Below are 45,661 nucleotides of genomic sequence, written 5' to 3'. Positions count from 1 at the left end.
CCCGCCGCCGCTGTGATGTCCTGTTCGCCATGCTCAAGAACCGGGAGCCCTACCGGGCACCCGCCCCGGCACCGGAACCCCCACTCATGCCCCTCGCCGCTTGACGAGGAACATAGGGACACCCCCCAACGCAACTATTGCGTCAGGGGGTCATCCTGCATCTGTTCTCAGCAAGGATGACCTCAATCGTCCAGGCCGCGCAGCCAGCCGCGCAGCTGGTGGGTGGCCCGCACGTCGTCCTCGTTGTACTCCAGTACCCGGGTGGTGGCCTCGGTGCGGGTCAGCTCATCGGGCCCGGTGACGGCATCGCGGAACCACTTCTGGGAGTTCAGGCCCCCCGGGTCGTCGTCGCGCCACTCAAAACCGGGCCCGGAGCGGGCCACCACCTTCAGCCCCAGACCGTTGGTGCCGAAGAACTGCCCCTTCATCAGGGTGAACATGTCCACCAGATGGGTGCGCACGCGGTTGGCGGCGGCCAGCACCGCCGGATCGCCCAACCGTTTGGCCAGCCGCATCAGGTGCACCACCTCATAGTCCGAGTAGTGGTAGACCAGCGCGTCCGGCCGCTCGGTGGTGACCCGGTCCAGCCAGCCGATCGCCTCGGCGGCCAGCTCCTCCTCCGTGGCATTGTCCAGCTCCTCGAACCGGGAGATGGCCTTGTAGAAGGGGGGATTGCCGCTGGTCCGGTCATCCACCAGGAAGCCCCACAGGTAGACCCGGTCCCCGGCGGAGGTCTCGATGTCGAAGTCGATCTCCAGGCTCACCTCGGGCAGCTCGATCGGGTCCGAGTTCAGCCTTTCCAGCTCCACCCCGGCCAGCATCAGCGACGCCCGGCGGGCCGCCAGCCGCAGCCGGGACTCGGCTCCGGGCCGGTGGGCCACCTCCGGCAGGTAGCTCTCCATCAGCGCCTCGACGTCGGTGCCGGCCAGGTCCGCCAGGGTGTTGATCCCGCGGCTGCGCAGGACGCTGATCTCGCGCACATCCAGGGGGGACTTGCTGATCCGCAGGCTCAGGTCGTCGTCACGCAGCTGCGGCTTGCACGCCTCCCACCAGGTGCAGTGGTCACATTCCCGGACCACGATCGGGGAGACCATCGGCCGCGGGTCGTCGTCCTGCCCGGTGCGACGGCTGGCCACCTCGGCCACCTTCACCCGGAAGCCGAACTCGTGGTCATAGCGTTCCAGGGCGCTGCGCAACCGCCACCCGCTGGCAGCGGTGCGGGAGAAGGTGCGCAGGAACTTGCGGGACAGGTCCACCCAGCTGATCACCGGCTGGTGTGGGGAGAAGGGCTGGTCGGTGCCCACCACGCCCGCCGTCGGGGCGCCCCCGGCGGCAAATCCGGCGGCCTCCACCAGCCGCCAGTAGTGCACCATCTGCAGCAGGTCGCCCTCGCGGGAGGCGCGGAAGGTGAAGCCCACCCGCTCGAAGTCCTCGGCGGGGGAGCTGAGCCGGCTGAATCGGCAGGGCCATTCGGCATGGGTGATCTCCAGCACCCGGTGGCGCTTGACCTCCACCGGGCGGTAGCCGGGGCGGCCATCGGCCTGGTCGGCGCCGCGCACCAGGGCGTCGGGCTGGCCCTTGCGGTGGCCGACGACGTCGATCGGGAGACGCGGGCCGATCACCACCGGACGGCCCTCCGCCAGCGCTTCCAGCGTGAGCCGCTGCGACTCCTGCCGGTCGTCGATCTCCCGCAGGTCCAGCGCTCCGGCGCTGCGGGAGAAGGTGTGCAGCACCTCGTCCTCGTAGGCCTTGCCACCGGCGAACAGTTCCTGCAGCGCCTCATCGGGGGGGCTCTGCGGGGTCTCCATCAGCGGATCGAACCGGTTCTGCGTCTTGACCGGGCAGGACCGCGCCGCGTAGGGGTCCAGGATGATCGCCATCAGGCGTGCCTCAAGCCTTCCAACCGCGGTGCAGCGCGACGATTCCCTGGCTGAGGTTGCGCCAGCCGACGGCCTGCCAACCGGCCTGGCTCATCAGCTCGGCCAGCTGCTCCTGCGGGGGCCAGGCCAGGATGGACTCGAACAGGTACTCATAGGCCGACGGATTGCTGGCGGCCTTGGTGAGCAGGGGGATCATCCGCGGCAGCCACTGCTCGTAGACAAAGGCGAAGGCCCGGTTGGTGGGGCGGCTGAACTCGCAGATCACCACCTGCCCCCCCGGCTTGGTGACCCGCAGCATCTCGGTCAGGGCACCGCGGGTGTCCTCCACATTGCGCAGGCCATAGCTGATGGTCACCGTGTCGAAGGTGTTGTCCGCAAAGGGGAGTTGCAGGGCGTCCCCGGCGACGAACTGCAGGCCCGGCTGGCGCTGCCGGCCCACCCGCAGCATCCCCAGGCTGAGGTCGGTGGGGAAGACCTCCGCGCCGCGCTCGGCGAAGGTGGCGGCCGACGTGCCGGTGCCGCCGGCCAGGTCCAGGATCCGGTGGCCCGGCTTCGGGTCGACGGCCTCGACGGTGTCACGGCGCCACTGGCGCTGCAGCCCGAAGGTCATCACGTCGTTCATCAGGTCGTAGCGCTGGGCCACGCCGTCGAACATCTGGGCAACGTCGGCGCGTCGCTTGGCAAGGGTGGCACGGGTCTCGAACACCCGGCCATTTTTCCACACCCCGCGCCGATGGCGCAGAATGGAGCCCATGGCCAAACGCAAGACCGTCCTGAAGGTCTCCAACCTCACCAAGTCCTACGGCGAGCACGTGATCGTCGACAACTTCAACCTGGAGGTGGGGGAGGGCGAGGCCATCGCCCTGACCGGGCGCAATGGTGCCGGCAAGTCCACCGTGCTGCGCTGCATCATCGGTGCCGACCGGCCCACCGAGGGCACGGTCGAGGTCTGCGGGATGCCGATGCGGGAGACCAATCCGGACATCCGGCGCAATGTGGCCACCGTGATCGATGACCTGGACTTCTTCCCGGACCTGTCCGTCGTGGAACACCTGGACCTGCTGGCCCGTGCCCATGGCGAGGCCGATCCCGACGCCTTGGTGGACGAGGTGCTGGAGGAGGTGCAGCTGGTGCCCCAGTCCGGCCAGCTGCCCGGCACCCTGAGCTCCGGCCAGCGGCGACGGCTGGCCCTGGCCACCGCCTTCGTCCGCCCCCGCAAGCTCCTGGTGCTGGACGAGCCGGAGCAGCGCCTCGACGTCGAGGGGATCGCGTGGCTGGGCCAACGCCTGCGGGCCGACCTGGACCAAGGTCTGGCGATCGTGATGGCCTCCCACGAACCCAGCCTGGTGGCCGCCCTGCGGGCCCGCGAGGTGGAGCTGGGCGGGCCGCGCGGATGACCGCCACCATCGACGCTGTCGAGGGCGAGTTCGCCGAACCCCTGCGCCCGCAGTTCGAGGCCGACGAGAAGCAGCTGCTGCTGCTGATGAAGGACTGGCGCCAGGGCCGCGCCACCCGCAACCTGCGTCAGGCCTTGTCGGACGCCTACATCGCGGTCTTCACCGTGGTGATGATCGCCGCCATGGTGATCAACGTGATCATCAGTGCCCAGCGGGTGGCCAGCACCTGCGGTACCGGCGCGTGCCTGTCCGCCCGCGGCCTGCTGCCCTGGGCGGCCCTGTTCGGCTCGCTGGCCCTCACCCTGGCCGCCTGCCGGCTGTTCGGGCCGGTGCTGGCCTCGGCCGCGGAAGGTTTCTGGTTGATGGACGCGCCGGTCCGCCGGGCCCGGCTGCTGGCCAACCGCCTGGTCCTGGCCATCGGTCTGGCCCTGGCCCTGGGGGCCGCGATGGGCGCCCTGGTGGCGGCCCTGACCGGTTCCCCCGGCCTGAATGTGCTGACCTGGGCCGGCGCGACAGGTCTGGGCGCCGCCGGCCTGGTGGCCCTGGCCGCCGCGGAGCAGGGGGCCGAGCGCTCCTGGACCGTGCGGACGCTGCACCTGGCCGCGTCGCTGGCCGGTGTCGCCACGCTGCTGGCCGTGGTGGCCACCGCCACCGGCCAGGCGTCGATCCACATCGGCAATGACCGCACGCTGCAGTTGACCCTGCTGACCGCGGGGATCGGGCTGGTGCTGGCCATCGCGGCCGGCCTGGTGGCCCGCACCCGGCTGGGCCGAATCCGGCGTGCCCGGCTGCTTTCCGGTGGCTCGCTGGCCAGCGGCATGCAGGGTGCCATGTTCGCTCTGGACTTCGGCCTGATGCGCGACATCCTGGTGGAGCGGGAGGCGCTGCAGCGCGGCTCGGTCAAGCCCGCCCGGGGCCGCGGCACCGGGATCCAGGCGCTGGTCTGGCGCGACGCCCAGCGGCTGGTGCGTTTCCCCAAGCCGCTGGCCCTGTTGGCGGTCAGCGTCGTGGTGCCCTATGCCGTCCAGGCGCTGGGTCTGGGTTCGCTGAACGTGGCCATCTCGGCCCTGGTGCTGATGGCCGCCCTGATTCCGTGCTTCGGCAGCCTGCGGGTGCTCAGCCGCACCAAGGGGCTGGCCCGCAGCCTGCCGTGGAGCACCGCGGAGATCCACACGGCCACCACCATTGTCCCGGCCGTGCTGACCGCGCTGTGGGGGCTGGCCGTGGTGCCGGCCTTCCTCGGTCTGGGCACCGAGGCCCAGCACGATCCCACCCGCAGCCTGCTGGTCAGCGTTGTCTGCGCGGTGGCGGGTCTGGTGGCCGCCGTGCGCTGGGTCTCCGCCAAACCCGCCGACTACTCCGCCCCGATGCTGTCCACCAGCGCCGGTGCGATGCCCCCCGGCCTGGCCCTGAACCTGGTGCGTGGCTTCGACATGGTGGCCCTGATCACCCTGCCCGTGGTGCTGGGCTTCAGCCCCTGGATCTCGCTGGTGCTGGCCGCGGTGGCGTTCAGCATCCTGCGGATGGGCGGGATTGACCAGCAGGCTCTGCTGGAGCAGCAGGAGGAGCAGAAGCGCCAGCTGGCTGAGGCCAAGGCCGAGCGCACCGGTCAGAAGCAGCCGGACAAGCCGGCCGCCAAGAAGGTCGTCGCCCCCAAGCAGCCCGGCAAGCCATCCGGTGCCACTGCCGTCAAGCAGGCCGGGACCAAGCAGGGGGCGGCCAAGCAGGGGCCGGGGCAGCGCCAGCAGCCCAGGAAGGTGGTGCGGCGCAAGCGTTGACCGGGTTCACTCCCCGGTGAGGGCCTGGCGCATCGGGGTGAATTTGGCCATGGTCTCGGCCACCTCCTCTTCGGGCACGGACTCGCGCACGATCCCGCAGCCCGCGTAGAGGTGCATCTCCCGTTCGTCGACGCCGGACAGCTGGCCGCCGCGCAGGGCGATGGCCCACTCGCCGTCGCCGGAGCTGTCAATCCAGCCCACCGGCCCGGCATAGTGGCCGCGGTCCAGGTGCTCCAGCTCGGCGATCAGTTCGCGCGCCTTCTGGGTAGGCGTGCCGCAGACCGCCGCCGACGGGTGCAGCGCGGCCGCCAGGGCCAGTGAGGAGGTGCCCTCCCGGACGACGCCGGTGATGTCGGTGGCCAGATGCAGCACATTGGGCAGTTCCAGCACATAAGGAGCGTCGGGCACGTTCATGCCGGTGCACCAGCCCTCCAGGCCTGCGGCCACGCTCTCCACGGCGTACTCGTGCTCCCGCAGGTCCTTCATGGAGCCGGTGAGCACCGTGGCCAGCTCCGACGGATCGGCGGCATAGGGGCGACGGATGGTGCCGGCCAGCACCCGGGAGGTGGCCAGGCCCCCCTCGGTGCGCACCAGCATCTCGGGGGAGGAGCCAACGGTGCGGTCCACCAGATAGGTCCAGCAGTCCCGGTAACGGTTGACCAGCTGGTTCACCAGCCAGCGCGGGTCGATGGGGTGCTCCGCCCGGGCGACGATGTCGCGGGCCAGCACCACCTTGCTCACCTCGCCCCGCTTGATCATGGCGACGGCCTCGGCCACGCCCTGCTGCCAGGTCTCGGAGTCCAGGCTGCCGTCGCGCAGCTCGACGGTGCCGGGGCCCACCGGGTCCGGCTGCACCGCGGGCATCAGGTCGGTCACGGTGCCGTGGCCAATCCGGGTCATCCAGGCCTGGCCCCGGCGCCGGCCGATGACGACCTCGGGGACGATCAGCACCGATGGCTCATCGGAATGGTCCTGGTCAAAGCTGAAGGAACCGAAGGCCACCGGGCCAGTGCCGGAGACGCCCGGGAGTTCGGTCTCGTTCTCCAGGGAGGCGACGAACTCGCCCCACCAGACGTCGGCGGCGGCCAGCGAGTCGGTGGTGAACCGCGCCACCTCACCGATCCCGACCACCCCGTCGCCACGCCGCAGGAAGACCTGTGCCTTGCCGTCCGGAAGGAAGCGCTCCAGGTTCCCCGGGTCCGGAATGGAGACAGTGCGTGCACGCAAGCGTTCGGATCCCGGGTTCACAATCACCGCAGCATGGTACCCAATTGCGGCGTGGAGCTGGTCAACGGCGCAACCACCACCAATTGCGCAACTTGAATGTTGCCTAAATGGCTCTCGTTTGACCTTGTCAGTGCGGAATTGTCGCGGGCGGGGTGGCAGCTTGGGTTCGTCCTCGGCTAGGCCCTAGACTCTGCCCGGTAAGGCCCCCGAGGACCTGTCGTAGTGCGGATCGGTGTCACTCGGCCCGGGGGTCAACTGTCAGGAGTCACAATGTCGCAGCCGGCTTCGTTCGGGCCTGCCCGTGACCCCGAAAGCCGCCCCGCCAGCACCGAGCGCCATGCCGATGTGATCGTCGTGGGGGCCGGCCCCGGTGGCTCCGGCACGGCCGCCCACTTGGCCCGACGCGGTCTGGACGTGGTGCTGCTGGAGAAGGCCACCTTCCCGCGGGACAAGATCTGTGGCGACGGACTCACCCCGCGCGCGGTGCGTGCCCTGGTCAAGCTGGGCATGGACATCAGCGAAGCCAACGGTTTCCACCGCAACAAGGGGCTCAAGATCTACGGCGGGGACCTGACCGCGGCCAATGGCAAGGACCTGTTCATGCCCTGGCCGGACCTGAGCGACTTCCCCAACTTCGGCCTGACCTGCGCCCGGATGGACCTGGACGAGAAGCTGGCCCGGCATGCCGCCAGCCTGGGCGCCGAGCTGGTGGAGGGCGCCACCGTCAACGCCCCGATCCTGGACGAGCGCAATGACCGGATCATCGGCGTCACCACCAAGGACGGCCGGCGCTGGCTGGCCCCCGTCGTGGTGGCGGCCGACGGCGTGAGCTCGCGCCTGGGCGTGGCGATGGGCGTGCACAAGCTGGACCGGCGCCCGATGGGCGTCGCCGTCCGGGCCTATTACAAGAGCCCCCGCGGGGCCGATGACTTCATGGAGTCCTGGCTGGAACTGTGGGACGGCGAGCCCGGCAAGTCCAATGTGCTGCCCGGCTACGGCTGGATCTTCCCGATGGGCACCGACGCCCAGGGCAACACCATCGTCAACGTCGGTCTGGGCATGCTGGACAGCTCCGATGCCTTCGGCAAGACCGACTACAAGGACCTGATGCGCACCTGGCTGGCGGCCACCCCGCCGGAGTGGGAACTGACCGAACAGAACCGGTTGGGCCCGATCCGCGGTGCCGCGCTGCCGATGGGTTTCAACCGCAAGCCCGCCTATGCCCGGGGCCTGCTGCTGGTGGGCGACGCCGGCGGCATGGTCAACCCGTTCAATGGCGAGGGGATCGACTACGCGCTGGAGGCGTCCGAGCTGGCCGCTGATGCCATCGCCGCTGCTCACGCCCAAGGAATGGGGACCGCCGCCGCCGAGCGCGCACTGGCCGGATACAGTTCGCGTTTGGAAGGAAGTTTCGGTGGATATTTCCGGCTCGGCCACGTCTTCGCCTGGCTGATCGGCAAGCCCGCTGTGATGCACGTCTGCATCAAGTACGGCCTTCCCCGCAAGCGTCTGATGCGGCTGGTGCACAAGCTGCTGGCCAATCTCACCGATGCGCGCGGCGGCGACCTGGACGACCACATCATCAACACGCTGACCCGGCTGGCCCCCAAGGCATGACGAACGGGCAAGATCGGGAAAGAATGAAGCAAGTACACCTCAGGAAGGGCGCAAGGGCATGAATCCCTACATTGCGATCACCGGTCTGGCAGCCTTGGGCGCCGTCTTCGTGCTGGTGATGGTGGCACTGAACCTGCTGTTCAGCCCCACGCAGCCGAACCGCACCAAGCTGGAGACCTATGAGTGCGGCATCGACCCGACGCCGCAGGCCAAGGGCGGCGGCCGCTTCCCGGTGAAGTACTACGTGATCGCGATGCTCTACATCATCTTCGACATCGAGATCGTCTTCCTCTACCCGTGGGCGGTCTCCTTCAACAAGCTGGGCACCTTCGCCGTCGTCGAGATGCTGCTGTTCATGCTGACCGTCTTCATCGCCTACTTCTACGTCTACCGCCGCGGCGGCCTGGACTGGGACTGACCCCAGCCGAACGAAGGGATACCAACATGAGCAACGAAGAAGACGGCAGCGTCCTGCTCGCCTCCTCCGAGGCCGTGGTCGGCTGGCTGCGCAAGACCTCCTTCTGGCCGCTGACCATGGGCCTGGCCTGCTGCGCCATCGAGATGATCAGCTACGGCGGCCCGCGGCATGACGCCGCCCGCTGGGGTCACGAGGTCTTCCGCGCCTCGCCCCGCCAGGCCGACCTGATGATCGTCTCCGGCCGGCTGAGCCAGAAGATGGCCCCCGTGGTGCGCCAGCTCTACGACCAGATGCCCAACCCCAAGTGGGTGATCTCGATGGGTGCCTGCGCCAGCTCCGGCGGCATCTTCAACAACTACGCCATTGTGCAGGGTGTGGACCACATCGTGCCGGTGGACTACTACCTGCCCGGCTGCCCGCCCAACCCGGACCAGCTGATCGACGCCATCTTCAAGCTGCGTGCCGACATCCAGCACTACCCGCTGCTGGGCGACATGAAGCGCAAGCAGGAGCGCGACGAGCAGGCCGCCCTGGTGGCCACCCCCACCCATGAGATGAAGGGCCTCATGCGATGAGCGAGGACAAGACCATCAACGAACCCGTCACCGATCCCGAGGCGGCGCCGAAGGCGGGCGTCGAGCGGGAGGACGCGCAGCCCTCGGGCCAGCTGGACGTCGCCGGTCAGCAGACCCATCAGGGTGCCTATGTGCTCAAGCAGAGCCAGGGGATGTGGGGCAAGGGGTCCCCGGACACCTCCGGCTATGCCGGGATGAACCGCACCGTCGAGTGGCCCGGCGTGGCCCAGCGCCCCTTCGGCGGCTGGTTCGACGAGGTGGCCGACACCCTGGAGGCCCGGGTCCCGGGCTACTCCACCGGCCGGGTGATCGTGGACCGGGACGAGCTGACCCTGTTCGTCCGGCCCGAGGCGATTGCCGCGGTCTGCCGCCAGCTGCGTGACGACCCGGCCCTGCGCTTCGAGGTGTGCACCGTGATCAGCGGCGTGCACTACCCGCAGCAGACGGGCGAGGAACTGCACGTCGTCTACCAGCTGCTGTCCATCACCCACAACCGTCGGCTGCGGCTGGAGGTTGCCCTGCCGGACGGCCACCCGCACGTCGACTCCGTCGTGTCCACCTACCCGATGGCCGACTTCCACGAGCGCGAGGCCTGGGACATGTTCGGGATCATCTTCGACGGCCATCCCGGGCTGACCCGCGTGCTGATGCCGGACGACTGGGCCGGGCACCCGCAGCGCAAGGACTACCCGCTGGGTGGCATCCCGGTGGAGTACAAGGGTGCGACGGTTCCGCCGCCGGACCAGCGCAGGAGCTACTGATGAGCCACAACAGCAATGAGGACACCGTGACTGACCTGTATGCGGCGCCCGGTGAGGCACCCGTCGACCATGTGTACCTGACCCAGGGTGCCGACTGGGACGAGATCGTCAGCGAGCACGCCGAGCGCGGCGACGAGACGATCGTGATCAACTTCGGCCCGCACCACCCGTCGACGCACGGCGTGCTGCGCCTGATCCTGGAGCTGGACGGCGAGACCGTGGTCTCCCTGCGCCCCGGCATCGGCTTCCTGCACACCGGCATCGAGAAGAACATGGAATACCGCACCTGGACCCAGGGCGTGACCTACATCACCCGGGCCAACTACGTGGCCAGCATCTTCAACGAGGTGGTCTACTGCCTGGGTGTGGAGAAGCTGCTGGGGATCAAGGCCCCGGAGCGCGCCGACATCCTGCGCGTGATGGCAATGGAGGTCAACCGGATCGGCTCCCACTTGATCGCGGTGGGCACCGGCGGCCTGGAGCTGGGCGCATCCTCGGTGGCCGAGGTGGCGCTGCGCGAGCGCGAGATCACCCTGGAGTTCCTGCAGGCCGTCACCGGTCTGCGGATGAACAATGCCTACGTCCGCCCCGGCGGCGTCTCGGTGGACCTGCCCGACGACGGGCTGGACCGGCTGCGGGCTCTGGTGGCCCGGATGGAGAAGTACCTGCCGGAGCTGGGCCAGTTCTGCAACACCAACCCGGTCTTCCGGGCCCGCACAGTCGACGTCGGCACCATGGACCTGAGCGCCTGCATGGCGCTGGGCGTCTCCGGCCCCGCGCTGCGCGCCGCCGGCTACCCGTGGGACCTGCGCAAGACCCAGCCCTACTGCGGCTACGAGACCTATGACTTCGACGTGGTCACCTGGGACACCCCGGACTGCTATGGCCGCTTCCGGATCCGCCTGGAGGAGATGAACCAGTCCGTCCGGATCCTGAAGCAGTGCATCGAGAAGCTCGAGGCCACCATGGGCCAGCCGGTGATGGTGGAGGACCCGCACATCAAGTGGCCGGCCCAGCTGGCGCTCGGCCCCGACGGTCAGGGCAACTCCAATGAGCACATCAAGCACATCATGGGCGAGTCCATGGAGGCCCTGATCCACCACTTCAAGATCGTGACCGAGGGCTTCAAGGTGCCCGCCGGTCAGGTCTACGTCGCCATCGAGAATCCCTGTGGCGAGCTGGGCATGCACCTGGTCAGCGATGGCGGCACCCGGCCCTTCCGGGCGCACCTGCGCGACCCAGGCTTCAACCACATGCAGGCGCTGCCGGCCCTGACCGAGGGCGGCATGCTCTCCGACGTCGTCCCGGCGATCGCCTCGATCGACCCTGTCATGGGTGGTGTGGATCGCTGATGTACCTGTCTTCCCGTCTTTCACTCCAGGAGGCCACCGCATGAGCGGCCACGAGTTCCAGTCCCACTTCAGCGATGCCGACACCGGCATCGACTACGACGACGAGTCCACCAACATCACCGCCCAGACGGTGGAGGAGATGCGCGCCATCGCGGCCCGCTACCCGCAGCCGCACTCGTCGGTGCTGCCGATGCTGCACCTGGTGCAGTCGGTGGACGGCCGGGTCTCCCCGGCCGGCATCCGGATCATCGCCGAGCTGTTGGGCCAGACCGAGGCGCAGATCACCGGCGTGGCCACCTTCTACACCATGTACCACCGGCGCCCCGCCGGAAAACACCACATCGGGGTGTGCACCACCACCACCTGTGCGGTGATGGGCGGCGACATCCTGCTGAGCTGCATGGAGAAGAAGCTGGGCATCACCGAGGGCCAGACCACCAGCGACGGCACCTTCTCGCTGGAGCGGCTGGAGTGCAATGCCGCCTGCGACTTCGCGCCCGTGATGATGGTCAACTGGGAGTTCATGGACAACATGACCCCGGACAAGGCCAATGAGCTGATCGACGCGCTGGCCGAGGGTCGCGAGGTGCAGTCCACCCGCGGCGCCACCATCACCAGCTGGCAGGAGGCCGAGCGCGTCCTGGCCGGCTTCCCCGACGGCCGCGCCGACGAGGGCCCCAGCGCCGGCGAGGCGTCGCTGCGCGGCCTGCGGATCGCCCAGGAGAAGGGCTGGCGCGCCCCCACCGCCGACGAGATCCCTGCACCCACCCAGGAGGAGGCGAAGTGACCGACATCCTGACTCCCGTCCTGAGCAAGAACTGGGCGGACGACCGGTCCTGGAAGATCACCAACTACGAACGCCAGGGCGGCTACCAGGCGCTGCGCAAGGCACTGACCATGCAGCCGGCCGACGTGATGAATGAGGTCAAGGACGCCGGCCTGCGCGGTCGTGGCGGCGCCGGCTTCCCGACCGGCCTGAAGTGGTCCTTCGTGCCGCAGGACAACCCGAACCCGAAGTACCTCGTCGTCAACGGCGACGAGTCGGAGCCGGGCACCTGCAAGGACATGCCGCTGATGATGGCCAGCCCGCACACCCTGGTGGAGGGCGTGATCATCAGCTCCTATGCCATCAACTGCCACACCGCCTTCATCTACATCCGCGGTGAGGTGCTGCACGTGATCCGTCGCGTCCAGCAGGCGGTGCGCGAGGCCTACTCCGCCGGCTATGCCGGCAAGAACATCCTGGGCACCGGCTATGACCTCGACATCGTGGTGCACGCCGGCGCCGGCGCCTACATCTGTGGCGAGGAGACCGCGCTGCTGGACTCGCTGGAGGGACGCCGCGGCCAACCGCGCCTGCGCCCGCCCTTCCCGGCCGTGGCCGGCCTGTACGCGTCACCCACCGTGGTCAACAATGTCGAGTCGATCGCCTCGGTGCCCAGCATCATCGAGCACGGCAAGGCCTGGTTCGCCCACATGGGCACGGAGAAGAGCAATGGCTACACGCTCTACTCGGTCTCCGGTCATGTCAAGCACCCCGGCCAGTACGAGGCGCCGATGGGGATCACCATGCGCCAGCTGCTGGAGATGAGCGGTGGGATGCGTGAGGGGCACGAACTGAAGTTCTTCACCCCGGGTGGTTCCTCCACCCCGATCTTCACCGCCGAGCACCTGGACGTGCCACTGGACTACGAGTCGGTGGTGGGCGCCGGGTCCATCCTGGGCACCAAGGCGCTGCAGTGCTTCGACGAGACCACCTCCGTGGTGCGCAGCACCCTGCGTTGGGTGGAGTTCTACAAGCACGAGTCCTGCGGCAAGTGCACCCCCTGCCGCGAGGGCAACTGGTGGCTGGTGCAGACCCTGCGCAATTTCGAGCAGGGCACCGCCCAGGAGGGCGACATCGAGAAGCTGCTGGACGTCACCGACAACATGTCGATGAAGTCCTTCTGCACCCTTGCGGACGGCGCGGTGGCCTGCGTGCAGAGCGCCATCAAGCACTTCCGCAGCGAGTTCGAGTCCGGCTACCACACGCCGGCCTGGGAACTGTTCCCCTATGAGAAAAGCGCCCTGTTCGCCGACCCGAATGCTGGGTCGCGGCACGGCGCCGGCCAGGCTGGAGCACACGCATGAGCGTCGACACCAACAAGACCGCACCGGTTGCCAAGCCCGACGAGGTCACCTTCACCATTGACGGGATCGAGATGAGCGCCCCCAAGGGGACGCTGATCCTCCGGGCCGCCGAGACCGTCGGGATCGAGATCCCGCGCTTCTGTGACCACCCGCTGCTGGACCCGGCGGGCGCCTGCCGCCAGTGCATGGTGGACATCCCCGACGGCGGCAACGGCCGCCCGATGAAGCCGTCCGCCGCCTGCACCACCACCGTCATGCCGGGCATGAAGGTGAACACCGCCGCCACCAGCGAGGTGGTGGCCAAGGCGCAGGAGGGCATGCTCGAGTTCCTGCTGATCAACCACCCGCTGGACTGCCCGATCTGTGACAAGGGCGGCGAGTGTCCGCTGCAGAACCAGGCCATGAGCCACGGCCGCGGCGAAAGCCGCTATGAAGGTGCCAAGCGCACCTTCGCCAAGCCGATCGACATCTCCAAGCTGGTGCTGTTGGACCGGGAGCGGTGTGTGCTCTGCCAGCGCTGCACGCGGTTCAGCGCGCAGATCTCCGGCGATCCCTTCATCAACCTGCAGGAGCGGGGTGCCTTCAGCCAGATCAACACCGACGGCGAGCACGCCTACGACTCCTACTTCAGCGGCAATGTGATCCAGATCTGCCCGGTGGGTGCCCTGACCAGCGCCGACTACCGCTTCCAGAGCCGCCCCTTCGACCTGGTCAGCACCGAGACCTCCTGCGAGCACTGCGCCGCGGGCTGTGCGCTACGCACGGACCACCGGCACTACCAGGTGAAGCGTCGCCTGGCGGGGCTGGATCCCCAGGTCAACGAGGAGTGGAACTGCGACAAGGGCCGATTCGCCTTCCGCTACGGCCGCGGCACCGACCGGCTGGAGACCCCGCTGGTGCGGCGCGACGGCAAGCTGGTGCCCGCCAGCTGGCACGAGGCGATCGATGCGGCCGTCACCGGTCTGCAGCGGGCCGAGGGCCGGGTGGGCGTGCTCACCGGCGGTCGGCTGCTGACCGAGACCGCGTATGCCTACGGCCGCTTCGCCCGCGGCGTGCTGGGTACCAACAACATCGACTTCCGGTCCCGCCCGCTGAGCGGCGAGGAGGCCGATTTCCTGGCCGCCCGGGTGGCCGGCCGGACGCTGGACGAGTCGGTCACCTACGCCGATCTGGAGAAGGCCAAGCGGGTGGTCCTGGTGGGCTTCGAGCCCGAGGACGAGAGCCCGATCATCTTCCTTCGCCTGCGCAAGGCCTTCCGCAAGAACAAGCTGGAGGTGCTGGCCGTCGGCAGCCACCTGTCCAATGGCTCACGGAAGATGGGCGCCACGCTGGTGCCCGCGCTGCCCGGCCAGGAGGCCCTGGCGGTGCAGGCCCTGCCGCAGCAGACCGAGCTGGGCGCCGACACCATCATCCTGGTGGGGGAGCGGGCCGGCCAGTCCGCCGGCACCCTGACCGCCGTCGCGCAGTTGGCCGACGCCACCGGCGCCCGGCTGGCCTGGATCCCGCGTCGGGCCGGTGACCTGGGTGCAATCGAGGCCGGCTGCCTGCCGAACCTGCTGCCCGGTGGCCGTCCGCTGGCGGATGCCACCGCGCGGGTTGACCTGCAGGCCGCCTGGGGCGTCGAGCACCTGAACGCCGAGCCCGGCCTGGACGCCGAGCAGATGCTGGCGGCCGCCGCGTCCGGCGAGCTGCAGGCGCTGGTGGTCTCCGGTGTCCAGCTGTCCGACCTGGCCGATCCGGCCGGGGCTCGGGCCGCCGTCGAGCAGGCCGGCTTCGTGGTCAGCCTGGAGCAGCGGCTCTCCGAGGTCAGCGAACGCGCCGACGTGGTCTTCCCCGTGGCCCTGCTGGAGGAGCAGTCCGGCAGCTTCCTCAACTGGGAGCACCGCGTCCGCCCGGTGGCCGTGGTCAACCGACAGAACAATGCCCCGATGACCGAGATTCGGGTGCTGGCCGCGCTGGCCGACGCCCTGGGTTCGGACCTGGGGGTGCGGACCGCCTCCGCCGCCGGCCGGGAACTGGCCGAGCTGGGGGACTGGGAGGGTGCCCGTGCGGTGCTCGCCCCCGCCGCCGCGGCCCCGGCCGACAACGGTGCGGGCGTGCTGGTGGACAGCTGGCGGCTGCTGCTGGATGCCTCCGCCGGCGTCGACGGTGCCAACCACCTGATGGACGTCGCCCCGCCCGCCGTTGCCCGGGTCTCGGTCAACACCGCCGCCCAGCACGGCCTGAGCCACGGTGGGACCGTCACGGTGCGCGGCGCCTCCGGCAGCGCGCAGCTGCCGGTCTGGGTGGAGACCCAGATGGTCGACGACGTGGTCTGGCTGCCCGCCAACCTCGCCCCCGTCAGCAATGAGGCGCTGGCCGCACCGGCCGGCAGCCGGGTGATGCTGGAAGCCCGTCCCGCTGGAGCCGCCGGCTCCGAACTGGTTGGAGGTGTGGCATGACGCCACTGGAGTCTTCGTCGATCTTCGGCCCCGATCCGTGGTGGATCGTCGCCATCAAGGTGCTCGGCGTGTTCATGCTGCAGCTGCTGTGGTGTCTGTTCAACGTGTGGTTCATGCGCCGCGTGCTGGGCAAGATGCAGAACCGCAAGGGCCCCATCATGAACTCGCCCGGTGGTCTGCTGCAGGCCATCGGCGACGGCATGAAGCTGCTGTTCAAGGAGACCTTCATCCCGCAGGGCACGGACAAGCTGATCTTCAAGCTGGCCCCCGTGATCGCCGGCGTCTGCGCCTTCGCGCCGTGGGCGGTGATCCCGCTGGCCGGTGAGGTGAACATGTTCGGCCACACCACCCGCTTCATGGTGACCGACCTGCCGGTGGCGGTGCTGTTCACCCTGGCCACCGGTTCGATGGCGGTCTACGGCCTGGTGCTGGCCGGCTGGTCCTCGGACAACTCCTACTCCCTGCTCGGCGGTCTGCGGGCCAGCGCCCAGATGATCTCCTACGAGGTGGCGATGGGCCTGTCCCTGGTCACGGTCTTCCTGATGGCGGGCACCATGTCCACCTCCGAGATCGTCGAGGCCCAGGCGCACCACATGAGCCTGTTCGGGATGGACGTGCCGCTGCCCAGCTGGTACGCGATCGTGCTGTTCCCGAGCTTCTGCCTCTACTTCATCTCCATCCTGGCCGAGTCCAACACCCCGCCCTTCGACCTGGCGGAGTGCGAGCAGGAGCTGGTCAGCGGTTACTCCACCGAGTACACCGGCTTCCGCTACGGCACCTACTACCTGGCCGAGTTCATCCACATGGCCACCCTGAGCGCCCTGGCGGTCACGCTGTTCTTCGGCGGCTACCGCGCGCCCTTCCCCTTCAACCTGTTCGGTGGGGCCCTGGACCACGGCTGGTGGGGGGTGCTCTGGTTCTTCCTGAAGACCCAGATCATGATCTTCTGCCTGATCTGGTGCCGCGGCGCGCTGCCGCGCTTCCGCTATGACCAGTTCATGGGCATTGGGTGGAAGCGGCTGATCCCCTTCAGCCTGGTCTGGATCATGTTCGTGACCCTGCTCAAGGCCTCGCTCAATGCCGAGGGCACCACCCGCGTCGTTTTGGCCGGCGTGCTCGGCCTGCTGGCCATCGCACTGCTCGGCTGGCTCTTCTTCGGCGGCGAACAGGAGCAGGATGACCTGCCCGTCGACGACGGCGAGTTCGACGCCTTCGCCGGCGGCTACCCGGTGCCCCCGCTGCCCGGCCAGTCGCTGCCCACCAGCAACCCCGTGGTGAGCGCCCAGCGCGTTGACCGGGATGACCTTGCGACCACCAAGAACGGAGTTGACGCCTGATGGGTCTCCTCGACCAGTGGGCCGGTTTCGGCATCACTTTCCGAACCATGTTCCGCAAGACCTTCACCCAGGGCTACCCGCAGAAGGGCAAGGAGAAGGTCTTCGCCCCGCGCTTCCACGGCCGCCACCAGCTCAACCGCTGGCCCGACGGGCTGGAGAAGTGCGTCGGCTGCGAGCTGTGCGCCTGGGCCTGCCCGGCCGACGCCATCTACGTGGAGGGCGCCGACAACACCGAGGACGAGCGCTACTCGCCCGGTGAGCGCTACGGCCGCGTCTACCAGATCAACTACCTACGCTGCATCTTCTGCGGCATGTGCATCGAGGCGTGCCCGACGCGCGCCCTGACCATGACCAATGAGTTCAAGCTGGCCGACCGCTCGCGGGAGGTGCTGATCTATGAGAAGGATCGGCTGCTGGCCCCGCTGCTGACCGGCATGGAGCAGCCGCCGCACCCGCGACGTCTCGGCGACGACGAGGATGACTACTTCCTGGGTCTGCCGGCCACTGGCCAGCCCGACGTGCGCACGGCCCCCAGCGGCGCCACCAGCGCCACCCGGGTGACCAACCAGGACTCGACCACCCATGGGGGAGTGACCAAATGACAAGCCTTGTCCCGCTCGTGACCGCACAGGCGGTCGCCTTCTGGGTGCTGGCGCCGGTGGCGGTGCTCGGCGCCCTGGGCATGGTGCTCGGTCGCAAGCCCGTGCACTCGGCCATCTCGCTGGCGGCGATGATGATCGCCCTGGCCGGGCTCTACGCCTCGCTGGATGCGCCCTTCCTGTTCGTGGTGCAGATCATCGTCTACACCGGCGCCATCCTGATGCTCTTCCTGTTCGTGCTGATGCTGGTCGGCGTCGACACCACCGACTCGATGGTGGAGACCATCCGTGGCCACCGCGCCGCGTCGGTGCTGGCGGCGCTGGGCTTCGCGGTGCTGCTGATCACCGCCGTCGGCAACGGCATCGTCGGTGACGCGGTGGGCCTGGACGAGGCCGTCAAGGCCCAGGGCGGCAATGTGCCGAGCCTGGCCGAACTGGTCTTCACCAAGTACGTCTTCGTCTTCGAGGCCACCGCCGCCCTGCTGATCACCGCCGCCCTGGCCGCGATGGTCTTGGCGCACGGCGAGCAGCTGCGGCCCAAGGTGCGCCAGGCCGGCCAGGTGCAGGCCCGCCTGCGCAAGTACGCCACCGAGGGTGCCCACCCGGGCGCCCTGCCGAACCCCGGCGTCTACGCGCGCAGCAATGCCATCCAGTCCCCGGCCCTGCTGCCCGACGGCAGCATCGCCGAGAACTCGGTGATCGACGCGATGGCCGAGCGTGGCGTGGTGACCAATCCGGAGGAGCTCAGTGCTCCCACCAAGCGTGCCTTCGACGCGATCGAGTCGGTCAAGGCCGAGGAGGGGCGGGAATGAACCCGAACTACTACCTGGTGCTGAGCGCGATCCTGTTCAGCATTGGCGTCCTGGGCTTCCTGCTGCGCCGCAACGCGCTGGTGGCCTTCATGTCGATCGAGCTGATGCTCAACTCGGCCAACCTGGCGATGGTCAATTTCGCCCACGCCCACGGCAACCTCGACGGTCAGGTGGCCACCTTCTTCGTGATGGTGGTGGCCGCGGCCGAGGTCGTGGTGGGGCTCGCGATCATCGTGACCATCTTCCGTACCCGACGCTCGGCCTCGGTCGACGACGCAAACCTGCTGAAGTTCTGAGGGGGCATCGGTGAATCTTCTCGAGATTGTCACTCCCGTCGCGGCGAGCGGAATGTTCCGCTACGCCTGGACGATGATCGCGGTTCCCGGTCTGGTGGCGGCCTTCCTGCTGCTGGCCGGCCGGGCCACCGACAAGTGGGGCCACCTGCTGGCCACTCTGGCCTGCCTCTACTCCTTCTCCATCGGCGCCTGCCTGTTCGGCGAGATGCTGATGGCCGACGAGGGCAAGCGCGCCGTCACCAACCACCTGTGGACGCTGTTCGAGGCGGGGCAGTGGAAGGTGGACGTCAGCCTGCTGGTGGACCAACTGTCCATTCTGTTCGTGCTGCTGATCACCGGCGTCGGCTCGCTGATCCACATCTACTCCATCGGCTACATGGCCCACGACGAGCGGCGTCGGCGCTTCTTCGCCTACCTGAACCTGTTCATCGCGGCCATGCTCACCCTGGTGCTGGGCGACAACTACCTGATCACCTTCTTCGGCTGGGAGGGCGTCGGCCTGGCCTCCTACCTGCTGATCTCCTTCTGGCAGCACAAGACCTCCGCGGCCCTGGCCGGCAAGAAGGCCTTCGTGATGAACCGCGTCGGTGACCTCGGCCTGACCATGGCGATCTTCACCATGCTGGCCCAGCTCGGCAGCTCGTCCTTCGTCGACGTGAACCGGGGTGCCGAGCACCTGTCCGGCTTCTGGGCGACGGCGATCGGCCTGTTCCTGCTGGTGGCGGCCTGCGGCAAGTCCGCGCAGGTGCCGCTGCAGGCCTGGCTGCTGGACGCCATGGAGGGCCCGACCCCCGTCTCGGCCCTGATCCACGCGGCCACCATGGTGACCGCCGGTGTCTACCTCGTGGTGCGTAGCCACCACGTCTACGAGCAGACGGCCACCGCGCAGCTGGCCGTGGCCATCGTCGGTACCGTCACCCTGCTCTTCGGCGCCTGGATCGGTACCTCCAAGGACGACATCAAGAAGGTGCTGGCCGGCTCCACCATGAGCCAGATCGGCTACATGATGCTGGCCGCGGGGCTGGGCCCGATCGGCGCGGCCTTCGCGATCTTCCACCTGGTCACCCACGGCTTCTTCAAGGCCAACATGTTCCTGGGGGCCGGTTCGGTGATGCACGGGATGGAAGACGACGTCGACATGCGGCACTTCGGTGCGCTGCGCAAGGCGATGCCGATCACCTTCCTCACCTTCGCGATGGGCTACCTGGCCATCATCGGCTTCCCGTTCACCGCCGGCTACTTCTCCAAGGACCACATCATCGAGGCCGCCTTCGAGAAGTCCCCGGTCTTCGGTGGCCTGGCCCTGCTGGGTGCCCTGGTGACCGCCTTCTACATGACGCGCCTGATGATGATGACCTTCTTCGGTGAGAAGCGCTGGCTCAAGGGTGTGCACCCGCACGAGTCCCCGGCCACCATGACCATCCCGCTGATCGTGCTGGCGGTGCTCAGCATCGTGGCCGGTGCGGTGATGAACAACTGGATCGGGGAGTGGCTGGCGCCCGCGACGGGCGCCGAGGTGCACCACATGGCGCTGACCCACGTGAGCACCATCGGGATGATCACCATGGCGGTCGTCGCGCTCGGTGTCTTCCTGGGCTGGTTCTTCTTCCGCAAGGACATCCCGTCCTTCCAGCCGGCCACCAACAACCCGCTGGCCCTGGCCGGGCGCAATGACCTGTACGGCGACGCCTTCAACGAGGCGGTCTTCATGTACCCCGGCCAGAAGCTGGTGGGGGCCCTGGACCTGGCCGACCGGAGCGTCGTCGACGGTGCCGTGATGGGTACCGCCTCCGCCCTGGGTGGCCTGTCCACTGTCGTCCGCAAGCTGCAGAACGGCTATGTCCGTAGCTATGCCCTCACCATGGTCGCTGGCGCGGTCCTGGTCGGGCTCGCACTGATCCTCGGCCAGCTGGCCTGAGGGGAGGAGAAACAATGACTTTCCCCTTGCTCACCGCGCTGGCCCTGGTGCCGCTGGTCGGTGGTCTGGTCCTCTTCCTGGTGAAGGGAGGTGCGGGCCGCACCCTCGGCCTGGGCATCAGCCTGGTCACCCTGGCGCTCGGCCTGCTGGCCTTCTTCACCGGGGGTGACCTCGCCGAGGAGCACACCTGGATCTCCGCCATCGGCGCGCACTACGCCCTGGGCCTGGACGGCATGGCCAAGGCGATGGTGCTGCTCACCGTGATCCTGGTCCCGATCGTCCTGCTGGCCGAATGGAACATCGGCGACGACGAGGGCAACTGGTCCGGCAACGCGTTCTTCGCGCTGGCCCTGGTCCTGGAGGGCCTGGCCCTGTTCGTCTTCATGGCCACCGACGCGCTGCTGTTCTACCTCTTCTTCGAGGCGACGCTGATCCCGATGTACTTCCTGATCGGCGGTTGGGGCGGGCCCAAGCGGGGCCAGGCCGCGCTGAAGTTCCTGCTCTACTCCCTGGCCGGCGGCCTGGTGATGCTGTTCAGCATCATCGGCCTGGGCGCCCACAATGCCACCAACGGCACCCCCAGCTTCCTGATCCGTGACCTGGCGGCCGCCAACATCGACGGCAGCATCGGACGCTGGCTCTTCCTGGGCTTCTTCATCGCCTTCGCGATCAAGGCCCCGATGGTGCCGGTGCACACCTGGCTGCCCGACACCGCGGAGCAGGCCAGCCCGGGTGCCTCCACCCTGCTGGTCGGCATCCTGGACAAGATCGGCACCTTCGGCATGATCCGCTTCTGCCTGACCATCTTCCCGGAGGCCAGCAAGTGGGCCACCCCGGTGGTGTTGGTGCTGGCCGTGGTCTCGATCCTCTACGGCGCCCTGATGGCGATCGGTTCCAAGCACCTGCTGCGGCTGGTCAGCTACACCTCCATCAGCCACTTCGGCTTCATGGTGCTGGGCATCTTCGCCTTCACCAGCCAGTCGATGAACGGCACCGTCTTCTACATGCTGAACCACGGCTTCTCCACCGCGGCGCTCTTCCTGGTGGTGGGTTTCCTGATCCGCCGTCGTGGTTCGGCCGACATCAATGCCTTCGGTGGGGTGCAGAAGGTTGCCCCGGTGGCCGCCGGGCTCTTCCTGGTCTCCGGCCTGTCGGCCCTGGCCCTGCCCGGCATGTCCAGCTTCATCAGTGAGTTCATGGTGATGGCCGGCGCCTGGCAGCGTCACCCGGTGCTCACCGCCGTCTCGACGCTGGGCACCGTGCTCGCCGCGCTCTACGTGCTGCTGGCCTATCAGCGCACCATGACCGGCCCGGTCACCGAGCAGGCGGACAAGCACTTCACCAACAATGACCTGGACCTGCGGGAAAAGGCCGTGATGGCCCCGCTGGTCGCCCTGCTGCTGGTGCTCGGCTTCCTGCCGCAGCCGATGCTCAAGGTCACCGAGAACACCGTGAAGGACACCATGGCCCAGGTTGGCATGACCGATCCGCAGCCCGTCGTGAAGGGAGTCAAGTGATGAGCTTGCTCAACATCCTGGTTCCCCTGGAGATCGTCGCGCCCAAGCTGGAGTACCGGCTGCTGGCGCCGCTGATGCTGGTGCTGGTGGGCGCCTGCCTCGCCATGCTGGTGGAGACCACCAGCAAGCGCGGCCCGCGCTACGGCGCCCAGCTGATCGTCACCGCGGTCACCTTCCTGGCCGCCAGCGCCCTGCTGGTGCGCAACTGGCTGATCGGCAGCACCGAAATCGGCGCCATGGACACCATCGCCGTTGACGGCCCCACCTACTTCGTCTGGGGTTGTCTGCTGGTCTTCGGCCTGATGGCCGCCCTGCTGTTCGCCGAGCGACGGGTTTCCGCCGGGCAGTCACAGTTCACGGCGATGGGCTCCTCCGTCCCCGGCTCCCCGCTGGAGCGGGAGGCCATCGCCGCCCGGGCCGAACACACCGAGGTCTTCCCGCTGCTGATGTTCAGCGTCTTCGGGATGATGCTGTTCGCCTCCGCGAACAACCTGCTGGTGATGTTCGTCGCGCTGGAGATCTTCTCCCTGCCGCTCTACCTGCTGGCCGGTCTGGCGCGTCGTCGCCGGATGCTCAGCCAGGAAGCGGCGCTGAAGTACTTCCTGCTGGGCGCCCTGTCCAGCGCCTTCTTCCTGTACGGCACCGCGCTGCTCTACGGCTACTCCGGCTCCTTCCAGCTGAAGGACATCGACGCCGCCATCAGCCTCGGCACCCAGGGCAATGGCCTGCTGCTGGCCGGCATGGCTCTGGTCGGGATGGGCCTGTTGTTCAAGGTGGGTGCGGTTCCCTTCCACTCGTGGACCCCCGACGTCTACACCGGTTCGCCCACCCCGGTCACCGGCTTCATGGCGATCTGCACCAAGTTCGCCGCCGTCGTGGCCATGATGCGCGTCTTCTACGTCGCGCTCGGCGCCGCGCGGTGGGACTGGCAGCCGCTGTTCGCCCTGATCGCCGTCCTGACCATGGCGATCGGCGGTCTGGTGGCCCTGACCCAGACCGACGTCAAGCGGATGCTGGCCTACTCCTCGATCGCGCATGCCGGCTTCGTGCTGGTGGCGGTCCTGGGTGCCAACACCGCCGCCAATGGCCTGGCCCCCGGCGGGATCGGCTCCACCAGTGCCGTGCTGTTCTACCTGGCGGCCTACGGTCTGGCGACCCTGGGCGCCTTCGGCCTGATCACCATGGTCCGCAAGGCTGGTGGCGAGGCCACCAGCCTGGCCGCCTGGCGTGGTGTCGGCCGGAGCAACCCGGCCCTGGGCGTGCTGATGACCCTCTTCCTGCTGAGCTTCGCCGGCATCCCGCCGACAGCCGGCTTCGTCGGCAAGCTGCTGGCCTTCACCGCGGCCTGGAAGGGCGGTTACGCCTGGCTGGTGCTGGTGGCCATCATCATGAGCCTGATCGCCGCCTTCTTCTACCTGCGGATGATCGTCGTGATGTTCTTCCGGGAGCCCGCCGACGACGAGGTGGAGGTGGTCAACCCGTCGTGGATGACCTGGCTGGTGGTGATCATCGGCGCCGTCGGCACCCTGGTCTTCGGCATCTACGCCCAGCCCCTGCTCAACCTGGCCCAGCAGGCAGGCATCTTCCTGCGCTGACCCGCAGCTGAGCCCCAACCGGCCCGCCCCGATCCTCGGGGCGGGCCGGTTCTTGTTGTCTGCCCGCGCGCTGAGTTCGCCACGATTCCCGAGTCTGTCCGGGGGCGGCCCACGTGGAGCAACCCTGCATGTGTCGCGCATGATGCGCGTCGTGGTTGTCATCTCCCGCGGGGAGCCCACCGGCTGGTGGGCCGGTGGGCTCCCTGGGCGCAACATTCGCAGGGGAGCATCCGGCCAGACCTGGTCGATCGCCAGTCCGGACCGGTCAGTCCGGTGTCCTGCCTTGTCTGGCCCCGGTTCTGGTGTAGAACGAAGGCATGATCTTTCGTCGCGGGCGGGACCAGGAGTTCGTCGGAGTGACCCCGGGGCAGGTGCCCGTCGACGGTACCGGCAGCACCCGGCCGGTGCGCGGCGGCCGCGAATGGAAGGGCGAGGTGGCGGTGCAGTTCCACCCGCCGAAGGACGTCTCGCCCGCGCTGGCCGGCACCGTGCTGGACGGGCAGGTCAACCCCGCCGACCTGGGTGCCATGATGATCGACCTCAGCCTGCGCGGCTGGTTCCGGATCGGCAAACAGGGCGACGACTGGGAGCTGCAGCTGCTGCGGCCCATCGTCGCCTCCGAGCTCACCCCGGCCGAGGTGCTGCTGCTGCAGGGGCTGTTCCTGGGCCAGGCCGAGTACGTGCTGCTCAGCCAGATCAAGAAACAGCTCGCCGGCCCGCTGCGGCAGTGCCGGGATCAGCTCTACCAGGACGTCGTGGCCCACGGCTGGTACCAACGCCACCCCGACCCCGGCAGGCTTGCCACCTGGTGGTTCGGCCGTTCACCGCGCACCGCCGCCGGCACCGCCGTGCGGATCCAGACCTTGGGCTTCCGCAAGTACCTGGCCACCGCCGAGGCCGACCAGATCCGGTTCGAGGAGGCCGCCGACCAGTTCAGCCGCTACCTGCCCTATGCCATGATCTTCGGCCTGGCCGAGCGATGGGCCGGGGTGATCGGGGAGGTGGTCCGCCGCGCGCAGTTCACCGACGCCGCCGCCGTGGCCGCGGAATTCGCCAGTGACCCGATGGCCTGGTACCTGCTGGACGGGATGCTCGACCTGGCCGAGCTGGGCGTCGCCAGCCTGGACCTGGCAGACCTGGTTGGCGAGGCCGGCGGGCTGTTCGACTCGCTGGACGGGCTCGGTGGCCTGGCCGAGGCCTTCGACGGGCTGAGCGACTTCTTCGGCGACTTCGACCTCTTCGACCTGTTCGACTTCTGACACACGGGGGCTCTGCCCCCGTGGGCCCCCGAAAGGCCCGAAAGGCGTGCAAGTCGCTCCGCTCCGCCTCGTTCGTTCCGCCGAGGCGCACCGGGCTCGTTCCTCGCCCTGCCTCGTCGAGCTACTCACGCTCGTCCCTCGCGCTCGTAGCGACACACGGGGGCTCTGCCCCCGTGGGCCCCGAAAGGCGTGCAAGTCGCTCCGTTCCGCCTCGTTCGTTCGGGCGAGGCGCACCGGGCTCGTTCCTCGCCCTGCCTCGTCGAGCTACTCACGCTCGTCCCTCGCGCTCGTAGCGGCCCCTCGACAGGCTCGGGGTCCGTGGTGGGGCGGCCCGGTGAGCACGCCTCGCGCGCCGGGATTGGGCGGGTGGGCGGCCAACCACTAGGCTGGGGTCGGTCTGCATGGCCCCATACCGCAGGAAATGAGGAGAACCGTGACGCACGTCGTGGACGAGGCCTTCGACGCTTCGGTCACCGCTCGGCTGGCCCGGATCGAGGAGGATCTGGTGCAGGCGGCAGTGGCCGACAGCCCCTTCGTGACGGAGGCCGCCCGACACATCATCGACGCCGGCGGCAAGCGCTTCCGGCCGCTCTTGGTGATCCTCGGTTCCCACTTCGGCGCCGACTTCGACGAGGCCGACCTGGTGCGAGCCGCGCTGGTGGTGGAACTCACCCACGTCGCCAGCCTCTACCACGACGACGTCATGGACGACGCCGACAAGCGCCGCGGGGCGCCCAGCGCCAACCGTCGCTGGGACAACTCGATCGCCATCCTGGTGGGTGACTACCTGTTCGCCCGCGCCTCCACCACCGTCGCCGAGCTGGGCACCGAATACGTCCGGCTGCAGGCCGAGACCTTCGCCCGGCTGGTCCAGGGACAGATCGCGGAGACCCGCGGCCCGCAGGAGGGCGACGATCCGCTGGCCCACTACCTGCAGGTGGTGGCGGACAAGACCGGCTCCCTGATTGCCACCTCCGCCGTCTTCGGGGGCATGGTGGCCGGCGCCTCCGACGAGGTGTTGCGCGCCCTGGGCGCCTTCGGGGAACAGATCGGCGTCGTCTTCCAGCTGAGCGACGACATCATCGACATCACCAGCACCGTCACCGGCAAGACCCCCGGCACTGACCTGCGCGAGGGGGTGCCCACCCTGCCCACCCTGATGCTGCAGCCCTCCACCGACCCGGCCGACGAGCCGCTCAAGCAGCTGATTGCCTCCGACCTGTCCGACGACGACCGGTTGGCCGAGGCGCTGGCCGCCCTGCGGGCCCACCGGGTGATCGAGCAGGCCCGGGCCGAGGTGCAGCGGCACGCCGACCTGGCCCTGTCCCACCTGGCCCCGCTGCCCGACGGCCACGCCAAGACGGCGCTGGCCAAGATCTGCACCGACCTGGTGGGCCGCTCCAACTGACTCGCCGGCGCCCGTGACCCCAGGCGTGGCTCCGACCGGTACCCGACGGGAGTAACGATGCTCGACCTGCGCCGCCTGCACGTCCTGGCCGCCGTCGACCGGTTCGGCACCATGACCTCCGCGGCCGCGCACCTGCACATCACCACGTCGACCGTCAGCCAACAGATCGCGCTGCTGGAGAAGGACGTCGGGATGCCGTTGTTCGACCGTACCGGGCGCACGGTGCGGATCAACGAGGCGGGCGCCAGTCTGGTGGCGCACTACCGGCGGATCGTCGCCGTCGTCGAGGAGGCCGAGAGCAGCCTGGCCCGCTTCCGCACCGGCGTCGAGGGCGTCATCCGGATCAGCACCTTCCCCAGCTTCGCGTCGGCCGTGCTGCCCACCGTGTTGATGGCCCTGCGGGAACGCTATCCGCAGCTGGAACTGCTGGTGATGGACACCGAACCGCACGAGAGTGTCGCCCGGCTTCGCGAAGGCGAGATCGACGTCGCCGTGGTGGACAACAGCATCGCCTTGCCAGGGGAGGGAATCGACGTCATCCCCCTGGCCCGCGACGAGATCGTGCTCTGCCTGCCACCCCACCACCGCCCCACCCCGGCAGATCCGGCCGCCCTGGCCGACTTCGCCGACGAGGCGTGGGTGATGGACGCCGAGCACACCGGCTTCGAGGCCTGGATCAGCGACATCTGCCAGCAGGCAGGCTTCGAACCACGCGTGGTGGCACACTGCAGCAATCTGGTTGCCGCGCTGGGTCTGGTCCGCGCCGGATTCGGGGTGGCGTTGATGAGTTCGCTCAACCTGGGCCGGGAGACCGCGGACCTGATGGTCCGCCACGTGGAGCACGCCCCCTACCGGGAACTGCGCATCCTGGTGCGCACCGCCAGCCGGAACTCTCCCGTGGCCGGTGCCGTGGTGGGGGAGCTCAGCCGGGTCACCCGGGAGCACTATCGCCACAAGAACGCTTCAATCAGCAAGATTTCCAGCTGATTGTCCATTTTTCCCGCAATCATCCTTTGCGAAACGTCAACAGCGAGCATCCGTAGGTCGGACCTCATGGCCTCTCCGGGTCCCTAGAGTTGGTTTGGCGATCAGACAATTCACTGTTCGCCGTGACCGGCCGGACTACGACGACGACGTCGAGCGGCCTCTCGGGAAGGAAACAGCGTGGCTCTCAGCGTTCTGGACATCTACTCGATCGGGATCGGACCGTCGTCCTCGCACACCGTCGGTCCCATGCGGGCAGCGGGACTGTTCCTGGCCGAGCTGGACCAGGCGGGCCTGACCGGCTCCGTCGCGCGGGTGCGCAGTCAGCTCTACGGTTCACTGGGCGCGACCGGCCACGGCCATGGTTCCGACAAGGCGGTGTTGCTGGGGCTGATGGGGGAGGATCCGGAGCACGTCGACACCGAATCCGTCGACAGTCGGGTGGCGGCCCTGGAGAGTTCCGGGCAGTTGGTGCTGGGTGGTGGCCGCCGGATCGGCTTCAACCGCGCCGAGGACCTGGTGCTGCACCTGCGCGAGACCCTGCCGGCCCACCCCAATGGCATGTCCTTCGAGGCCTATGACGCCGATGGCGGGCTGCTGGCCAGCAGCCGCTACTACTCGATCGGCGGTGGCTTCGTGATCGACGAGCAGGCCGCCACCCGGCGGACCCCCCTGCTGGACCCCGAGGTGGAATTGCCCTACCGCTTCGACACCGCCAAGCAGTTGCTGGAGATCTGCGCCCGGGAGGGTCTGTCGATCAGCGACGTGATGCTGGCCAATGAGGCCACCTGGCGCCCCGAGGCCGAGACCCGCGCCGCCCTGTTGAACATCTGGCGCGTGATGGAACAGTGCGTCACCGACGGTTGCCGTCGCACCGAAGTCGCCCTGCCGGGTGGGCTGGCCGTACCGCGTCGGGCCCCGAAGCTGTACCAGGCGCTGCATGCGGAGACCGACTCCCAGGATCCGCTGCGGGCGATGGACTGGGTGAACCTGTTTGCCCTCGCCGTCAACGAGGAGAATGCCTCGGGTGGCCGGGTGGTGACCGCTCCCACCAATGGCGCGGCCGGGATCATTCCCGCCGTCCTGCACTACTACATGAAGTTCTGCCCGGGTGCCGACGAGGAGGGCGTGGTCCGCTTCCTGCTGACTGCGGCCGCCATCACCATCCTGATCAAGCAGAATGCCTCCATCTCGGGCGCCGAGGTCGGCTGCCAGGGCGAGGTTGGCTCCGCCTGTTCGATGGCTGCCGCCGGCCTGTGCGAGGTCCGGGGCGGCACCCCGGCCCAGGTGGAGAATGCGGCGGAGATCGGGCTGGAGCACAACCTGGGGCTGACCTGTGACCCGGTCGCCGGCCTGGTGCAGATTCCGTGCATCGAACGCAATGCGATTGCCGGTACCAAGGCGATCAATGCCGCTCGGATCGCGCTGCGCGGCGATGGCACCCACCAGGTGTCACTGGACGCCGCCATCCTGACGCTGCGCACCACCGGCGCCGACATGTCGAGCGACTACAAGGAGACCTCACGTGGTGGCCTCGCGGTCAACTACGTGGCGTGCTGAGGCACGCACCCAACCCTGCTGAGGAGCATCAACACATCATGAAGACAATGTTGTCTGACCAGGCCCAAGAGGCCGCTCCAGAACGGATCGAAGCCACCGCGCCGCGGTGGAATGGCTTTGACCGGAACTGGATGATCAGCCTGTTCGGCACCGCCATCGGTGCCGGCATCCTGTTCCTGCCGATCAATGCCGGCGCCGGCGGCGTCTGGCCCCTGCTGGTGGTATCGCTGATGGTGGCGCCCATGACCTATCTGGCCCACCGTTCCCTGTCCCGGATGATCTGCCACTCCCGTCGGCCCGGCGACGACATCACCGTCGTCGCCAAGGACTTCTTCGGTGAAGGCTTCGGGAAGCTGGTCACCGTGCTGTACTTCTTCGCGATCTACCCGATCGTGTTGATCTACGGCATCGGGATCACCAACACCGTGGACAGTCTGATCGTCAACCAGTTCCACCAGCCGTCTCCGCCCCGCGCGGTGCTCAGCTTCATCCTGATCGCGGCCATGATGGGCGTGATGGTCGCCGGGCAACGGATCATGCTGATCGTGACCGGCTGGCTGGTCTACCCGCTGATCGCCGTGCTCTTCGGCGTCACCGTCTATCTCATTCCCAGCTGGAAGCTGGACTTCTTCACCGCCGACGTGCCCTCGGCCGGCAGCCTGGCCAAGTCGATCTGGCTGATGATTCCGGTGATGGTCTTCGCCTTCAACCATTCCCCGGCGATCAGCCAGTTCTCGCTGGCGATGAAGCAGGAGTACGGCCAGCACGCCCCGGACAAGGCCTCCCAGGTGCTCAAGCGCACCACGGTCCTGTTGGTGGTCTTCGCGATGGGCTTCGTCTGGTCCTGCGTCCTGGCGCTCGGTGTCGACGGCCTGGCCGAGGCCCGCAAGACCAATCTGCCCGTGCTGAGCTACCTGGCCAATGTCAACGGTGCCCCGTTCATCTCCTACCTGGGCCCGGTGGTGGCGATCACCGCCATCGCCTCCTCCTTCTTCGGGCACTACCTGGGCGCCGCGGAGGGCCTGGCCGGCATCGTCCGCTTCGCCGACCCGGACGCCCGCAAGATCAGCAATCCGCTGTTGACCAAGGCCATCGCCGGCTTCATGTTCCTCACCACCTGGCTGGCCGCCGTGGTCAACCCGAGCATCCTGTCGATGATCGAGCAGCTCTCCGGCCCGATCATCGCGATGGTGCTCTTCCTGCTGCCGATGTGGGCGATCCATCGGGTGCCGGTGCTGCAGCGCTACCGCGGCCGGGCCTCCAATGTCTTCGTCGTGGTGGCCGGACTGCTGGCCGTCAGCGCCGTGGTCAGCGGTTTCCTGGCCTGAGCGTCCAAGAAATTCCTCGCCCCGTCGTCGGGATTCGGACACCGACGGCGGGGCGAGAGTCTACCCGGGCCGGGCCTCACCAGATGGTCACCCGATCCTCGGGGGCGAGCCACATGCCGTCCTGGGCAGTGGTGCCGAAGGCCTCGTGGAAGGCATCCACATTGCGCAGGATCTGGTTGCACCGGAACTCCGCGGGGGAGTGCGGGTCCACCACCAGCATTCGGCGGGCATGCTCATTGCGGGCCTTGCTGGACCAGATGGTGGCGTAGCCGTGGAAGAAGCGTTGGGTGCCGGTCAATCCGTCGACCGGCTCCGGCTCCACCCCGTCGGTGGCCATCCGCCAGGCCTTCAGCGCAATCCCCACCCCGCCCAGGTCACCGATGTTCTCCCCAATGGTGAAGGCACCGTTGACGTGCACCGGCGGCTGGTCGTCGGCCAGCTCCAGCGGGGTCAGCGCGTTGAACTGCTCCACCAGCGCTGCGGTGCGTTCGGTGAAGGCCGCCCGGTCCGCGTCAGTCCACCAGTTGCGCAGCTTGCCGTCGCCGTCGCAGGTGGACCCCTGGTCGTCGAAGCCATGGCCGATCTCGTGCCCGATCACCGAGCCGATGCCGCCATAGTTGACCGCGTCGTCGGCATCCGGGTTGAAGAAGGGCGGTTGCAGGATCGCGGCCGGGAAGACGATCTCATTGCGCAAGGGGTGGTAGTAGGCATTGACCGTCTGCGGGGTCATCAGCCACTCGTCGCCATCCACCGGCCGGGTCAGCTTGGCCAGCTGGTAGCGGGTCTCGAATTCGTCGACGCGCAGCACATTGCCCACCAGGTCACCGGGGATGAGTTCCAGCGCGGAGTAGTCCCGGAAGTTCTCCGGGTGGCCGATCTTGGGGGTGAAGGCGTCCAGTTTGCGCAGCGCCTCCGCCCGGGTGTCCTCACCCATCCAGTCCAGGGCCGTGATCGACTCGCGGTAGGCGGCCAGCAGGTTGGCCACCAGCTCGTCCATCCGCTCCTTGGCGGATGCGGGGAAGTAGCGCTGCACGTAGACCTTGCCGACGGCCTCACCCATGGCGCCCTCCACCAGGGCCACCCCCCGCTTCCAGCGGGGCCGCTGCTGCTCGACGCCCTGCAGGGTGCGCTCGTAGAAGTCGAACCGCTCGTCGACGAAGGCGGTGGACAGCCAGGGGGACAGCGCGGTGACAATCCGCCACCGGCACCAGGCCCGCCACTGCGGCAGTCGCTCGATGGTGAGCAGCTCGGCCGCCTCGGTGAGGAAGCTGGGCTGGCCGTTGACCACAAGGTCCAGCTGCTCCGGGTTGGCCTGCATCCCCGCCGCCAGCCGGTCCAGGTGCAGCCCGGGCACCTCGTCGGTCAACCGCAGCCAACTGGTGGGGTTGTACTTGGCGGCCAGGTCCCGGGTCCGTTCCCGGGCCCAGTGGCGACGGGCGATCTCGGTCTCCAGGGCCACCACCTGTGCGGCCTGCTCCGCGGCGTCGGACACGCCGGCCAGGGACAGGCTGCGTTCCACATGGGCCCGGTAGGCCGCCAGCAGCTCGGCGTGCTCCTCGGCCAGGTAGTAGTCCCGGTCCGGCAGCCCGATCCCGCCCTGTTCCAGGAAGAGCGCATACCGGGTGGGGTCGGCCATGTCCGCGTCAGGGCCAAGCTGCACCAGCGCACCAATCCCGTGCGCCAGGCTCCAGCCCCAGTGCTCCGCCAGCTCCTCGACGCCCACGATCCGATCCACCCGGTCCAGCAGCGGTTCCAGCGGGCCCGCGCACAGCGCCTCGATGGCGTCGGTGTCCAGGAAGTCCCGGTAGAGGGTGGCCACCTTGTCCGCCTCCTCGACGGGTTTCTCCACCCCGGGCCGGGCGGCCAGTTCCTCGATGATCTCCCGCACCGCCCGGCGGGACTTCTCCGTCAGGTCGACGAAACTGCCGGCCGAGGGCTTGTCCGGGTCGATCGGGGCCTGGGCCAGCCAGGCGCCGTTGACATGCCGGAAGAGGTCATCCTGGGGCCGGATCGCGGGATCGATGCGGCTGGAGTCAAGAGCTGGAATCACCCCGCCCAATCTAGCGGGCCGGGCCCGTCGACGGGCCGATCCCGACGGGCATTGTCAGCCGCGCCGTCGGATGCGAGGCTGGGCCCATGACCGAGACTCGCATCGTCAGTGCCGAGCGGGAGATCGCCGCCCCGTTCGAGGAGATCTTCGAGCTGATCGCCGACCCGGCGCTGCAGCCGCAGTGGGACGGCAACGACAACCTGACCCAGGCGGCCCGGGGGCAGCGGGTGCACAGGGTTGGCGACGTCTTCCGGATGATCGTCACCGGCAACCGGCCCCGAGACAATGAGGTGGTGGAGTTCACCGAGGGCCGGCTGATCGCCTGGAAGCCATCGCCGGTGGGCGAGCCCCAGCCCGGCCAGCTGTGGCGCTGGGAGCTGGAACCGCGCGGGCCGCGGGTCACCCTGGTGCGGCACACCTATGACTGGACCGAGCTGCACGACGAACAGCGTCTGGCCCGGGCGCGGACCACCACCCCGGCCAACCTGATGGCCTCGATCGAGCGGCTCAAGGAGCTGGCCGAGTCCCAGACCCAGCCGGGCTGAGCACCCGGCTCAGTGCCGGATCTCCCAGGTGTCCTTGCCGTCCAGCATCGCCTGCAGACCCGCATCGACGGCCCGGCTGCCCTTGGCCAGCTCCACCTGCTCGCGCGCCAGGTCGTCATAGGCCGGGCGCTCCACATTGCGGAAGATGCCGATGGGGGAGCGGTGCAGCACGCCGCCGTCGGTCAGCCGGCTCAGGGCGAAGGCCAGCGACGGGTCCGCGTGCTGCGCGTCGTGCACCAGGATGTTGTCCAGCCCCACCTCGGAGACCTCGACGACGTCCACCGAGCCGTCGCCGTGCTGCACGACGCCCAGGTGGTTGTCCTTGCCGAACAGGATCGGCTCGCCGTGCCGCAGTGGGATGATCGCCTCGTCGGACTGCGGGCCCTTGATGGCGTCGAAGGCACCGTCGTTGAAGATCGGGCAGTTCTGGTAGATCTCCACCAGGGCGGCGCCGCGGTAGTCGGCGGCGGCCTTCAGCACCTCGGAGAGGTGCTTGCGGTCCGAGTCGACGGTGCGGGCCACGAAGCCCGCCTCGGCGCCCAGCGCCAACGAAACCGGGTTGAAGGGGGTGTCCAGCGAGCCCAGCGGGCTGGACTTGGTCACCTTGCCGGCCTCGGAGGTGGGGGAGTACTGGCCCTTGGTCAGGCCGTAGATCCGGTTGTTGAACAGCATGATGGTGACGTTCACATTGCGTCGCAGCGCGTGGATCAGGTGGTTGCCACCGATGGACAGCGCATCACCGTCGCCGGTGACCACCCACACGCCAAGGTCCGGCCGGGTGACCGCGACGCCGGTCGCGATGGCCGGGGCCCGGCCGTGGATGGAGTGCATGCCGTAGCTGTCCACGTAGTACGGGAAGCGCGAGGAGCAGCCGATCCCGGAGACGATCACGGTGTTCTCCCGCTTGATCCCCAGCTCCGGCATCATCCCCTGGAAGGCGGCCAGGATGGCGTAGTCGCCGCAGCCGGGGCACCAGCGGACCTCCTGGTCACTGGTGAAGTCCTTGCGGTTGAGCGGCTCGAGGCTCAACGGCACCCCGGCCAGGCCGCGGTACTCGCTGGTCTGCTCGGTGACGGGGGTCTGGGTCGCGGTCACTTGGTCTCCTGTGGGGTCTGCTCGACGGCGTCCGCGGACTCCTCGATCTGGGTGTCGATCGGGACGTCGGGATGGTCGGGGTCGATGGCGTCGATCTCGGTCTCCAGGTCGGCCGCCAGCTCGCTGAGCGAGATCGGCAGGCCGAAGACCTTGGAATAGCTGTGCACGTCGACGAGGTACTTGGCGCGCAGCATCATGGCGAACTGGCCCAGGTTCATCTCCGGCACGATCACCCGGTCATAGGCCTTGAGCACCTCGCCCAGGTTGGCGGGCAGCGGGTTCAGGTGGCGCACGTGCGCCTGCGCGACGTGCCGGCCGGTCTTGCGCACCCGGCGCACCGCGGCCGTGATCGGGCCGTAGGTGGAGCCCCAGCCCAGCACCAGCACCTTGGCCTTGCCCGACGGGTCATCCACCTCGACGTCGGCGATGTCGCGCACGATGCCGTCCACCTTGGCCTGGCGCAGCCGGACCATCGCGTCGTGGTTGGCCGGATCGTAGGAGATGGCACCGGTGCCGTCGGCCTTCTCGATGCCGCCAATCCGGTGCTCCAGGCCCGGGGTGCCGGGCTTGGCCCAGGCGCGGGCCAGGGTCTCGGGATCCCGCTTGTAGGGCAGGAAGGCGTCCCCGTCGTTGGGCTCGGTGGCGAAGTTCGGGTCGATCGCGGGGATCTCGTCCACCTGCGGGATCTTCCACGGCTCCGCGCCGTTGGCCAGGTAGCCGTCGCTCAGCAGCACGACGGGGGTGCGGTAGACCACGGCGATCCGCACCGCCTCCACCGCCATGTCGAAGCAGTCGGCGGGGGTGGCGGGCGCCAGCACCGGAACCGGTGCCTCACCATTGCGGCCGTACATCACCTGCAGCAAGTCGGCCTGCTCGGTCTTGGTGGGCATGCCCGTCGACGGCCCGGCGCGCTGCACGTCGACCACCACCAGCGGAAGCTCGGTCATCACGCCCAGGCCGATGGTCTCCGCCTTGAGCGCGATGCCGGGGCCGGACGTCGAGGTGACGCCCAGCGCCCCCGCGAAGGAGGCGCCCAGCGCGGCGCCGACGCCGGCGATCTCGTCCTCCGCCTGGAAGGTGATCACGCCCTGCCCCTTGTGCTTGCTCAACTCGTGCAGGATGTCGGAGGCCGGGGTGATCGGGTAGGAGCCCAGGAAGAGCTGCAGGCCCGCCTTCTGGGCGCCGACGATCAGGCCGTAGCTGGTGGCGGTGTTGCCGGAGATCTGGCGGTACCGGCCGGTCTGCATCGGGGCCTTGGCCACCTCATAGCGCACCGCGAACTCCTCGGTGGTCTCACCGTAGGCGTAACCGGCGCGGAAGGCGGCGATGTTGGCGTCGCGGATCTCCGGCTTCTTGGCGAACTTCTCGCCCAGGAAGGCCTCGGTGCCCTCGGTGGGGCGGCTGTAGAGCCAGTTCAGCAGGCCCAGCGCGAACATGTTCTTGCTGCGGGCGGAATCCTTGCGGCCCAGGCCGAAGTCCTTCACCGAGGCGACGGCCAGGCCGGTCAGGTCCAGCGCCACCAGCTGGTAGTCGGCCAGCGAGCCGTCCTCCAGCGGGTTGGCCTCGTAACCCACCTTGGCCAGGTTGCGCTTGGTGAACTCGGCGGTGTCCACCAGCAGCAGCCCGCCGCGGGGCACGTCCTTCAGGTTGGCCTTCAGGGCGGCCGGGTTCATCGCCACCAGCACGTCGGGACGGTCGCCCGGGGTGACGATGTCGAAATTGGCGAAGTGCAGCTGGAAGCTGGACACGCCGGGCAGGGTGCCCTGGGGGGCGCGAATCTCGGCCGGGAAGTTCGGCAGGGTGGAGATGTCATTGCCCAGGGTGGCGGAGTCATGCGTGAAGCGATCTCCGGTCAGCTGCATACCGTCGCCGGAGTCGCCGGCGAAGCGAATCACCACTCGATCGAGCACATGCACAGCGGACACGGGGGCCTCTTTCCAACGGGGAGAACAACACTCAGTCTGCAAGCCTAAACCCTCGCGAAAAAGGGGGTGGGAGCCTGTCACGTTAGGCTGGCCGTCGTGACGGGTATTGCGCAGGGCAGATTCATCGACTGGTTCGGCGACCATTCCGTGGTGGTCGTGGACCTCGCGCTGGCCTGTTGCGCCATCGAGACCGAGTTTGCGGTGCCCGCGGGCGCACCGCGGCTGGAGCGGGTTCCCGACGGCGCCCAGGTGGTGGCGGTGGTCTCCGGCACCCTGACGGACGCGCTCAGTGGCATTGTCAAGGAGGAAGTTGACAACCTTCCGGGGGCTTTTGTGGTGAGCTTTGGCGCCTGCGCCTGCGCGGGCGGTCCGTACTGGGACGCCCCGTCGGTGACCAAGGGGGTGGACCAGCTGGTGCGGGTGGACCGCTACATCCCTGGTTGCCCGCCACCGCCCGAGGCTCTGGGCCTGGTGCTGGGCGAGCTGCGCACCGGGCTGGAGGTGGCACGGTGAGCGCCCATGGCCTGGACGACCAGCTGCGCGACGTCGACCCGGACACCTGGTTGGCGGCCATCTCCACGGCGTTGGCGCAGGGTTTCGGCTTCTTCGACTGGCTGGGTTGCGTCGACGAGATTGGCCGCGCCGACGAGCTGCGGGTGGTGTTGCGGCTGGTGAACTTCGACGCGACGCCACCGCGCGGGCTGCGGCTGCAGACCCGGGTGCCCCGGCAGGCTCCGGTGTTGCCGAGTTGCATCGGCCTGCTGCCCGGAGCCGCCTGGCACCAGCGCGAGGTGCATGACTTCTTCGGCGTGGTCTTCGACGGCGCGGACCTTGCGCCGCTGTTGAACCATGCCCCAGCGGGTGCGGAGCCCGTGCGTGGGCTGCGCAAGGACGTGGTGCTCGCAGCCCGGGCGGCCCAGCCCTGGCCTGGTGCCAAGGAGCCGGGGGAGGGGGCGGCCGCGCCCAGCCGACGCAAGATGGCGCCGCCCGGGGTGCCCGATCCGGATGTCTGGGGGGACCGCGACCCCGCCGCCCCCCTTCCCGATCCCGCCGAGATTGCCGCCGCTGTGGCCGGGGGCCGAGTGAGGAGGCGTCGATGACCGAACAGCCCCGGCCCGTCCAGGGCCACGGCTCGATCCGCCTGATCGAGGACAAGTGCACGTCCTGCATGATCTGTGCCCGGGAGTGTCCGGCCTGGTGCATCCAGATCGACTCGCACACCGAGCAGGTCAGTGGTCAGGGTGGAGCCCCGATCGGCGGGGCCGCGGCGTCGGCCACCAGCGGCTATGCCCGCGCCCGCCAGCGGTCGGTGAACGTGCTGGACCGCTTCCAGATCGACTGGTCGTTGTGCATGTACTGCGGCATCTGCGTGGAGCAGTGCCCCTTCGACGCCCTGGAGTGGGCCGGCCGGCACGTGGCAACCGCGGACCACCCGGGCGGCCTGCACCACGGCCGCGAGCAGCTCCGGTGAGCGTCGCCCCCACCGGATCCTGGATCGGTGACCTGGAGCTCCACTGGAGCAGCGTGCGCACGGCATGGCGGGTGCGGCACGTGCGCCGGGGTGCCTACGGCACCCTGCTGATCGCGCTCGGTTCGTTGACCCCCGCCTACCTGCCGCAGAACTCGCCGTGGTGGCGGATGTTGCGCCTGCTGCACGTCACCGGCACCCCCGCCCGGATCGGCGGGACGCTGCTGGTGATGGCCGGCCTGATGCTGCTGGTGGACGCCTGGTTCCGGATGCGGCCCGGGGCCCAGCCCGAGGGTGAAGCGGTGGCCTACACCCACCTCAAGCACTGGGCGGTGCTGGCCATCTGGGGCGCCCCCTTCCTGCTGGCCCCACCCATCTTCAGTCACGACGCCTACTCCTACGCCGCCCAGGGCTGGCTGATCCACAATGACATCAACCCGTACCACGGCAATGTGATGCTGCTGCCCGGTTCCTTTGCGGACCAGGTGGCCTGGGTGTGGCGGCGCACACCGGCTCCCTACGGGCCCCTCAGCCTGCAGATGCAGCACCTGATCGTCGACGTCTGCCGGTTCGACCCTTATGTCTCGGCGCTGGCAATGCGGATCCCGGCACTGGCCGGGGTGGTGCTGATCGGGCTGCTGGTGCCCCGGATCGCCGTCAAGCTGCGCCTGGATCCGGCCGAGGCGGCCTGGATGGCCACCCTGAACCCGGTGCTGGTGATCGACTTCATCGGCGGCGCCCACAACGACGCCCTGATGGTGGGGCTGCTGGTGGCCGGGCTGTGGCTGGCCTTCCAGCGCAGCTGGGCCTGGCTCTTCTCGGCGGTGCTGGTGGGCACGGCGGCCGCCATCAAGCAGCCGGCGATCCTGGCCTGCTACGCCCTGCCCCTGATCCCCCGGGAGTGGGCCAGCTGGCGCTGGCAGGAGCTGTTCACGACGGTGGTGCGGGTGCTGGTCAGCTTCCTGATCGGCGTCGGGACCTTCGCGGGGATCACCAGCCTGACCGGGCTGGGCTATGGCTGGCTGGATGCCGTCGACGTGCCGGGCAGCGTGGTCACGGTCTCCCCGTCCACCATCATCGGCCAGGGTGGGCAACTGCTGGCCAACTGGATGGGGTTGGACCCCAGCGGACACAACGTCATCCGCTATGCCCGCACCTCGGGCATGGTGATCGCGGTGCTGCTGATCTCCGCCTTCGCGCTGACCATCGCCCGGCGTCGTCCCCTCACCTTCCTGTCCTGGAGTTTCCTGGCGGTGGCGCTGTGCTCCCCGGCGCTGCACTCCTGGTATGTGCTGTGGGGCGGCGTACTGGTGCCGTTGACCAGGCCGTCGCAGCGAATGGTGCGGGCCGGGGTGTGGACCACCGTCGTACTGCTCAGCTATGCCGCCATCAACCTGGCCTACCGCAACAGCGTCAGCGCCGTGGACTCCTTCAACCCCGCCGTCGCGCTGGGGATCACCGCCGTCGCCGTCCTGGGCTGGCAGGTCTACACGCATGAGCGCAGCACGGAGAAGCGGCGACGTATGCTGGCGCGCAGACGGCACGACTGACATCAGGAGGCGATCATGACCCCCGAAGCCACTCCCACCGATGCTGTGGTGGCCGAACCGACCCCGGCCGAGATCCGCACCGAACGCGACGGTGACACGGCCCGGCTGGTGCTGGACCGGCCACGGGCGATCAATGCCCTCAGCCCGCAGATGATGCACACCATCTCCCAGACCCTGCAGGCCTGGCAGGAGGACCCCTCCGTGGAACGGATCGAGCTGGTTGGGGAGGGGGAGCGGGGCTTCTGCGCCGGCGCCGACGTGCGGGCCATCCGTCAGCTGGTGCTGGAGCAGCCCGAACAGGCCGTCGACTTCTTCACCGAGGAGTACCAGGTCAACGCCCTGATCGCCGGCTCCGCCAAGCCGATCACCTCCCAGCTGCACGGGATCGCCATGGGTGGCGGGCTGGGTCTGGCGCTGCACGCCACCCACGTGGTCACCACTCCCGACCTCAAGCTGGCCATGCCCGAGGTGGGGATTGGCCTGTTCCCCGACGTCGGGGTCTGCTGGCAGCTGGCCTGCGCGCCCGGCCAGACCGGGGCCTACCTGGCGATGACCGGCACCACCATCGACGCCGCCAGCGCCCTGTATGCGGGGATGGTGCATGAGATCCTGCTGCCCGAGCGGTTCGACGCGGCCCCGCCGGAGCCGCGAGGAGCCGTCTCCCCGGAATTGATGGATGCCGCCGAGGGCTCCCAGCTGGCCCAGGACCGCTCCTGGATCGACGAGTGCTTCACCGGCGATGACCCCGCCGGGATCCTGGCCCGGTTGGAGGGTCACGGCAATCCCCGGGCCCGGCAGTGCGCCGGCGAGATCCGGGCCAAGTCGCCGTGGAGCGTGTGTGTCGCCCTGGAGGCCGTGCGCCGGGCGGGCCAGCTGGAATCGGTGCGGCAGGTGCTGGCGCAGGACCTGGTGCTGGCGCGCAGCTTCGTCGCCGACTCCGACTTCGTCGAGGGGGTGCGCGCCCAGCTGGTGGACAAGGATCGCAACCCCTCCTGGCGGCATGCTCGGGTGGAGGACGTCCCCCGGGAGCTGGTCCTGGGGATGTTCCAGGAGCGCTGACCCAGCCAGGGTCTGGAGCCTGGCCCAGCCACGGTGGCCGAGCCTGTCGAGGCCCCTGACCGGGCGATCCGTCAGAAGTCGTAGTCGACGACGACCGGGGCGTGGTCGCTCATCCGCGCCTCATAGCTCTCGGCCCGGTCGGTACCCCCACGGACCGCCAGTTTGGCCAGCTTCGGGGTGGCGAACTGGTAGTCGATCCGCCAGCCAGCGTCCTTCACGAAGGCCTGGCCCATCCAGCTCCACCAGGAGTAGGGGCCGTCCTGGTCCGGATGCAGGGTGCGCACGACGTCCACCAGGGTGCGTGGGGAGAGGATCTGGTCCAGCCAGGCCCGCTCCTCGGGCAGGAAGCCCTCGCTCTTGAGGTTGCCCTTCCAGTTCTTGATGTCGTGCTCGTCATGGGCGATGTTGAAGTCACCCATCACCAGGAATTCCCGGCCCTGCGCGGCCGCGGTGCGCCTGGCCCTGGTCAGGTGCCGGGCGAAACCCTTGAGGAAGCGCATCTTGCGTTCGTACTTGGCGCCCCCGTCGGGCTTGTCCCGGCCGTTCTTCCCCTCGGCCTGCAACTCGGCCGGCAGGCCGCCCTTGGGCAGGTACAGGCTGGCGACGGTCAGCGGCCGGTCGGCCAGGTCCACCTCCAGGTAGCGCCCCTCGGTGGCGAAGGCCTTCAGCTCCCGCGCCAGGGCATCCCGCTCCGCCTCCTCGCGAAGCTCGACGTCGGAGTCACCCGGCGCCCGCACCAGGGCACCGGCGCCCCAGCTGCGCACATCCAGCGGCAGCTGCCGGGTGAGGATGGCCACCCCATTGCGGCCGGCCAGCTGCCCCGCGTCGTAGGCCAGGTGGTACTCCCCGAAGATGCCGTCGGGCAGCAGCGGCACCGGGCAGCGCACCTCCTGCAGGGCCACGACGTCGCACTGCCGGCTGGCCAGCCAGTCGGCGAAGCCCCGCTTCTGGGTGGCCCGGATTCCGTTCACGTTGAAGGTGGCGACGCGCAACATGTCCGCCAGCCTAGTCACCGTCGCCCGATCACGTCCGGCCGACGGTCCGGGCCCGTGGTGCGGGAGGGGTGCAGGGTCCCCGTCGCGGGTGTCCAGTGAACTGCTGCATCCTGGGCATTCCCCCGGGAATGCGTAGTGCCCGCCGGTGTGGCTGGCCGGCGGGCACTGGGACTTGTTGGTTCAGGCCTTGGTGAAGCGGATCCGGTAGGCCTCGGGCGTGGGGTCGATCACCTCGGTGCTGTACACACCGGGGAAGAGCTGCTCGATCTGGTTCAGCAGGGGAGTGGGCACGTGCGGGGCGACGAGGTCGAGCTGACCGCCCGACGGGATCTGGCTCAGGGCGCCGATGATGGCGCCGTGCCGCACGGCGTGCGGGATCTGCCCGGCCACCAGCGTGGGGACCTCGGTCTCGTGGTCATGGCCGCAACCGCAGCCACCGGACTTCTCGACAAGGGGGAGTTCGTTCGTCATGGCACCCAATATATATGGAAAGTTCCGTGTCAATGCCGGCGGGTGTCATGGCGGGACGGGGCGTCCGGGCCCCGCTGCCCCGACGGTGGCGGCCGACCGAGAGGGCAGCTGGTCGGCAGACTGGTTCCGGGGTGTTGTGGAACTCGTCGAGCAGTGGTCGGGCCCCGACGCCACCTCAGCGGTAGTTGGTGAACTGCACCGCGAAGTCGTAGTCCTGCTGCTTGATCAGGGCCTGGACGGTCTGCAGGTCGTCGCGCTTCTTGGAGCTGACCCGCAGCTCCTCGCCCTGAATCTGTGCCTTGACGCCCTTGGGTCCCTCGTCGCGGATCAGCTTGGAGATCTTCTTGGCGTTCTCCTGGGTGATCCCCTGCTTCATGGTGCAGGTGATCTTCCACATCTTGCCGCTGAGCCGGGGCTCGCCGGCGTCCAGCGCCTTGAGGTTGACGCCGCGCTTGACCAGCTTGGTCTGGAAGACGTCCAGCACGGCCTTGGCTCGCTCCTCGCCATTGCTCTCGATCTCGATCGCCTCGCCGGACCACTTGATGAGCGAATCGGTGTTCTTGAAGTCGAACCGCTGGCTGACCTCGCGGGCCGCCTGGCCCAGGGCGTTGTCCACCTCCTGCCGGTCGACCTTGCTGACGATGTCGAACGAGCTGTCGGCTGCCATGTTCTCTCCTCTGGGTTTGGCGTGCGGGCTCCATTTTGCCAGCGGCGGTGGCTCGATTGGCATGATCCGCCATCGGGCTGCTAGTGTTTCTCCTCGCCGGGTTGACCGGCATGGCAGGTTGCCCGAGTGGCCAAAGGGAGCAGACTGTAAATCTGTCGGCGTACGCCTACGTAGGTTCGAACCCTACACCTGCCACTCGAAAGCCCCGGATCCGTCCGGGGCTTTCGTGCATCTGCCACACTGTTCCCCTGAGCTGTCCCGGCCGCTGGATCGCCCGAGCCGACGTGGAGGAGGACCCGACGATGGACCAGCCGTTCTCGGCGCCCGACGCCCTGCGTCGGGCCAATCTGCGGGTGACCGCCATCCGGACCGCGGTGCTCGACGTCGTGGCCGCGGCTCCCCATGCGGAGGCCGAGGCTGTCCGTCGGGGGGTGGTGGAAAGGCTCGGGTCGGTCTCGGTCCAGTCCATCTACGACACGCTCAACGTGCTGCGGGAAGCCGGTCTGTTACGACGGGTGGAGCTGGCCGGTCATCCGGCCCTCTACGAGATCCACGCCCACGACAATCACCACCACATGGCCTGCCGCAGCTGCGGGGTGGTGCTGGACGTCGCCTGCGCGGTGGGGCGGATGCCCTGCCTGGCGCCCTCGGAGACTCACGGCTTCGTGCTGGACGAAGCCGAGGTCATCTACTGGGGCAGGTGCCCCGCCTGTTCCGCGGGCTGAACGGGGGCCGGGTCTCTCTTTGTGCTCCGCATGCGGTGGGGTGCCCCTGATGTCGGATAGTTCACGCACTCGTGTCCCGGAATGCTCCCGACTTGTTTGAAGTCTTACTACATTGGGCCGTGGGGGCAATGATCGGCCTCCCTTGGGCCAGGGCTGTCTCACGCAGACCACACTCGCCTTGCAAAGCGCTGGGTCAGTCGCTAGGTTCATTCTTGAACGGTTCCAGTTTCTGGAAATAGTCCAGTTTTGAACGAAAGGTTCCCCGATGTCCCTGATGAACACCAAGATCCTCCCCTTCAAGACCCAGGCCTACAAGGACGGCCAGTTCGTGGAGGTGTCCGACGCCGACGTCCTGGGCAAGTGGGGCGTCTTCTTCTTCTACCCGGCCGACTTCACCTTCGTCTGCCCCACCGAGCTGGGCGACATGGCCGACCACTACGAAGAGCTGAAGAGCATGGACGTCGAGGTCTACTCCGTCAGCACCGACTCGCACTTCGTGCACAAGGCCTGGACCGAGGCCTCCGCCGAGGTTGGCAAGATCAAGTACTACATGCTGGGCGACAGCAACGGCCAGATCACCAACAACTTCGACAACATGCGTCCCGGTGCCGGCCAGGCCGATCGCGCCACCTTCCTGGTGGACCCCGACGGCATCATCCAGTACATCGAGACCACCGCCGAGGGCATCGGCCGGGAGGCCGGCCAGCTGATCCGCAAGATCAAGGCCGCCCAGTACGTGCGCAACCACCCGGGCGAGGTCTGCCCGGCCAAGTGGGAAGAGGGCGAGGCGACCCTGACCCCCGGCATTGACCTGGTGGGCAAGATCTGAATGAACGGGGGCTCCGCCCCCGTTGGCCCCCGGAAGGGCGGCGAAGTCGCTTCGCTCCGCTCCTTCTGTTCCGTCCGGTCGTGCGGCTCCTTCGTCGCCTGACCGGACGGGGGGCTCCGCCCCCGTTGGCCCCCGGAAGGGCGGCGAAGTCGCTTCGCTCCGCTCCTTCTGTTCCGTCCGGTCGTGCGGCTCCTTCGTCGCCTGAGCGGACGGGGCCACCGCATCGGCATCGGCCGGTTCGGGCCGCCGTGGTTGCCCCCGCCGCAGGGAGTCAACCACGGTCCCCGAGCTTGTCGCGGGGCCGTTCGGCCCGTCGAACCAATCCCGGATCCCCGTCGTGAAATCCCCGTCCTGAAGTAGGAGCCATGGCAGTTCTTGATTCCAATCTCACCGCCCAGCTGTCCCAGCTGTTGACCAAGGTCGTCGAGCCCATCGAGCTGGTGGCCAGCCTTGACGACCGTCCCAAGGCCCAGGAGATGCTCGGGCTACTGAACGAGATCGCCGCGCTGAGCGACAAGATCACCGTGCGCAGCGACGGCGACGACGCCCGCAAGCCCTCCTTCAGCATCGAGCGCCCCGGCACGGACATCGCCGTCCGCTTCGCCGGCATCCCGCTCGGCCACGAGTTCAGCTCCCTGGTCCTGGCGCTGGTCCAGGTGGGCGGCAACCCCGTCAAGGAGGATGCCGACCTGATGGAGCAGGTCAAGGAACTAGACGGTGACTACGAGTTCACCACCTACATGTCCCTGACCTGCCAGAACTGCCCCACCGTGGTGCAGGCCCTGAACGCCATGAGTGTGCTCAACCCGCGGATCAAGCACACCGCCGTAGAGGGCTCGCTCTTCCAGGACGAGGTGAAGGAGAAGAACATCCTCACCGTCCCGCAGGTCTACCTCAACGGCGAGCCCTTCGCCACCGGCCGGATGGACATGGCCGACTTCGTTGCCAAGCTGGACACCGGCGCCGGCGCCAAGGCCGCCAGCAAGCTCAACGAGCGCGAGCCCTACGAGGTGCTTGTGGTGGGCCAGGGCCCGGCCGGCGCCTCGGCCGCCATCTACACCGCGCGCAAGGGTTTCCGTACCGGCCTGGTGGGGGAGCGCTTCGGCGGCCAGGTGCTGGACACCATGGCCATCGAGAACTTCATCTCCGTGCCCAAGACCGAGGGCCCCAAGTTCGCCGCTGCCCTGGAGCAGCACGTCGGCGACTACGAGATCGACGTGATCAAGAACCAGTCCGCCACCGGAATCATCCCCGCCGAGAAGGAGGGCGGCCTGCACACCGTCACGTTCGGTGAGGATGCCGCGCTCAAGGCCCGCAGCGTGATCATCGCGACGGGTGCCAAGTGGCGCCTGATGGGCGTCCCGGGCGAGGAGGAGTACCGCAACAAGGGCGTCACCTTCTGCCCGCACTGCGACGGCCCGCTGTTCAAGGGCAAGAGGATCGCCGTTGTCGGCGGTGGCAACTCCGGCATCGAGGCCGCGATCGACCTGGCCGGGATCGTGGAGCACGTCACCGTCGTCGAGTTCATGGAGACCCTGAAGGCCGACGACGTGCTGCAGGACAAGCTGCGCTCCATGCCCAATGTGGACGTCATCCTGAACGCCCAGACCACCGAGGTGGTTGGTGACGGCGCCCAGGTCACCGCCCTGAAGTACAAGGACCGGGCCACCGAGCAGGAGCACCAGCTGGACCTGGCCGGCGTCTTCGTCCAGATCGGCCTGCTGCCCACCACCCAGTGGCTCAAGGGCACCGCGGTCAAGCTCTCCCCGCGGGGTGAAGTGGAGATCAATGACCGGGGCGAGACCTCGGCCCCCGGCATCTTTGCCGCCGGCGACTGCTCGACCGAGCCGTACAAGCAGATCGTCGTCGCCCAGGGTTCCGGGGCCACCGCTGCCCTGAGCGCCTTCGACTACCTGATCCGGCACAAGCAGGCGGCCGTCGAGGCCTGATCCAGCACCACCCGGGCCCGGGGGGGGGGGGGGGGGGGGGGGGGGGGGGGGGGGGGGGGGGGGGGGGGGGGGGGGGGGGGGGGGGGGGGGGGGGGGGGGGGGGGGGGGGGGGGGGGGGGGGGGGGGGGGGGGGGGGGGGGGGGG

At 68.7% G+C, this 45,661-nt stretch carries 40 protein-coding genes and 1 tRNA gene; 32 read left to right on the top strand and 9 right to left on the bottom strand.

The features are described 5' to 3' along the window. Positions 1–182 precede the first annotated feature (182 nt). Positions 183–1,880 carry a TM0106 family RecB-like putative nuclease gene (locus tag AAEX60_RS16330; protein WP_342105054.1) on the bottom strand — a complete coding sequence of 566 codons (1,698 nt, stop codon included), beginning with the start codon at positions 1,878–1,880 and terminating at the stop codon, positions 183–185. Between the two features lie 10 nt (positions 1,881–1,890). Then, positions 1,891–2,634 carry a demethylmenaquinone methyltransferase gene (locus tag AAEX60_RS16325; protein WP_342105052.1) on the bottom strand — a complete coding sequence of 248 codons (744 nt, stop codon included), beginning with the start codon at positions 2,632–2,634 and terminating at the stop codon, positions 1,891–1,893. Here AAEX60_RS16325 and AAEX60_RS16320 point away from each other — a divergent pair. Then, positions 2,624–3,277: an ABC transporter ATP-binding protein gene (locus AAEX60_RS16320; protein ID WP_342105051.1), complete on the top strand. Its 654-nt coding sequence runs from the start codon at positions 2,624–2,626 to the stop codon at positions 3,275–3,277. The genes AAEX60_RS16325 and AAEX60_RS16320 overlap by 11 nt on opposite strands. Continuing rightward, on the top strand, positions 3,274–5,055 hold the full coding sequence (locus AAEX60_RS16315) for a DUF6297 family protein (RefSeq protein WP_342105047.1): 1,782 nt from the start codon (positions 3,274–3,276) through the stop codon (positions 5,053–5,055). Before AAEX60_RS16320 ends, AAEX60_RS16315 begins: the two co-directional genes overlap by 4 nt. 6 nt (positions 5,056–5,061) lie before the next feature. Here AAEX60_RS16315 and AAEX60_RS16310 read toward each other — a convergent pair whose 3' ends face one another. Further along, positions 5,062–6,282 carry an isochorismate synthase gene (locus AAEX60_RS16310; RefSeq protein WP_342105044.1) on the bottom strand — a complete coding sequence of 407 codons (1,221 nt, stop codon included), beginning with the start codon at positions 6,280–6,282 and terminating at the stop codon, positions 5,062–5,064. Between the two features lie 270 nt (positions 6,283–6,552). Between AAEX60_RS16310 and AAEX60_RS16305 the strand changes: the two genes are divergently transcribed. The 20 genes from AAEX60_RS16305 (at position 6,553) to AAEX60_RS16210 (ending at position 30,189) form a co-directional block, all read left to right on the top strand. Continuing rightward, positions 6,553–7,899, top strand: coding sequence for a geranylgeranyl reductase family protein (locus AAEX60_RS16305; protein ID WP_342105042.1), 1,347 nt, complete (start codon positions 6,553–6,555; stop codon positions 7,897–7,899). Positions 7,900–7,957: 58 nt separating this feature from the next. After that, entirely contained in the window at positions 7,958–8,317 is a 360-nt protein-coding gene (locus AAEX60_RS16300) for an NADH-quinone oxidoreductase subunit A (RefSeq protein WP_342105040.1), read from the top strand. 26 nt (positions 8,318–8,343) lie between these two features. Then, positions 8,344–8,892 carry an NADH-quinone oxidoreductase subunit B gene (locus AAEX60_RS16295; protein WP_342105038.1) on the top strand — a complete coding sequence of 183 codons (549 nt, stop codon included), beginning with the start codon at positions 8,344–8,346 and terminating at the stop codon, positions 8,890–8,892. Next, positions 8,889–9,653: an NADH-quinone oxidoreductase subunit C gene (locus AAEX60_RS16290; protein ID WP_342105036.1), complete on the top strand. Its 765-nt coding sequence runs from the start codon at positions 8,889–8,891 to the stop codon at positions 9,651–9,653. The genes AAEX60_RS16295 and AAEX60_RS16290 overlap by 4 nt, the downstream gene beginning before the upstream one ends. Continuing rightward, the gene (locus AAEX60_RS16285; protein WP_342105034.1) at positions 9,653–11,005 is read left to right on the top strand and encodes an NADH-quinone oxidoreductase subunit D; all 1,353 of its coding nucleotides are present in this window, start codon (positions 9,653–9,655) and stop codon (positions 11,003–11,005) included. The genes AAEX60_RS16290 and AAEX60_RS16285 overlap by 1 nt, the downstream gene beginning before the upstream one ends. A 40-nt stretch (positions 11,006–11,045) precedes the next feature. Continuing rightward, the gene (nuoE, locus tag AAEX60_RS16280) at positions 11,046–11,792 is read left to right on the top strand and encodes an NADH-quinone oxidoreductase subunit NuoE (protein WP_342105032.1); all 747 of its coding nucleotides are present in this window, start codon (positions 11,046–11,048) and stop codon (positions 11,790–11,792) included. Continuing rightward, entirely contained in the window at positions 11,789–13,135 is a 1,347-nt protein-coding gene (gene nuoF / locus AAEX60_RS16275) for an NADH-quinone oxidoreductase subunit NuoF (protein ID WP_342105030.1), read from the top strand. The genes nuoE and nuoF overlap by 4 nt, the downstream gene beginning before the upstream one ends. After that, the gene (locus AAEX60_RS16270) at positions 13,132–15,576 is read left to right on the top strand and encodes an NADH-quinone oxidoreductase subunit G (protein ID WP_342105028.1); all 2,445 of its coding nucleotides are present in this window, start codon (positions 13,132–13,134) and stop codon (positions 15,574–15,576) included. The genes nuoF and AAEX60_RS16270 overlap by 4 nt, the downstream gene beginning before the upstream one ends. Further along, positions 15,573–16,913, top strand: a complete 1,341-nt coding sequence (gene nuoH, locus AAEX60_RS16265) for an NADH-quinone oxidoreductase subunit NuoH (RefSeq protein WP_342105025.1) — start codon at positions 15,573–15,575, stop codon at positions 16,911–16,913. Before AAEX60_RS16270 ends, nuoH begins: the two co-directional genes overlap by 4 nt. Then, positions 16,913–17,515, top strand: a complete 603-nt coding sequence (nuoI, locus tag AAEX60_RS16260; protein WP_342105023.1) for an NADH-quinone oxidoreductase subunit NuoI — start codon at positions 16,913–16,915, stop codon at positions 17,513–17,515. Before nuoH ends, nuoI begins: the two co-directional genes overlap by 1 nt. After that, a complete protein-coding gene (locus tag AAEX60_RS16255; protein ID WP_342105021.1) occupies positions 17,512–18,324 on the top strand; it encodes an NADH-quinone oxidoreductase subunit J in 813 nt (270 codons plus the stop codon). The genes nuoI and AAEX60_RS16255 overlap by 4 nt, the downstream gene beginning before the upstream one ends. Continuing rightward, positions 18,321–18,620: an NADH-quinone oxidoreductase subunit NuoK gene (gene nuoK / locus AAEX60_RS16250; RefSeq protein WP_342105019.1), complete on the top strand. Its 300-nt coding sequence runs from the start codon at positions 18,321–18,323 to the stop codon at positions 18,618–18,620. Before AAEX60_RS16255 ends, nuoK begins: the two co-directional genes overlap by 4 nt. A gap of 52 nt (positions 18,621–18,672) precedes the next feature. Further along, the gene (gene nuoL / locus AAEX60_RS16245) at positions 18,673–20,538 is read left to right on the top strand and encodes an NADH-quinone oxidoreductase subunit L (RefSeq protein WP_342105056.1); all 1,866 of its coding nucleotides are present in this window, start codon (positions 18,673–18,675) and stop codon (positions 20,536–20,538) included. 14 nt (positions 20,539–20,552) lie between these two features. Continuing rightward, the gene (locus AAEX60_RS16240) at positions 20,553–22,055 is read left to right on the top strand and encodes an NADH-quinone oxidoreductase subunit M (RefSeq protein WP_342105017.1); all 1,503 of its coding nucleotides are present in this window, start codon (positions 20,553–20,555) and stop codon (positions 22,053–22,055) included. Continuing rightward, positions 22,055–23,650, top strand: coding sequence for an NADH-quinone oxidoreductase subunit NuoN (gene nuoN / locus AAEX60_RS16235; RefSeq protein ID WP_342105016.1), 1,596 nt, complete (start codon positions 22,055–22,057; stop codon positions 23,648–23,650). Before AAEX60_RS16240 ends, nuoN begins: the two co-directional genes overlap by 1 nt. A 317-nt stretch (positions 23,651–23,967) precedes the next feature. Next, complete coding sequence (locus tag AAEX60_RS16230) at positions 23,968–24,909, top strand: DUF2207 family protein (RefSeq protein ID WP_342105014.1); 942 nt, start codon at positions 23,968–23,970, stop codon at positions 24,907–24,909. A 433-nt stretch (positions 24,910–25,342) separates the two neighbouring features. Next, positions 25,343–26,317 carry a polyprenyl synthetase family protein gene (locus AAEX60_RS16225; RefSeq protein WP_342103151.1) on the top strand — a complete coding sequence of 325 codons (975 nt, stop codon included), beginning with the start codon at positions 25,343–25,345 and terminating at the stop codon, positions 26,315–26,317. A 57-nt stretch (positions 26,318–26,374) separates the two neighbouring features. Beyond that, on the top strand, positions 26,375–27,304 hold the full coding sequence (locus AAEX60_RS16220; RefSeq protein WP_342103149.1) for a LysR family transcriptional regulator: 930 nt from the start codon (positions 26,375–26,377) through the stop codon (positions 27,302–27,304). A 177-nt stretch (positions 27,305–27,481) separates the two neighbouring features. Further along, on the top strand, positions 27,482–28,861 hold the full coding sequence (locus tag AAEX60_RS16215) for an L-serine ammonia-lyase (RefSeq protein ID WP_342103146.1): 1,380 nt from the start codon (positions 27,482–27,484) through the stop codon (positions 28,859–28,861). Between the two features lie 47 nt (positions 28,862–28,908). Next, a complete protein-coding gene (locus AAEX60_RS16210) occupies positions 28,909–30,189 on the top strand; it encodes an aromatic amino acid transport family protein (protein ID WP_342103143.1) in 1,281 nt (426 codons plus the stop codon). Positions 30,190–30,265: 76 nt separating this feature from the next. Here AAEX60_RS16210 and AAEX60_RS16205 read toward each other — a convergent pair whose 3' ends face one another. Then, positions 30,266–32,239, bottom strand: a complete 1,974-nt coding sequence (locus tag AAEX60_RS16205; protein ID WP_446721303.1) for a M13 family metallopeptidase — start codon at positions 32,237–32,239, stop codon at positions 30,266–30,268. Between the two features lie 86 nt (positions 32,240–32,325). Between AAEX60_RS16205 and AAEX60_RS16200 the strand changes: the two genes are divergently transcribed. Then, positions 32,326–32,784, top strand: coding sequence for an SRPBCC family protein (locus AAEX60_RS16200; RefSeq protein ID WP_342103141.1), 459 nt, complete (start codon positions 32,326–32,328; stop codon positions 32,782–32,784). 9 nt (positions 32,785–32,793) lie between these two features. Here the strand turns inward: AAEX60_RS16200 and AAEX60_RS16195 are convergent, their stop codons facing one another. Together AAEX60_RS16195 and AAEX60_RS16190 are read right to left on the bottom strand one after the other, a co-directional pair. After that, positions 32,794–33,879 (bottom strand): 2-oxoacid:ferredoxin oxidoreductase subunit beta, encoded by a 1,086-nt coding sequence (locus AAEX60_RS16195; RefSeq protein ID WP_342103140.1) that lies wholly within the window; start codon positions 33,877–33,879, stop codon positions 32,794–32,796. Beyond that, the gene (locus AAEX60_RS16190; RefSeq protein WP_342103137.1) at positions 33,876–35,804 is read right to left on the bottom strand and encodes a 2-oxoacid:acceptor oxidoreductase subunit alpha; all 1,929 of its coding nucleotides are present in this window, start codon (positions 35,802–35,804) and stop codon (positions 33,876–33,878) included. Before AAEX60_RS16190 ends, AAEX60_RS16195 begins: the two co-directional genes overlap by 4 nt. 96 nt (positions 35,805–35,900) lie before the next feature. Here AAEX60_RS16190 and AAEX60_RS16185 point away from each other — a divergent pair, with 96 nt between their 5' ends. Genes AAEX60_RS16185 through AAEX60_RS16165 form a run of 5 tightly spaced genes read left to right on the top strand, consistent with a single transcriptional unit; the run spans position 35,901 to position 39,881 of the window. Next, positions 35,901–36,317 carry an NADH-quinone oxidoreductase subunit B gene (locus AAEX60_RS16185; RefSeq protein ID WP_446721302.1) on the top strand — a complete coding sequence of 139 codons (417 nt, stop codon included), beginning with the start codon at positions 35,901–35,903 and terminating at the stop codon, positions 36,315–36,317. Continuing rightward, the gene (locus tag AAEX60_RS16180) at positions 36,314–36,904 is read left to right on the top strand and encodes an NADH-quinone oxidoreductase subunit C (RefSeq protein ID WP_342103134.1); all 591 of its coding nucleotides are present in this window, start codon (positions 36,314–36,316) and stop codon (positions 36,902–36,904) included. The genes AAEX60_RS16185 and AAEX60_RS16180 overlap by 4 nt, the downstream gene beginning before the upstream one ends. Next, positions 36,901–37,275, top strand: coding sequence for an NADH-quinone oxidoreductase subunit I (locus tag AAEX60_RS16175; protein ID WP_342103132.1), 375 nt, complete (start codon positions 36,901–36,903; stop codon positions 37,273–37,275). Before AAEX60_RS16180 ends, AAEX60_RS16175 begins: the two co-directional genes overlap by 4 nt. Next, positions 37,272–38,822 carry a polyprenol phosphomannose-dependent alpha 1,6 mannosyltransferase MptB gene (gene mptB, locus AAEX60_RS16170; RefSeq protein ID WP_342103130.1) on the top strand — a complete coding sequence of 517 codons (1,551 nt, stop codon included), beginning with the start codon at positions 37,272–37,274 and terminating at the stop codon, positions 38,820–38,822. Before AAEX60_RS16175 ends, mptB begins: the two co-directional genes overlap by 4 nt. 15 nt (positions 38,823–38,837) lie before the next feature. Then, positions 38,838–39,881: a 3-hydroxyisobutyryl-CoA hydrolase gene (locus AAEX60_RS16165; protein ID WP_342103129.1), complete on the top strand. Its 1,044-nt coding sequence runs from the start codon at positions 38,838–38,840 to the stop codon at positions 39,879–39,881. A gap of 71 nt (positions 39,882–39,952) precedes the next feature. On the opposite strand, the gene AAEX60_RS16160 is transcribed toward AAEX60_RS16165, so the two are convergent. The 3 genes from AAEX60_RS16160 to AAEX60_RS16150 all read right to left on the bottom strand — a co-directional run bounded on the left by AAEX60_RS16160 (position 39,953) and on the right by AAEX60_RS16150 (position 42,014). Next, entirely contained in the window at positions 39,953–40,873 is a 921-nt protein-coding gene (locus tag AAEX60_RS16160) for an exodeoxyribonuclease III (RefSeq protein WP_342103165.1), read from the bottom strand. Between the two features lie 183 nt (positions 40,874–41,056). After that, entirely contained in the window at positions 41,057–41,347 is a 291-nt protein-coding gene (locus tag AAEX60_RS16155; RefSeq protein WP_342103127.1) for a DUF2249 domain-containing protein, read from the bottom strand. A gap of 175 nt (positions 41,348–41,522) precedes the next feature. Continuing rightward, positions 41,523–42,014 carry a YajQ family cyclic di-GMP-binding protein gene (locus AAEX60_RS16150; protein WP_342103124.1) on the bottom strand — a complete coding sequence of 164 codons (492 nt, stop codon included), beginning with the start codon at positions 42,012–42,014 and terminating at the stop codon, positions 41,523–41,525. Between the two features lie 112 nt (positions 42,015–42,126). Between AAEX60_RS16150 and AAEX60_RS16145 the strand changes: the two genes are divergently transcribed. The 4 genes from AAEX60_RS16145 to ahpF all read left to right on the top strand — a co-directional run bounded on the left by AAEX60_RS16145 (position 42,127) and on the right by ahpF (position 45,517). After that, positions 42,127–42,209, top strand: a tRNA-Tyr gene (locus AAEX60_RS16145). A 107-nt stretch (positions 42,210–42,316) separates the two neighbouring features. After that, positions 42,317–42,739, top strand: a complete 423-nt coding sequence (locus tag AAEX60_RS16140) for a Fur family transcriptional regulator (protein WP_342103123.1) — start codon at positions 42,317–42,319, stop codon at positions 42,737–42,739. A gap of 265 nt (positions 42,740–43,004) precedes the next feature. Continuing rightward, entirely contained in the window at positions 43,005–43,568 is a 564-nt protein-coding gene (gene ahpC / locus AAEX60_RS16135) for an alkyl hydroperoxide reductase subunit C (protein WP_342103122.1), read from the top strand. Between the two features lie 365 nt (positions 43,569–43,933). Continuing rightward, complete coding sequence (ahpF, locus tag AAEX60_RS16130) at positions 43,934–45,517, top strand: alkyl hydroperoxide reductase subunit F (RefSeq protein WP_342103120.1); 1,584 nt, start codon at positions 43,934–43,936, stop codon at positions 45,515–45,517. Positions 45,518–45,661 lie beyond the last annotated feature (144 nt).

It is taken from the genome of Luteococcus sp. H101 (genome assembly GCF_038433155.1).
GTDB lineage: Bacteria > Actinomycetota > Actinomycetes > Propionibacteriales > Propionibacteriaceae > Luteococcus.
The sequence above is the reverse complement of the archived record's forward strand: the minus strand, read 5'-3'. Positions and strand labels throughout refer to the sequence as shown.

Excerpts from the sequence above, each read along its gene's own strand:
- AAEX60_RS16330 (WP_342105054.1), bottom strand. The coding sequence starts at position 1,880 with ATGGCGATCATCCTGGACCCCTACGCGGCGCGGTCCTGCCCGGTCAAG.
- AAEX60_RS16320 (WP_342105051.1), top strand. The coding sequence starts at position 2,624 with ATGGAGCCCATGGCCAAACGCAAGACCGTCCTGAAGGTCTCCAACCTC.
- AAEX60_RS16325 (WP_342105052.1), bottom strand. The coding sequence starts at position 2,634 with ATGGGCTCCATTCTGCGCCATCGGCGCGGGGTGTGGAAAAATGGCCGG.
- AAEX60_RS16315 (WP_342105047.1), top strand. The coding sequence starts at position 3,274 with ATGACCGCCACCATCGACGCTGTCGAGGGCGAGTTCGCCGAACCCCTG.
- AAEX60_RS16305 (WP_342105042.1), top strand. The coding sequence starts at position 6,553 with ATGTCGCAGCCGGCTTCGTTCGGGCCTGCCCGTGACCCCGAAAGCCGC.
- AAEX60_RS16300 (WP_342105040.1), top strand. The coding sequence starts at position 7,958 with ATGAATCCCTACATTGCGATCACCGGTCTGGCAGCCTTGGGCGCCGTC.
- AAEX60_RS16295 (WP_342105038.1), top strand. The coding sequence starts at position 8,344 with ATGAGCAACGAAGAAGACGGCAGCGTCCTGCTCGCCTCCTCCGAGGCC.
- AAEX60_RS16290 (WP_342105036.1), top strand. The coding sequence starts at position 8,889 with ATGAGCGAGGACAAGACCATCAACGAACCCGTCACCGATCCCGAGGCG.
- AAEX60_RS16285 (WP_342105034.1), top strand. The coding sequence starts at position 9,653 with ATGAGCCACAACAGCAATGAGGACACCGTGACTGACCTGTATGCGGCG.
- nuoE (WP_342105032.1), top strand. The coding sequence starts at position 11,046 with ATGAGCGGCCACGAGTTCCAGTCCCACTTCAGCGATGCCGACACCGGC.
- AAEX60_RS16270 (WP_342105028.1), top strand. The coding sequence starts at position 13,132 with ATGAGCGTCGACACCAACAAGACCGCACCGGTTGCCAAGCCCGACGAG.
- nuoH (WP_342105025.1), top strand. The coding sequence starts at position 15,573 with ATGACGCCACTGGAGTCTTCGTCGATCTTCGGCCCCGATCCGTGGTGG.
- nuoI (WP_342105023.1), top strand. The coding sequence starts at position 16,913 with ATGGGTCTCCTCGACCAGTGGGCCGGTTTCGGCATCACTTTCCGAACC.
- AAEX60_RS16255 (WP_342105021.1), top strand. The coding sequence starts at position 17,512 with ATGACAAGCCTTGTCCCGCTCGTGACCGCACAGGCGGTCGCCTTCTGG.
- nuoK (WP_342105019.1), top strand. The coding sequence starts at position 18,321 with ATGAACCCGAACTACTACCTGGTGCTGAGCGCGATCCTGTTCAGCATT.
- nuoL (WP_342105056.1), top strand. The coding sequence starts at position 18,673 with ATGTTCCGCTACGCCTGGACGATGATCGCGGTTCCCGGTCTGGTGGCG.
- AAEX60_RS16240 (WP_342105017.1), top strand. The coding sequence starts at position 20,553 with ATGACTTTCCCCTTGCTCACCGCGCTGGCCCTGGTGCCGCTGGTCGGT.
- nuoN (WP_342105016.1), top strand. The coding sequence starts at position 22,055 with ATGAGCTTGCTCAACATCCTGGTTCCCCTGGAGATCGTCGCGCCCAAG.
- AAEX60_RS16230 (WP_342105014.1), top strand. The coding sequence starts at position 23,968 with ATGATCTTTCGTCGCGGGCGGGACCAGGAGTTCGTCGGAGTGACCCCG.
- AAEX60_RS16220 (WP_342103149.1), top strand. The coding sequence starts at position 26,375 with ATGCTCGACCTGCGCCGCCTGCACGTCCTGGCCGCCGTCGACCGGTTC.
- AAEX60_RS16210 (WP_342103143.1), top strand. The coding sequence starts at position 28,909 with ATGTTGTCTGACCAGGCCCAAGAGGCCGCTCCAGAACGGATCGAAGCC.
- AAEX60_RS16200 (WP_342103141.1), top strand. The coding sequence starts at position 32,326 with ATGACCGAGACTCGCATCGTCAGTGCCGAGCGGGAGATCGCCGCCCCG.
- AAEX60_RS16175 (WP_342103132.1), top strand. The coding sequence starts at position 36,901 with ATGACCGAACAGCCCCGGCCCGTCCAGGGCCACGGCTCGATCCGCCTG.
- AAEX60_RS16165 (WP_342103129.1), top strand. The coding sequence starts at position 38,838 with ATGACCCCCGAAGCCACTCCCACCGATGCTGTGGTGGCCGAACCGACC.
- AAEX60_RS16155 (WP_342103127.1), bottom strand. The coding sequence starts at position 41,347 with ATGACGAACGAACTCCCCCTTGTCGAGAAGTCCGGTGGCTGCGGTTGC.
- AAEX60_RS16150 (WP_342103124.1), bottom strand. The coding sequence starts at position 42,014 with ATGGCAGCCGACAGCTCGTTCGACATCGTCAGCAAGGTCGACCGGCAG.
- AAEX60_RS16140 (WP_342103123.1), top strand. The coding sequence starts at position 42,317 with ATGGACCAGCCGTTCTCGGCGCCCGACGCCCTGCGTCGGGCCAATCTG.
- ahpC (WP_342103122.1), top strand. The coding sequence starts at position 43,005 with ATGTCCCTGATGAACACCAAGATCCTCCCCTTCAAGACCCAGGCCTAC.
- ahpF (WP_342103120.1), top strand. The coding sequence starts at position 43,934 with ATGGCAGTTCTTGATTCCAATCTCACCGCCCAGCTGTCCCAGCTGTTG.